Source organism: Anaerospora sp. (genome assembly GCF_032013335.1).
Classification (GTDB): Bacteria; Bacillota; Negativicutes; order Sporomusales; family DSM-15969; genus Anaerospora.
In genome coordinates, this window is record NZ_DALZUO010000003.1 from 136,891 (window position 1) to 194,561 (window position 57,671).

General features: G+C 46.9%; 49 protein-coding genes and 4 riboswitches (1 of these 53 running past the window's edge). Of the genes, 45 read left to right on the forward strand and 4 right to left on the reverse strand.

What is annotated here, in order from left to right; genetic code table 11:
• The first annotated feature begins 525 nt into the window (after positions 1 to 525).
• Positions 526 to 710, forward strand: a riboswitch (cobalamin riboswitch).
• A gap of 247 nt (positions 711 to 957) precedes the next feature.
• The 10 genes from RTR76_RS04260 (at position 958) to RTR76_RS04305 (ending at position 13,551) form a co-directional block, all read left to right on the forward strand.
• Positions 958 to 2,004, forward strand: a complete 1,047-nt coding sequence (locus RTR76_RS04260) for a secretin N-terminal domain-containing protein (protein ID WP_312517042.1) — start codon at positions 958 to 960, stop codon at positions 2,002 to 2,004.
• A 10-nt stretch (positions 2,005 to 2,014) separates the two neighbouring features.
• The gene (locus RTR76_RS04265) at positions 2,015 to 2,845 is read left to right on the forward strand and encodes a hypothetical protein (RefSeq protein ID WP_312517044.1); all 831 of its coding nucleotides are present in this window, start codon (positions 2,015 to 2,017) and stop codon (positions 2,843 to 2,845) included.
• Positions 2,846 to 2,848: 3 nt separating this feature from the next.
• A riboswitch (cobalamin riboswitch) is annotated at positions 2,849 to 3,029 on the forward strand.
• Between the two features lie 294 nt (positions 3,030 to 3,323).
• Positions 3,324 to 3,502: riboswitch (cobalamin riboswitch) on the forward strand.
• A 108-nt stretch (positions 3,503 to 3,610) separates the two neighbouring features.
• A complete protein-coding gene (locus tag RTR76_RS04270) occupies positions 3,611 to 6,244 on the forward strand; it encodes a TonB-dependent receptor (protein WP_396144202.1) in 2,634 nt (877 codons plus the stop codon).
• 147 nt (positions 6,245 to 6,391) lie between these two features.
• Positions 6,392 to 7,759 carry a hypothetical protein gene (locus tag RTR76_RS04275; RefSeq protein ID WP_312517046.1) on the forward strand — a complete coding sequence of 456 codons (1,368 nt, stop codon included), beginning with the start codon at positions 6,392 to 6,394 and terminating at the stop codon, positions 7,757 to 7,759.
• Positions 7,760 to 8,086: 327 nt separating this feature from the next.
• Positions 8,087 to 8,329, forward strand: a complete 243-nt coding sequence (locus RTR76_RS04280; protein ID WP_312517048.1) for a zinc ribbon domain-containing protein — start codon at positions 8,087 to 8,089, stop codon at positions 8,327 to 8,329.
• 18 nt (positions 8,330 to 8,347) lie between these two features.
• Positions 8,348 to 8,695 (forward strand): double zinc ribbon domain-containing protein, encoded by a 348-nt coding sequence (locus RTR76_RS04285; protein ID WP_312517050.1) that lies wholly within the window; start codon positions 8,348 to 8,350, stop codon positions 8,693 to 8,695.
• 152 nt (positions 8,696 to 8,847) lie between these two features.
• On the forward strand, positions 8,848 to 10,776 hold the full coding sequence (locus tag RTR76_RS04290; RefSeq protein WP_312517052.1) for a PrkA family serine protein kinase: 1,929 nt from the start codon (positions 8,848 to 8,850) through the stop codon (positions 10,774 to 10,776).
• A 6-nt stretch (positions 10,777 to 10,782) separates the two neighbouring features.
• Positions 10,783 to 11,964, forward strand: coding sequence for a sporulation protein YhbH (yhbH, locus tag RTR76_RS04295; RefSeq protein ID WP_312517054.1), 1,182 nt, complete (start codon positions 10,783 to 10,785; stop codon positions 11,962 to 11,964).
• Entirely contained in the window at positions 11,964 to 13,274 is a 1,311-nt protein-coding gene (locus RTR76_RS04300) for a SpoVR family protein (protein ID WP_312517056.1), read from the forward strand. The genes yhbH and RTR76_RS04300 overlap by 1 nt, the downstream gene beginning before the upstream one ends.
• A 91-nt stretch (positions 13,275 to 13,365) precedes the next feature.
• Positions 13,366 to 13,551, forward strand: a complete 186-nt coding sequence (locus tag RTR76_RS04305) for a YjfB family protein (RefSeq protein ID WP_312517058.1) — start codon at positions 13,366 to 13,368, stop codon at positions 13,549 to 13,551.
• A gap of 169 nt (positions 13,552 to 13,720) precedes the next feature.
• On the opposite strand, the gene RTR76_RS04310 is transcribed toward RTR76_RS04305, so the two are convergent.
• Positions 13,721 to 14,557: a TIGR03915 family putative DNA repair protein gene (locus RTR76_RS04310; protein WP_312517060.1), complete on the reverse strand. Its 837-nt coding sequence runs from the start codon at positions 14,555 to 14,557 to the stop codon at positions 13,721 to 13,723.
• Position 14,558: 1 nt separating this feature from the next.
• The gene (locus tag RTR76_RS04315) at positions 14,559 to 15,830 is read right to left on the reverse strand and encodes a putative DNA modification/repair radical SAM protein (RefSeq protein ID WP_312517062.1); all 1,272 of its coding nucleotides are present in this window, start codon (positions 15,828 to 15,830) and stop codon (positions 14,559 to 14,561) included.
• Between the two features lie 309 nt (positions 15,831 to 16,139).
• Here RTR76_RS04315 and RTR76_RS04320 point away from each other — a divergent pair, with 309 nt between their 5' ends.
• The 13 genes from RTR76_RS04320 (at position 16,140) to RTR76_RS04380 (ending at position 30,282) form a co-directional block, all read left to right on the forward strand.
• Positions 16,140 to 17,474, forward strand: a complete 1,335-nt coding sequence (locus RTR76_RS04320; RefSeq protein ID WP_312517064.1) for a sigma 54-interacting transcriptional regulator — start codon at positions 16,140 to 16,142, stop codon at positions 17,472 to 17,474.
• 294 nt (positions 17,475 to 17,768) lie between these two features.
• Complete coding sequence (locus RTR76_RS04325) at positions 17,769 to 18,530, forward strand: 3-oxoacid CoA-transferase subunit A (protein ID WP_312517066.1); 762 nt, start codon at positions 17,769 to 17,771, stop codon at positions 18,528 to 18,530.
• A 17-nt stretch (positions 18,531 to 18,547) separates the two neighbouring features.
• Positions 18,548 to 19,207, forward strand: a complete 660-nt coding sequence (locus RTR76_RS04330; RefSeq protein WP_312517068.1) for a 3-oxoacid CoA-transferase subunit B — start codon at positions 18,548 to 18,550, stop codon at positions 19,205 to 19,207.
• A gap of 26 nt (positions 19,208 to 19,233) precedes the next feature.
• The gene (locus RTR76_RS04335) at positions 19,234 to 20,379 is read left to right on the forward strand and encodes an acyl-CoA dehydrogenase family protein (RefSeq protein WP_312517070.1); all 1,146 of its coding nucleotides are present in this window, start codon (positions 19,234 to 19,236) and stop codon (positions 20,377 to 20,379) included.
• 33 nt (positions 20,380 to 20,412) lie between these two features.
• On the forward strand, positions 20,413 to 21,666 hold the full coding sequence (locus RTR76_RS04340; RefSeq protein WP_312517072.1) for a hypothetical protein: 1,254 nt from the start codon (positions 20,413 to 20,415) through the stop codon (positions 21,664 to 21,666).
• A gap of 210 nt (positions 21,667 to 21,876) precedes the next feature.
• Positions 21,877 to 21,966: riboswitch (glycine riboswitch) on the forward strand.
• A 151-nt stretch (positions 21,967 to 22,117) separates the two neighbouring features.
• Positions 22,118 to 23,233 (forward strand): glycine cleavage system aminomethyltransferase GcvT, encoded by a 1,116-nt coding sequence (gene gcvT / locus RTR76_RS04345; protein ID WP_312517074.1) that lies wholly within the window; start codon positions 22,118 to 22,120, stop codon positions 23,231 to 23,233.
• 34 nt (positions 23,234 to 23,267) lie between these two features.
• Entirely contained in the window at positions 23,268 to 23,654 is a 387-nt protein-coding gene (gcvH, locus tag RTR76_RS04350; protein ID WP_312517076.1) for a glycine cleavage system protein GcvH, read from the forward strand.
• Positions 23,655 to 25,004, forward strand: a complete 1,350-nt coding sequence (gcvPA, locus tag RTR76_RS04355; RefSeq protein ID WP_312517079.1) for an aminomethyl-transferring glycine dehydrogenase subunit GcvPA — start codon at positions 23,655 to 23,657, stop codon at positions 25,002 to 25,004.
• A gap of 2 nt (positions 25,005 to 25,006) precedes the next feature.
• Positions 25,007 to 26,458 (forward strand): aminomethyl-transferring glycine dehydrogenase subunit GcvPB, encoded by a 1,452-nt coding sequence (gene gcvPB / locus RTR76_RS04360; protein WP_396144233.1) that lies wholly within the window; start codon positions 25,007 to 25,009, stop codon positions 26,456 to 26,458.
• Entirely contained in the window at positions 26,446 to 27,294 is an 849-nt protein-coding gene (locus RTR76_RS04365; protein ID WP_312517084.1) for a lipoate--protein ligase family protein, read from the forward strand. Before gcvPB ends, RTR76_RS04365 begins: the two co-directional genes overlap by 13 nt.
• 102 nt (positions 27,295 to 27,396) lie before the next feature.
• The gene (locus RTR76_RS04370) at positions 27,397 to 29,028 is read left to right on the forward strand and encodes a putative manganese-dependent inorganic diphosphatase (protein ID WP_312517086.1); all 1,632 of its coding nucleotides are present in this window, start codon (positions 27,397 to 27,399) and stop codon (positions 29,026 to 29,028) included.
• A 191-nt stretch (positions 29,029 to 29,219) separates the two neighbouring features.
• Positions 29,220 to 29,927: a L,D-transpeptidase family protein gene (locus RTR76_RS04375; RefSeq protein WP_312517267.1), complete on the forward strand. Its 708-nt coding sequence runs from the start codon at positions 29,220 to 29,222 to the stop codon at positions 29,925 to 29,927.
• A gap of 61 nt (positions 29,928 to 29,988) precedes the next feature.
• Complete coding sequence (locus tag RTR76_RS04380; RefSeq protein WP_312517088.1) at positions 29,989 to 30,282, forward strand: hypothetical protein; 294 nt, start codon at positions 29,989 to 29,991, stop codon at positions 30,280 to 30,282.
• A 157-nt stretch (positions 30,283 to 30,439) separates the two neighbouring features.
• On the opposite strand, the gene RTR76_RS04385 is transcribed toward RTR76_RS04380, so the two are convergent.
• Entirely contained in the window at positions 30,440 to 30,907 is a 468-nt protein-coding gene (locus RTR76_RS04385) for a redoxin domain-containing protein (RefSeq protein WP_312517090.1), read from the reverse strand.
• Positions 30,908 to 31,339: 432 nt separating this feature from the next.
• Here RTR76_RS04385 and RTR76_RS04390 point away from each other — a divergent pair, with 432 nt between their 5' ends.
• The 12 genes from RTR76_RS04390 (at position 31,340) to RTR76_RS04445 (ending at position 46,305) form a co-directional block, all read left to right on the forward strand.
• Positions 31,340 to 31,753 carry a GNAT family N-acetyltransferase gene (locus RTR76_RS04390; protein ID WP_312517092.1) on the forward strand — a complete coding sequence of 138 codons (414 nt, stop codon included), beginning with the start codon at positions 31,340 to 31,342 and terminating at the stop codon, positions 31,751 to 31,753.
• Positions 31,754 to 31,764: 11 nt separating this feature from the next.
• Entirely contained in the window at positions 31,765 to 32,190 is a 426-nt protein-coding gene (locus RTR76_RS04395; RefSeq protein WP_312517094.1) for a VOC family protein, read from the forward strand.
• A 227-nt stretch (positions 32,191 to 32,417) separates the two neighbouring features.
• On the forward strand, positions 32,418 to 34,664 hold the full coding sequence (gene pcrA / locus RTR76_RS04400; RefSeq protein ID WP_312517096.1) for a DNA helicase PcrA: 2,247 nt from the start codon (positions 32,418 to 32,420) through the stop codon (positions 34,662 to 34,664).
• Positions 34,665 to 34,684: 20 nt separating this feature from the next.
• Entirely contained in the window at positions 34,685 to 36,706 is a 2,022-nt protein-coding gene (gene ligA, locus RTR76_RS04405; RefSeq protein ID WP_312517098.1) for an NAD-dependent DNA ligase LigA, read from the forward strand.
• A gap of 69 nt (positions 36,707 to 36,775) precedes the next feature.
• Positions 36,776 to 37,066: an Asp-tRNA(Asn)/Glu-tRNA(Gln) amidotransferase subunit GatC gene (gene gatC, locus RTR76_RS04410; protein ID WP_312517100.1), complete on the forward strand. Its 291-nt coding sequence runs from the start codon at positions 36,776 to 36,778 to the stop codon at positions 37,064 to 37,066.
• An 11-nt stretch (positions 37,067 to 37,077) separates the two neighbouring features.
• The gene (gatA, locus tag RTR76_RS04415) at positions 37,078 to 38,535 is read left to right on the forward strand and encodes an Asp-tRNA(Asn)/Glu-tRNA(Gln) amidotransferase subunit GatA (RefSeq protein WP_312517102.1); all 1,458 of its coding nucleotides are present in this window, start codon (positions 37,078 to 37,080) and stop codon (positions 38,533 to 38,535) included.
• Between the two features lie 3 nt (positions 38,536 to 38,538).
• Complete coding sequence (gene gatB / locus RTR76_RS04420; RefSeq protein ID WP_312517104.1) at positions 38,539 to 39,972, forward strand: Asp-tRNA(Asn)/Glu-tRNA(Gln) amidotransferase subunit GatB; 1,434 nt, start codon at positions 38,539 to 38,541, stop codon at positions 39,970 to 39,972.
• Positions 39,973 to 40,104: 132 nt separating this feature from the next.
• The gene (locus RTR76_RS04425; protein WP_312517106.1) at positions 40,105 to 40,788 is read left to right on the forward strand and encodes a type II CAAX endopeptidase family protein; all 684 of its coding nucleotides are present in this window, start codon (positions 40,105 to 40,107) and stop codon (positions 40,786 to 40,788) included.
• Positions 40,789 to 40,807: 19 nt separating this feature from the next.
• Positions 40,808 to 41,059 (forward strand): hypothetical protein, encoded by a 252-nt coding sequence (locus RTR76_RS04430; RefSeq protein WP_312517107.1) that lies wholly within the window; start codon positions 40,808 to 40,810, stop codon positions 41,057 to 41,059.
• Between the two features lie 38 nt (positions 41,060 to 41,097).
• A complete protein-coding gene (locus tag RTR76_RS04435; RefSeq protein ID WP_312517109.1) occupies positions 41,098 to 43,482 on the forward strand; it encodes an ATP-binding protein in 2,385 nt (794 codons plus the stop codon).
• A gap of 73 nt (positions 43,483 to 43,555) precedes the next feature.
• Positions 43,556 to 44,941: a 23S rRNA (uracil(1939)-C(5))-methyltransferase RlmD gene (gene rlmD, locus RTR76_RS04440; RefSeq protein ID WP_312517111.1), complete on the forward strand. Its 1,386-nt coding sequence runs from the start codon at positions 43,556 to 43,558 to the stop codon at positions 44,939 to 44,941.
• A 497-nt stretch (positions 44,942 to 45,438) separates the two neighbouring features.
• Positions 45,439 to 46,305 carry an AraC family transcriptional regulator gene (locus RTR76_RS04445; RefSeq protein WP_312517112.1) on the forward strand — a complete coding sequence of 289 codons (867 nt, stop codon included), beginning with the start codon at positions 45,439 to 45,441 and terminating at the stop codon, positions 46,303 to 46,305.
• A gap of 165 nt (positions 46,306 to 46,470) precedes the next feature.
• Here RTR76_RS04445 and RTR76_RS04450 read toward each other — a convergent pair whose 3' ends face one another.
• Positions 46,471 to 47,439 (reverse strand): carotenoid biosynthesis protein, encoded by a 969-nt coding sequence (locus tag RTR76_RS04450; protein WP_312517116.1) that lies wholly within the window; start codon positions 47,437 to 47,439, stop codon positions 46,471 to 46,473.
• Between the two features lie 444 nt (positions 47,440 to 47,883).
• Here RTR76_RS04450 and RTR76_RS04455 point away from each other — a divergent pair, with 444 nt between their 5' ends.
• The 10 genes from RTR76_RS04455 to RTR76_RS04500 form a co-directional block, all read left to right on the forward strand.
• On the forward strand, positions 47,884 to 48,420 hold the full coding sequence (locus RTR76_RS04455) for an ECF transporter S component (protein ID WP_312517118.1): 537 nt from the start codon (positions 47,884 to 47,886) through the stop codon (positions 48,418 to 48,420).
• A 372-nt stretch (positions 48,421 to 48,792) separates the two neighbouring features.
• A complete protein-coding gene (locus RTR76_RS04460) occupies positions 48,793 to 49,140 on the forward strand; it encodes a cupin domain-containing protein (RefSeq protein ID WP_312517120.1) in 348 nt (115 codons plus the stop codon).
• Between the two features lie 237 nt (positions 49,141 to 49,377).
• Positions 49,378 to 49,923 carry a dihydrofolate reductase family protein gene (locus RTR76_RS04465; protein WP_312517122.1) on the forward strand — a complete coding sequence of 182 codons (546 nt, stop codon included), beginning with the start codon at positions 49,378 to 49,380 and terminating at the stop codon, positions 49,921 to 49,923.
• Between the two features lie 41 nt (positions 49,924 to 49,964).
• Positions 49,965 to 50,732 carry a formate/nitrite transporter family protein gene (locus tag RTR76_RS04470; protein ID WP_312517124.1) on the forward strand — a complete coding sequence of 256 codons (768 nt, stop codon included), beginning with the start codon at positions 49,965 to 49,967 and terminating at the stop codon, positions 50,730 to 50,732.
• A gap of 281 nt (positions 50,733 to 51,013) precedes the next feature.
• Positions 51,014 to 51,814, forward strand: a complete 801-nt coding sequence (locus RTR76_RS04475; protein ID WP_312517126.1) for a dihydropteroate synthase — start codon at positions 51,014 to 51,016, stop codon at positions 51,812 to 51,814.
• Between the two features lie 100 nt (positions 51,815 to 51,914).
• Positions 51,915 to 52,604: a cobalamin-dependent protein gene (locus RTR76_RS04480; protein ID WP_312517128.1), complete on the forward strand. Its 690-nt coding sequence runs from the start codon at positions 51,915 to 51,917 to the stop codon at positions 52,602 to 52,604.
• A gap of 165 nt (positions 52,605 to 52,769) precedes the next feature.
• Entirely contained in the window at positions 52,770 to 53,702 is a 933-nt protein-coding gene (locus RTR76_RS04485; RefSeq protein WP_312517130.1) for a MoxR family ATPase, read from the forward strand.
• On the forward strand, positions 53,677 to 55,011 hold the full coding sequence (locus tag RTR76_RS04490; protein WP_312517132.1) for a VWA domain-containing protein: 1,335 nt from the start codon (positions 53,677 to 53,679) through the stop codon (positions 55,009 to 55,011). Before RTR76_RS04485 ends, RTR76_RS04490 begins: the two co-directional genes overlap by 26 nt.
• Before the next feature lie 725 nt (positions 55,012 to 55,736).
• Positions 55,737 to 56,591: a bifunctional methylenetetrahydrofolate dehydrogenase/methenyltetrahydrofolate cyclohydrolase FolD gene (gene folD / locus RTR76_RS04495; RefSeq protein ID WP_312517134.1), complete on the forward strand. Its 855-nt coding sequence runs from the start codon at positions 55,737 to 55,739 to the stop codon at positions 56,589 to 56,591.
• A 68-nt stretch (positions 56,592 to 56,659) separates the two neighbouring features.
• Positions 56,660 to 57,671, forward strand: the 5' portion of a protein-coding gene (locus tag RTR76_RS04500) for a formate--tetrahydrofolate ligase (protein WP_312517136.1). Its footprint extends 749 nt past the window's final position; the window shows 1,012 of its 1,761 coding nt (coding positions 1–1,012); the start codon lies at positions 56,660 to 56,662; its stop codon lies beyond the right edge, outside the window.

The following is a 57,671-nucleotide window of genomic DNA, read 5'->3' on the forward strand; positions in this document are numbered from 1 at the left end:
CTAACAGAAGGGGCTTTGCGATCAATTTAAACTTATTTTTAGTATGAGTTGTCTAAAAATTCTTATATTGTTAGCAATGGCTGGCATATCCATTGGCCATGCACCGGGCAATTACTATGAAATTCCTCGTTAATGCCGGGTTGGCTGTGAATCCAGACAGGCAGCACTTGAGCATAAGCAGCAGGATGAGATTAAATAATCAGCAAAAAAACGGTCTGCTATTAGCAGATCGCTTTTTATTAATGGAATGTAGAATATAGTAAAAATAACGAAAATTAAGATTACATAAATAAAAAAGAAAATAAAAAATATTGACAAAACAAATAAAAGCAGGCATTATTTTACATATAGACAAAACAAATGAAAACTTAATAAATGGTACAGGTGCCCGCTAGTGTCTTGACAAAGTTGTGAATTAGAATTAGACAGTGTAGATTTTTTTGCAATGCAAGGCGGAGGAGTCCGCGCATATCGGGAATATGTAAGGCGACGACAACGCAGCAGTGCGAAAAAAGATACGCTGGCTAAGCTAAGATTTAACTTGGTCAAGACACAAGGGCTTAATAGGGAAGTCCGGTTAAAGGCCGGCGCGGTCCCGCCACTGTAATGAGGAGCAACTCCATGATATGCCACTGGGACAAGCGTCTTGGGAAGGTTTGGAGAAGCAATGACTCAGAGTCAGGAGAACTGCCTGTAGAACAATCACCGTAGTACGGTACTAACTCTAGTACAGTACGTAACCTGCGAGAGATGGGGAGGGGATTATCGGAGTAGTCTATACCATAGGCTTACTACAGTGTGCTTTTTTGCTGAAGAGAGCTTTTAAAATGGGTTTCTCCTATAGTCAACACCTACATTTTGGGTTGGAGGTTGATGATAGGAGAGATCCATTTTTTATTTGTTAATTTACGGTTCCGGCTTTACGTATGCAATCAAAACGATATTTAGTGAAAGTCGGTGAATACAGTGGCTTATTGCCGCAAACATGGCGTTTTTTATCTTTTGTTGCTTTTGCCGTTGGTCTTGCAGCCTTGTTTTGCACAGGCTGCTCCGGCAAGTGCTGAGCCCCCTGCTGGCGTTACCGAGCAAGTACGACCGGCTGTAACGGCTCCAGTAGTAGAGACTTCACCTGATAATGAAGCAGAAATGTCAGGACTGTATCCGTTAGTGGTGCAGCTTAACTATTTGAAGGTAGATCAAGCCAGGCCCCTCTTGAGTGCGCTAGTGCCGGAGGAGAATATCAAAGCTGATCCGGTAAGAAATGTTCTGGTCATTATGGGCAGCCCGGACGTATATGATCAGGTCAAATACTTGCTTACTAAAATTGATACACCGCCGAAGCAAGTAATGTTTGAAGTACAGATTATCGAAATTAACCGGGATGATTTAACGAAACTGGGAATTGACTGGGATTCCGTAACGTATTTGCCTTCAGCCCCGCTGTATGATAATTCGGCATTTCGTATCGGACACGGTAAATATGGCGCCAATATCCAGGGAATCATTAATCGCTTAATTGAACACAAAAAGGGAAGATTGCTGGCAAGTCCGCGAATTGCCACCCTGGACGGAGTAACGGCAAAAATTCTCATCGGAGATAAACTGGCAGTGGAGACCTCACAGCCTACCTCCGGGAGTACGCCGATTATTTCTGTTATCTATGTAGAGGTCGGCATCAAGCTGGAAGTGACTCCCACGGTAAATAAGGATGGTTTTATTACTACTCTTATACAGCCGGAAGTTAGCAATAAGACAGATACTACGAAAAATAACAATCCGAATATCCGTACCCGTCAGGCTAATGCAACACTCAGGGTTAAAAGCGGCTCAACCATCGTGCTAGGCGGACTTATCCAGCGGCAGGAAACCAGCGATACCTTTAAAGTCCCATTACTGGGCGATCTCCCTATCGTTAGGGGATTCTTCCGCTCAACAACCAAACAAACGACAGAAACTGAGCTGGTTATTATGCTGACTCCGAAAATAATGGACACTGAGCTTTGAGGAGGAGAGGATGAAGAAATGGGCTTGCCTGATTACCGTCTTATTTGTAATGTTTTTGAAGGTACCAGCAGTTGCTGCAGCGCCTGCAGAGCAGCTTGCTGCACAGTGGGCTCCCGTCCTCTACCTGGCAGACCAAAGTGATGGGATGGCTGCACCACAGAATGTGTTTACCACCGTTAATTTTGACCTGGACTGGCGGCTGAACAACAACTGGTACAACTTGCGTTTTTATCCCTTGGAAAAAGCGATGTATTATTCGGTAGTGGAATGTGAAACCCATTATCTCATCGGCTATTACCAGTACTATCCGAGATATGCCGGCGGCGGCGGTCACGAGCATGACATGACCGGCATACTGGCAGCCATCAAAAAAAACGGCGATGGCGCTGATCAGTTGGATATGCTGGTGACATACAGTAATCACCGGTGGCAAAACTGGGATGGAAATAAACTTCGGGTGGAAAACGGACATCCTCTCCTACAGGTAAAAGGAGAAACCCATGAGATAAATGCCTGTGTGAAAAATAGAACACTTTTACAGACAAGCAGCATTTATGCGCTAGGAGCAGGTAATCAATTGAAGGTGCACACCGGATACCGCTTAATCCCGTTAGAACAGCTATGGGAACAGCGACAGGACATCGGTCAGGGACGGATATTTGCCCGCTGGGGCTACTTCGACAGCTACAACGCAGTCAAAGTTGCGGCACCCTGGGGCTGGAATTACCGGGAATTTAACTGGCTGGCTAACCCCGGTGAAATGATCCAGTGCTTCAGGGGAAGACACGTTACAACCTGTAATTATCTTAATAATCCTTATCAGGTTAATGCCATAGAATAACAACTGCATATTGCTGGTATAGGTGCCCATATGGGCTTAATAGGGAAGTCCGGTGAAAGGCCGGTGCGGTCCCGCCACTGTAATGAGGAGCAGCTCCAAGATATGCCACTGGGATTCGTCCTGGGAAGGTTTGGAGCAGCAATGAATCAGAGCCAGGAGAACTGCCTATACAACAATCACCGTAGTACGGTACTAACTCTAGTACAGTACGTAACCTGCGAGCGATGGGGAGGGGATTATGTGGGCACTCTGTTTTATAGACTGTCTCAATGTCATTATTGAGACTGACTAAGGAAAATGGATTTCTCAGATAGTCAGGCTTCCTTCTAGCGGGAGGTTTGACTAGCTGAGAAATCCATTTTTTATTTAACCAATTCAATTTGACATAGCGCGGAAACAGCTACGGTACAGGCGCCCATAGTACCTTGTCAGGTCTAAAACGGTAGGATGATGGCGGAAAACAGACCATTAGGATTCACTGGATTAGATCTGACGAGGTACTAGAGGCTTAAAAGGGAAGCCGGTGAAAGACCGGTGCGGTCTCGCCACTGTAATGAGGAGCAGCTTCATATTATGCCACTGGGCTTAAAGCCTGGGAAGGTTTGGAGTAAGCAATGAATCAGAGCCAGGACAACTGCCTGTACGGACAATCTTCGTTTGACCTGCGAGTGACAGGCAGAGGATTCGAATATTTGAAGGGATGAGGAGGGAAACAGAGGCTGTAGTTAAGTAAGTTGGTTAAGACGAAAGAGGAGAGATTTTGAAGTGAAGCAACACAGATTGAAGAGAAAAGCCCTGGTAATAAGTATTGCCTGTGCCTTGGCACTGACCTGGACACCTGATTTTGGCAGCAGCGTATATGCTGCAGAAGCTGGCGGCGAGCATTCACAGGAAACGAAGGAAACTGTGAATGCAGACGGCAAAGCGGAGCAGGAATACTCGCTGGAGTCCATCACGGTAGAGGCCAAGCGCCCGGACTGGGAGTCCAAGCTGTCACCGGGTACGGTGACGATTATCCGACCTGATGATTATAAAGGTGAGCAGAAGACGCTGCCTGAGCTATTGAAAGATGTGCCTGGTGTGCATGTCCGTGAAGTGAACGGCAAGGGACAGTATACCACCGTCAGCGTCCGGGGTAGTACGGCAGCTCAGGTTGGCGTATTTGTCGACGGAGTGTTGTTTAACCTGGGTGGTGACGCAGCTGCCGATATTTCAACGATTCCGGTGAAAAACGTAGAGCGAATTGAAGTATATCGCGGCTATATCCCAGCCCGCTTCGGTGGTACATATATCGGTGGTGTCATTAACATCGTCACGAAACGGCCAACTCAGTCCAATGTATCTGCATCAGTGGGACAAAGCTCCTGGGGCGGCTACACCGGCAGTTTGCAGGTCGATTCACCGCTGGGGAAAGGTAGCTTGATGGTTGGTATCAACCGAGATCAGAGCGATGGCGATTTCCGGTATAAGAACTTTCAAGTGCCTTCTCGGTATAATGACATAATGCAAGAGTATGAGAAACTTCCGGTCACCAAACTTCAATACTATAACCTTCAAGTGAGTTCGTTAAATATTAATTTAGGTATACCTTTCACTTGGGACTCTTTCACATCGTTAGAAGAGGTTCAGCAAGCAACAACACCGGGAAGCGCATTTTATAGCGGGTTAAAGAGTGCGGGGATAGCTGCTGGATATAGTGCTGAAGATATGGAATTTGTGTTGTCTTCACCTGAGTGGTTTGGCTATGATCCTGAATTTCAAAAAAAGTGGTGGGACGAAAAAATGACGGGAAATCCTGGAGTAACAGATGAGGATCGTTACCGTCGCAATAATGATTATAAAAATACCGATGCCATTATTAAGTGGCAGGATGATCATTGGGTAGCAAAAGCTACCTGGAAAAAAATCGACAGGCATCTGCCCGAGGGGTTGTGGGCAGGGAATGGGGGGTACGGAAACAGCAATACCTATGTAGATCTGGATGATTCTAGTTCTTTAGGCCCGCGGCGGCAGGAACTTACTGCCAAGGAACTGTTAGTAGGCCGCCGGGATACGGTTGGTAAAATGGAATGGGGCTGGTCGGTGAACTATCTGGATCAGAATAAGGATTACCGCAACGAGAGATATGATCCTGTAAAACATGAGAATGACTACTATTTCAAGCATCCGCTCCGTATTTGGAGCAGTTACGATTCCCGCAGAGTCGGCGGCGCCATTGACGGCAGCTATGAGGCCGGCAACGGCCATCTATTAGAATTCATGGCTAACTTGTCTAAGGAAAAAATGGACATTGACGGCTCGGGTATAACCAATTTCGTAGATGGTGAAATTGACTGGCGCCGGCGTTTTCGCAACTATTTTGAACAGACATTATTCAATATTCAATTGCAGGATACCATTACCTTAAATAAAGCGGAGGACCTTTGGTTTACGCCAAGCGTGCGTTATAATTCTTCAACAGTGTTAGGCCGCAGTACGCGGCTGATAACTGAGCATAACAACCATATATGGTTCAATCAGGAAGATGAGCAGCAAGACAGCAAAGTTACCTGGCAAGCGGCTTTGAAGAAAAAAGTCAGCGATAAACTTACCTTACGCTCTACAGTTGGGTCCTATTATCGTCTGCTTAACCTCTATGAAATTGCCGGTGACGGCGCCGGTATTATGCCCAGGCCGATATATGATAAGGATTTCAAGGCTGGATTAATCTCTGCTTTCCCATTGCCGGAAGAAGGTACACAGTGGGATGTGAGCGCCATCTGGGATGATCGTATCCTAGGAGCTGATGGCAATATCCAATTGACCTATTTCGGGCGGAAATCAGAAAACCTGCTGCAACTGTACCGTTTCGGTTATGATTATTGGTCTTACAGCAATGCTGCCAGAGGGCGGGTAAACGGGGCTGAGCTGCAGACCAAGCTTAGTTGGGACAAGTGGGATATGAACCTGGCCACAACGTATACGCATCTTAATGCGCAACGAAAATACAATAATCCGACAGGGACGGGGGAGACCTATTATGATATGCCAGCGACATATCTCCCCGAATGGGAAGGCTCTATGCGCCTGACCTACCGTCCTGATCAAAAGACGTCTGTTTTTACCGAACTCAAGTATATGGATAAAATGTTTGTAAGTGAAAGCTTTGAGTGGAAGCAGAAACCCCTGACTACAGTCGGGTTAGGCGTAAAACACAAATTTACTAACGATCTGCAAGTGGCGGTGGGCGTAAACGATCTGTTTAACAAAGGCCCGGAACTGCGGCTGGTGAAAACAGGCTTAGACAACGATGGAAATCCCCTTCCCCCCGATTGGCCGTCATCAATTACCTATCCGTTAAATACCGATCATCCGACTCAGGGGCGTACTTATTATGTGACCATGCAGTATAAGTATTAGAGGCAGTCGGCAGCAGCAAAGGAGGTGATGCCCCATACTTCAGGCAGGCAAGAACAGTCTGGCAGGAAGGGCGTGATGGCAGAAATCATACTGGTATCCCAGAATTTTTCAGGCAAGCAAAATTTTAAAAGAGAGAGGGAATGAATCATGAAAATGAAATTCGGTTTTCTCAAAAGGGTTGTTGTAGCAGCCTTGACTTTGAGTGTGCTTGGCAGCTCGGCAGCGCTGGCTGCTACGGATAATTTATTCGGTTACACGGTTGTTGATGCCGGTTATTCGCAAGGCCTGGCCGGTGTCATCAACGGCGACCGAACCGCTGCACCTACTACCTTTACGTCCAGCACTAAAGTCACAGGTTTAAACAGTGATCCGGCGCTGTTCAACTTCTTCCAGGGCACTGAAAGCCGCCTGGTATTGCGTCAGTATAATGTAGCCAATCCTGCAAACCTGATAGCAAATAAAATCCTTGACCCGGTTGCTTCCACATGGACGTCTCTGGCAACGCCGACCTGGGATGCTGTACGCAACCTGCATGCGGTAGCCACCAAGGGTAATTACTTATATGCTACCGGCTATGATTTAGCCAAAATCGCGGTAGTTAATATGAACAGCAGTTATGCCCAAACAACCAGCTATCAGTTCCCGACAGCCTGGACGAGCATTCCCACATCAGTCGTACCAGCCGGTGCCTCAGTTCACGGTGAAGGCTTAACTGTTGTCGGCAATAATTTGTATGCACTGTTTACTGTCAATCCGAGCGGCAGCTATTCGGTGTACTCTGACAGCGTTGTCGTGAAATTCAGTATTAACAGCATTAGCGGTGCTTTGAACTATGTTAATTATATAACCGTCGGCAAAAACGCCTTCACCCTTGACCATTACAACAACAAACTCTACGTCTGCGGCCTGGGCGGCACGCAGAATGCCGGCAGTGCCAATGCCGACACCCGTATGGATATCATAGATTTGACCAGCTTCACTAAAACTACTGTTACCAAGACCTCTTCCATGACTGGCGATTTCCGCGATATTACTATCGTTGATGCCAATAATGCCTATGTATTCCTCGGCAATTATGATGCATCATTTGCCAATATGGTCGGCGGCGTATACCGCACCACCGTGGCTAATCTTGCTTCGCCTTCGCTTTGGACCAAGGTTAGTGACGTAAACTCAGCCGGCTATCTCTGGGGCATCTATGCTGACAGCAACCGCTTCTGGTTTGTCAAAGGCAACCAGATCGACATCTACCCCGGCTTGCCTACCAGCACCTCCGATACAGCTGCTAAAACCTTCACTCCTACCCAATTGGGCTACAGCGGCGGCAACCTGAACTCGGCAATTATTCTTGCTCCGGATCAAACTACAGCTTTCGCTGCCAGGAGCAATTCCGGCGTGGCTAAATCCTTCGCAGCTCACTCCATCCTGGCACAGCAAGCGCGCAAAGCTGCTGAACAAGCCAAAACTGGCCTGAAAATTGTAAACGGCCAAAGAATCCTGAGCTTCGATAAATAAGCTTACTCTCAAAAGGCCTGGACGCAACCTCGTCCAGGCCTTTTTTTGTGCTGCAGGCAGAAAAGGGAAATTGCAGAATTTGGCGAATAAAGTAGATTCATAGAATTGGTGAATTTTACCTAGTGCCTTGTCAGGTCTAAAACGGTAGAAGAATGGCGAGGCTATTTTCTGCAAAACAAGGCGGAGGAGGGAGGCATACCGGACGTATGCTGACTGACGACAACGAAGGGTTGCACAAAACAGACCGTCAGTATTCACTGGATTAGATCTGACGAGGTACTATGAACGGGAAATAGCTTTGTAAGTACAAGGAGGTACTGTAAGGTTATGCGCTATTGTATTTTTTGCGGTGTGAAAATCCCCCTGGATGCAAAGTTCTGCCAGAACTGCGGGAAAGAGCTGCCCGAATCATCCGGTGCAAATGCCCCTGAAGTTACTGCCGATGAGACAACTGATCCGGCCACAGGCGTGCTTGCATCACCAAAAGCCAAAATTATGGTAGGTGTGGGCGTATTTGTGGTCATGATCGCGGTATTTACAGGAACGATGATTCTGGTAAATGCAAAGTAAAAAGGCAGGAGGGGTAGTATGTATTGTCCTAAGTGTGGGCAGCAACTCAATGCTGATGGCAGCTTTTGTGCTTTTTGCGGCAAGGATGTTGCCTATCTGATTGCAAAGCAGGCGGCGGCAACTGTTTCAGAGGAGCAGGAGAGCGCTCCGGTAAAAAAGCAGCCTAAGCTGACTATGCAGAAGCAGGTTTATTGCAATTCTTGTGGTACAGGTGTATTTAGCAAAGATAATTTCTGCTACCAATGCGGGAAAAGAGCGCAGAAGGCCTATTATAACCAGGACAGGCAGCGCAAGTGGCTGATAGCCGGTGCCTGTTTGACCGTCTTTTGTCTCTCGGCATTTTTTGTTTTTCGATATAACCAGTAATGAGCAGCAAAAAGGCTGTACAATCCATCGATATTATGGATTGTACAGCCTTTTTGCTGCTTGCGAGGGAGGTTATTGTTTGAAGCTGCGAGGCATATATTTTCATACAGTCTGGTACTGTGCCTTTACCCACTAGAAAAGGGAGGATGATTATGGCTAATATTGACTTTGAGAAGTTAATAAAACAGGACCGGCAAGAGCGCAAGCAGCCTCATTTTTCAGGGACATTGCTGGACTATCTGGAGATCGTGAAGGATAATCCCAAACTTGCCATGCTGTCCCATCAACGGATGTATGAGTTATTGACCAGGGCCGGGGTGGAAGTAATCAAAACAGAGGAGCAGGCCCGCCTGAAGCGCATTTACGGCAACGATACTATTAAACGGTATAACTTTTTCAAGCAGGATTTCTATGGCATTGATAAAACCATCATGAAAATCATGCGCTACTTTCACTCGGCAGCCATGAAGGGGGAAGAAGCGCGGCAGGTCATCTACCTGGTCGGCCCGGTAGGGGCAGGTAAGTCTTCCTTAATGGAAGCTTTGAAACGGGCCTTGGAAATGAGTCCGCCCATTTACTCCATTCAGGATTGCCCTATGCGGGAGGAACCGCTGCATTTAATCCCTAAGCATATGCGTCCTGAGTTTGAAAAGCTGCTGGGAATCCGGATCGAAGGGGATCTATGCCCTGTCTGCCGTTACCGGCTCAAAAATGAATACAACGGTGAATTTGAGCGGTATCCGGTGACGACTACCGAATTCTCTATACGCTCCCGCAAAGGGATTGGCGTAGTGCCGCCGGTTGATCCTAATAATCAGGACACCTCGGTACTGGTCGGGTCCGTGGATATTTCTAAAATGGATCTTTACTCCGAAGATGACCCCCGGGTGCTGTCTTTAAATGGCGCTTTTAATGTAGGTAATCGCGGGATAGTGGAGTTTATTGAAGTCTTCAAAAATGATGTTGAGTATTTGCATACCATGATAACAGCTACCCAGGAAAAGTCGATTCCTTCACCGGGAAAGGGCTCGATGATTTACTTTGACGGCATTATTCTGGCTCATTCCAATGAGGCAGAGTGGAATAAATTCAAGTCTGATCATACGAATGAGGCTATTTTGGATCGCATCGTAAAAGTGGAAGTTCCCTATTGCCTGGAGCTGGATGAGGAGGTCAAGATTTATCAAAAGGTCCTTCGCAATAGCTCTTTCGATGCTCATATAGCTCCTCATACCATTGAAATGGCTTCTATGTTTGCCATCCTTACCCGGTTAAGCGCTTCAACGAAAGTAGATGCGCTCACCAAGCTGAAGATCTATAACGGCGAAGAAATTGTGGAACAAGGCTCTACCAAGAAGGTAGATGTCTTTGAGCTGCGGGAGGAAACACCTCGCGAGGGGATGACAGGCATCTCGACCCGTTTTATTATGAAAGCAATTGATACGGCCTTGTCCGAATCGGAGAATAACTGCATTAATCCGATTGCCATTGCCGATACGCTGGTAAAAGCGACTAAGGAACTGGCTATTCCTGATGATGAAAAGAAACGGTACCTCAATTTCCTGCAGGATGCCATTAAGAAAGAATACCATAAGGTCGTGGAAAAAGAGATTACCCGTGCCTTCATTCATGGGTATAAGGAACAGGCTGAGAGTCTGTTTAACAATTATCTCGATCATTCTGAAGCTTATGTGAATGCAACTAAGATCAAGGATAAGAGTACCGGCGAGGAACTGGAACCAGACATTAAATTCCTCCAGTCCATTGAAGAGCAGATCGGCATTACCGGCACTGCTGCCCGCGGTTTCCGGCAGGATGTTACCGCCTACATGTTTTCGCTGCTGCGCAATGGCGGCACAATCGAATACAGCAGCTATGAACCCTTGAAGGAAGCAATTGAAAAGAAGCTGACTTCATCGGTGAAAGAGCTGTCACGGGTCATTACCAAGGCGCGCGTGCGGGATAAAGAACAGGCTACCAAGTACAATGCTATGGTTGATGAAATGAAGCGCAACGGCTATTGCGACCACTGCTGCAATGTTATTTTGAAATATGCCGCGAATAACCTGTGGAAGGACTAGAGGCAAATGGCTATTTTCAAGGATGGCGGTATGGGGCAGTCGGACCGCTCGGCCTGGGATCGTAAACGACACCGGCAGCTGGTGGAAGAGGCCATTAAAAAGAATATGGGCGATATCATTGCCGAAGAAAGCATTATCGGCCAGAGCAAGAATAAAAAGATTAAAATTCCTATCAGGGGCTTAAAAGAATATCAGTTTGTCTATGGCAAAAATAATGGCGGAGCGGCATCGGGGACCGGGCAGGAACATAAGGGACAGGTAGTGGGCAAGGTGAAAGGAGACCAGCAGGAAGGCGCAGTAGGGCAGGCCGGTGATGAGCCCGGCGAAGATATTTATGAAACAGAAATAACGATCGACGAGCTGATCGGATATCTATTTGAAGATTTGAAGCTGCCTGATATGGAGCGCAAGAAGTTTGCTCAAATCGAAGCGGAACGAAAGTTTAAACGCTCCGGTGTCCAGCGTAAAGGCATCCCTCCCAGACTGAATAAAAAGCGCTCTCTCATGGAAAAGATCAAGCGCGAAAAAATGGCTTGCCGCGAGCGGGCCGGCGAGGATCCGGAGGCTGCTGTAGAGCGCATTCCTTTCCGGGAAGAGGATCTGCGGTACTGGCGGGTCAAAGAAGATACGCGGCGCCACTCGAATGCAGTCGTTATCTGCATCATGGATACATCGGGCTCAATGGACCAAACCAAAAAGTATCTGGCTCGCAGTTTTTATTTTCTGCTCTATCAGTTTGTCATGTGGAAATACGAACAGGTGGAAGTGGTTTTCATCGCCCATACCACAGAAGCAAAAGAAGTTACGGAAGATGAGTTTTTTCATCGCGGCGAAGCCGGTGGGACGTATATCTCCAGCGGTTATGCCAAAGCCCTGACTGTTATTGAAGAACGTTACAATCCTGAGGTTTGGAATATTTATACCTTTCATTGCTCGGACGGTGACAATTGGAGCAACGACAATGATAAGGCCGTAGCGCTTGCTGCTCAGCTATGCCAAATTTGCAACCTATTTGGCTATGGGGAGATTATGGGCAATTACGGGTATGGCAGTACCATTCGCCGCGAATATGAACAACGCGTAAAGGCCGCTAACTTTGTTATGGTTACAATGGGTAAAAAAGAAGATGTTTGGCCGGCCTTCAAGCAAATCCTGGATAACGAGTCGGCTGCCGGGGGTGACCAGTAGTGCGGGAATATGCGATGAGGGAACTGGAATATTGGAATGACCGGATTGAAGAGCTAGTGAAAAAGGCCGGTTTAGACTGCTTTGAGCAATACTTTGAAATTGTCAGCTACGAAGATATGCTCTGCTATGGAGCATATGTGGGGATGCCTACTCACTATCCGCACTGGAGTTATGGAAAATCCTACGAAAGACAGAAGAGCTTTTATCAGTATAATCTAGCAGGACTGCCTTATGAAATGGTCATCAATTCTGATCCGTGCATTGCTTATTTGATGCGGGATAATACTCTGTTACTGCAAATCCTCACAATCGCCCATGTATACGGACACAATGATTTCTTTAAAAATAACCGTCTCTTTAAACGGGACACCAGGCCTGAGCAGACGGTGGAAACCTTCAAAACCCATGCCAACCGGGTGCGCCAGTATAACAATGATCCCAGTATCGGCGCCGAAAGAGTTGAGCGCATTTTAGATGCTGCCCATGCGCTTCGGTTTCAGGTATGCCGCCATGGTGAAGGCAAGCTGCCGGATAAGAAGCAATTAGCTGAGGAAGCGGAAGTTCCTGTCCCGGAACGCCTGCAGGAAGATCTGCTCGCTTTTTTATCTGAACGCAGCCAGCTGGCAGAATGGGAGAGAGATTTAATTAATATTGTCCGGCAGGAAACGCTGTACTTCATTCCCCAAATGGAAACAAAGATTATGAATGAAGGCTGGGCAAGCTACTGGCACTATCAATTACTTAACCAATTAGAGCTGCCTCAGGGCTTGCATCTGGAATTTCTGCAGCGACACAATCTGGTCATACGGCCTCACGAGGGGCGCATCAATCCCTATTTCGTCGGCTTTAAGATGTTTGAATACCTGGCAAAGCAGCCTGACGGTGCACATAAGATTAAATCTGTCCGCGCCGAAGAGCGGGATCAGTCCTTTTTACGCCGCTATCTGAATCAGGAGCTGTGCGAAGAATTGCACTTATTCAGCTATGCAGTTGACGGTGAAGATATCATAGTTGACGAAGTAGCAGACGAAGAAGGCTGGAAAAAAGTGCGGGATACGCTGGTTACCTCTATTGGGGTAGGCTCCATCCCTATCATTCGCCCGCTAAGTGTTGAGCAGGGGACTTTGGTACTGGAGCATGTGTATGACGGGCGGGAGCTGGAATTGAACTATGCCAAAGAGACACTGAAATATGTTGCCGAATTATGGGGAGCGAAAGTAGAATTGCGTACCCGGCTGGCAGAGCAGGAGAAGGTGCTGGTCTGTGCTGCTGATAAAACGATATCGCTCCAGGACACAGCCATCTGGTAAATAATCTCTTGTCGAATATTGGCGAAAGAGTTATAATAAGGATAATAATACCAGTTTCCGCAATGGTAATAATAGAGGAGTTGGTAGGATTATGGATATCGCCGCATTATCAACCGTATCAGCTAATGTTCGGGTGCAGCAAGAGGTTAGTGTTTTAAACATGAAAAGAGCCATGGATCTAACGGAACAGAATGGTCAGGCCGTCCAGCAGCTCATTCAGTCAACAGGACAATCGCTTGAACCACACCTAGGAAAAAACGTGGATATTGCCATATAGAAAAAAGGACTTACCGCGAGGTAAGTCCTTTAACATATAGACAAACGTACATGGCAGAGATTGCCGCGTCGTTTTACTCCTCGCAATGACAGTAAAGCCGGGTGTCATCGCGAGCGTAGCGTGGCGATCTCTTTTGCTGGATTACTTTTGTCGACAGTCTCTCAAGGACTTACCAGGAGGTAAGTCCTTTTTGTTTTGGTTGCTCAATTAACAACTGTTGGTGCAACTCAGGTGTTTGGGTTTTGAACTTTTTCGGGGGGCGGTCAAACTCCGTCATGTATTTCCAATAGCGCATCGGCATGTGGCTCCTGCGGCATTTGGGGTTATAACGTCCTTCGATGGCAATGGTATCGTAAAACAGCTGCCACAGCTCACGGTAAGCATGCTCAGTTTCGTCTGCTTCAGGCATTTCGAGAGTGTCGATGGGAATAACAGCAGACTGATAAGGCTGATAAATCAGTCCCATGCCGTGTGTTTTATCGTGGATTAAAAAGCGTTCTTCCGGATACCGCTCGCAAAAGTGCTGCACCATAAGGGGCAGTACAAAGTTTTTAGGGGCTATCGTTCCTACAAGAACATTGTTGAAAATAGAAAATCGCAGAAAACCAGTCAATAAATGACTCTCTTTTTCCAAATGTTTCACAGCTTTAGAGAGTTTATTCACTCTGTCATCTGTCAGCATATCCATGACTGTCGGACCCTGACTATACCCCAGCCGGAGAAATAGCAGGATGTGCAGCTCTTTTTGATCGAGACAAGTTAAGAATGCCCGCCTGATAAAGTTTAGCGCCGCTGACCCCAGTTTTTGGGGGATCGATGCCAAAACCCGGCTGGCCTTTTGTAAATCAGTCTGAATTGTTTTGCCGGAAAAAAGCTGGGAATGGGATGTAGCGGCAAGACGGATATCCAAGGGAATTTCTTTTTTGTCGTAGCTTTCAAATACGCAGCATAATAAACCATCAAAGCTGCCGTCATAGTAATAAATCAGATCCGAATCGGTGTACATTTTACCCTAGTCTCCCTTCAAGGGGCAGAAATGATTGATCAAAAAGAGAGAGCTGCTCTGACGTTACCATTTTTTCGGGAAGCAAAGAGAGGAGCATGGAATTTTGTGATATCTTAGCACCGGTTCTCGTTTTTCCGCTGCAAGTAATGAAATATTGCGCCCGTTTAAGGACAACTCCCAGTTTTTTGAGGTCCTCAAAACGAAGGGTGCTCATGCGGCGGGCAGTTACGATTCTCATGGCGCTTGTTATGCCAATGCCAGGTATTCTGAGTAAATGCTCATAGGGAGCACGATTGATATCTACAGGAAAAAAATCGATATGATGAAGGGCCCAGTTACATTTGGGATCTAAATGAGGATGAAAGCTTTGATTTTGCTGATCAAGCAGTTCGCTGGCTGAAAAACCATAAAATCGCAATAACCAGTCTGCCTGGTAAAGACGATGTTCACGTAAAAGCGGTGGTTTTGTATCTACTGTTGGCAGGAGACTATCTTCTGTTACCGGCATATAGGCAGAGAAAAAGACACGTTTGAGCTTATATCTTTTGTAAAGGCCTTCGGTCAGATTGAGAATCTGAAAATCTGTTTCCGGAGTAGCACCAATAATCATTTGCGTACTTTGCCCGGCAGGAACAAATTTTGGAGCATGCCGGTATTTTACAATATCGCGGGAATTTTCCTGTATCCTATTTTGAATGTAACCCATAGGAGTTAATATAGAATGCTTTGTCTTGTCCGGTGCCAGCAATTGCAAGCTGCTTTGCGAAGGCAGCTCAATATTTACACTCATCCGGTCGGCAAGCATACCAAGGTGGGTCAGTAAAAGACTATCTGCACCAGGGATCGCTTTAGCATGAATATATCCGGTAAAACGGTACTCTTCACGCAAAATGCGTAGTGCTTCAATCATCTGTTCACAGGTATAGTCAGGATTTTTTAACACACCGGAGCTTAAAAAAAGACCTTCTATATAATTACGGCGATAAAAATTAATTGTTAGTTCAGCCAGCTCCCGTGGCGTGAACGCCGCACGGGGAGTGTCATGAGAGCGCCGGTTGACACAGTATTTGCAATCATAAGAGCAAATATTGGTCATCAAAACCTTCAACAAAGAAATGCAGCGTCCATCGGCCGAAAAACTGTGGCAGATACCGGCGGCGCTGGCGCTGCCAATGCTTCCGGCTTTTGCTTTTTTATTCACTCCGCTGGATGTACAGGCCACATCATATTTCGCTGCATCGGTTAAGATTTTCAACTTATCAAAGACATCCACAAGCGGCACCCCTTTTTGGTGGTAGTTATGATTAATTATACAAACAAAACAAATGTTCGTCAAACGTTTGTTCTAAAAAATAAGCTGTTTTGCATCAAGAGCGAAAATGGTTTTGCACGGAGCAGCCCCGTTCATGGTATACTAAGCACAAAAGTGTTTCTTTTAGCTCCATAGTGTCTTGAAAAGAGACATACACTGGCAGGACGCGATAATGCCGTCGCTGCTATTTTCGCGATAGTACCCTTTGGTATGATTGTTGCATCTTATAAATCGATTAGGTGTGAATCTGTGAATAAGGAGCGGGATGTCATGAATAACGAAACCAGGTTAAAGCTGGTCATAGATAATCCTTTTGAAGGAATTATGGCCATTGACGAGAAAGGGATCGTTTTTTTCGTTAACGCTTTCTTTTTAGAAATATTAAATAGCTCGGAACAAGCGGTAGTGGGCAGGCCTGTGTGGGATGTTGTCCCCAATTGCCGCCTGTATGAAACAGTTGGTCAAGGCTATTCAATCTGGGGAGAGACATTAAAGATACATGCAAAGGAACTATTAGTAGCCCGTTTTCCTCTGAAGGTTGGCGGTCAGGTTGTCGGGGCTATGGTGAAGACCCTCTTTCCTGATCAAACTGTTGCCAAAGAAATCGTTCATAAGCTTGCGCAGCCTGCTAAAACAAGCTTTCAACAGTCGTTATGTACCTGCCGGGATATTATTGGTGAAACAGTACCGATGCTGTATGTAAAAAAGCTTGCCCGCCGGGCATCAAGGACAAGCTCTACCCTGCTGATAACCGGTGAGAGCGGCACAGGCAAAGAAATTATTGCCCAGGCAATTCATACCCGCTCTGTCCGGCGGGAGGCGCCATTCATTACCGTAAATTGTGGTGCGATACCGGAAAATCTGCTTGAATCTGAGCTGTTTGGCTATGTTGATGGCGCTTTTACAGGTGCAAAAAAGGGCGGAAAACCGGGTAAATTCGAGTTGGCAAATGGCGGCACCATTCTTTTGGACGAGATCGGTGACATGCCGTTATATATGCAGGTTAAACTGCTGCGGGTGCTCCAGGAACGGGAAGTATGGCGAGTAGGGGCAACCTCGCCCACTAAACTGGATGTACGGGTGATGGCGTCAACGAATACTGATTTAAAACAACTGGCAAAGGACAAGAAGTTCCGGGAAGACTTGTACTATCGTCTGAATGTATTGGAAATTAATCTGCCGCCGTTGCGAGAACGGATAGCAGACCTGCCTTTGCTAATAGAAGCACTGATTTGCCGGATTAACAGTAAAATAGGTGCTGATGCCAAAGCGATTACGCCTGCTTCGCTGGATATTCTCAAGAGCTACAGCTGGCCTGGCAATGTGCGGGAATTAGAGAACCTGCTTGAACAGGCAATCAACTGGAGTGAAGAGGCCATTATTGATGTGCAAAAAATTCCCATGAAACCATGGGAATTGGAAGTACCAAGCTCTGCTCGGCAAGCGGAACAGCCCTTTCGTAATGTAGTGGAACAGACTGAACGGGATTTGATTATCAGTGCTTTGCAAAAAACAAATGGCAATAAAGCCATGGCAGCCCGTATGTTAAATATTCAGCGCTCCGTTTTATATAAGAAACTGGAACGGATGAATATTGCTTATTAAAAGTGTAGCTGTTATCTGTAGCTTTAGGGGACATATGTCTCCTTGAAAATACACAAAAAGAGATCACCACGCTACGCTCGCGATGACACCACTTTATTATCATTGCGAGGAGTAAAACGACGCGGCAACCTCCTTCCAGGTACGTTTGTCTAAATGCTTAAGTCTCCAGGCCGATGAGCCTGGAGACTTTTTTTGCCCAAATGCCGCATCCATCCATTGGCATGGAAATTGCAATACTATTCAGATACTGATGGCCATCAGAATTCAGAGATAGTTTTTAAGGAGGGAAAGTCTGTGTCTAAATTTGGCAACAAACTTAAATCCATGGATGAGGCACTTGCGGTAATTCCGAAGAGCGGCGCAACAATTATGATGGGCGGCTTTGTTGGAGCCGGTGAGCCGACTTGCTGCATTGAATGGCTCATTAAGAACTCAATTCAAGACATAACGCTGATTACAAATGAGCCAGGCTTGAGCGGCTTTGGCAGGGCAATGTTATACAAGCATTCACTGGTAAAAGAGATCATTTCTTCTCATGTTGGCACAACACAGGAATCAACGGATGAATACCTGAAAGGCAATTTGAAGGTAGAACAGTTTTTTCCAATGGGAACATGGGTAGAGAAAGTAAGAGCAGGTGCGATGGGCTTAGGCGGTGTCCTGGTTCCGGTAGGTGTAGGGATATTGGATAATCCCGGTCTGTTTGCCGAACTAAAGGAAGCGAAGCAGGTGATTGACGTTAATGGTGTCAAGTGCTTTGTTGAAGCTGCGCTGCGGGCGCCGGTTGGTTTAGTCAAAGCCTGGCGGGCTGATGAGTATGGCAATTTGGAGTACCGTCACACCAGCGTCAACTGCAATCCGCTAGTGGCAATGGCTTGTGAATATACGATTGCCGAGGTAGAGGAAATTGTTCCGGTAGGCACTATTCCTCCTGAGCGGGTGGGAACTGCCGCACCCTTTGTACAGGCAGTTGTCAAAGGCTTGAGTCTGGAAGAGCATGATGAGATCTACCGTCAGCATTGGCTGAAAATCGGTAAATTAACCCCTGAAAAATAATAAAGGAGGGAATCAGTATGGACCCAAGAGTGTTAATAGCAAAACGTGCTGCTCAGGAATTAAAGGACGGACAACTGGTGAATTTGGGCTTTGGTATGCCAACGCAAGCCTCGAATTATTTGCCCGAAGGTGTTAAGGTCATGTTTCATGCCGAGAACGGGGTGTTTGGCGTAGGTCCGAGGCCAAAGGCATCAGAGGCTAAGGCGGATATGACCAATGCCGGTTCTGAGCCGGTGACACTGGCCCCGGGTGCGGCCATTATGGATTTGGCAACCTCGCTGGGAGCGATGCGCAGCGGCCTGCTTGATGTTACGATACTAGGCGCATTGGAAGTTGACCAGTTAGGCAATATTGCCAATTGGGCAGTACTGCGCAATGGCAAATGGTGGCCGGGGATTGGCGGAGCAATGGATTTGTGCTATGGCACTAAGACGGTGATTGCCTGCCTGATGCATACCGATAAGGATGGAGCATCCAAAGTTCTTAAACAATGCACGCTGCCGCTTACCGGTAAAGGTTGTGTAAAGACCATTATAACGGATAAGGCTGTTTTCGATGTTGGTGAGGGCAGGCTGATTTTAAAAGAGCATGCACCGGGGGTTACACTGGACGAAATCCGGACTAGCACGGAAGCTGATTTTGAAGTTGCAGAAGATTTTTGTGAGATGAAATTGTAATTGAGTAAAAGGAGGCTTAAGGTGCGATGACGGAAGTTAGGGAAACCTGCACAGACGATATTGTAGCAAGAGCAAGGAAATTTTGTACTGACCATCTTCAGCCGATAGCAAAGGAACTGGATAAGAATAGCCGGTTTCCCGTAGAATTGCTGGAGTTAATGGCACAGGAAGGCTTTCTGGGAATGAACTATCCAGTTAGTTATGGCGGCGGCGGTTATCCTTCTGTTGCCACTCACCAGGCCGTGAAAGAATTCGCCAAAGTGAGTGCCGGAGTTGCTTTGACCTTTCATGTCCACTGGATGGCAATTGATGTTTTGCTGCAGTTTGGAACAGACGCGCAAAAGCAGAAGTACTTGCCTGATTTAATACAAGGCAGGAAAATAGCGGCCTATACTATCAGTGAAGCACAGGCAGGTTCGGACGCTGCCGGCATTTGCTCGGTTGCAACACCGGCGGAGGGCGGCTGGCTCTTAAATGGAGCAAAGTTTTTTTGCACAAATGGCGGCCTGGCCGATATTTATATCGTAGCTTTTAAAACAGACGCAGAGGCAGGAGCAAAAGGTATTGGCTTGTTCATTATTGAAAAAGGCGCAGCCGGTTTCCGGATCGGTGAGCCTGAGGAGAAAATGGGCTGCCGAAGCTCACAGACGACCAGTCTGGTATTTCATGATTGCCTGGTCCCGTCAGATCATCTGCTTGGCAATGGCAGGGACGGATTTAAAATGGCGATGTTTGGCCTGACCGGCGGTCGCCTGGGGATGGCTGCTATCGGGCTGGGGATTGCCGAAGCCGCATTGAAAGCAGCAGCCGCCTATGCGAACCGCAGGAGTGCATTTGGTAAACCGCTCAGTGCCCTTTATGCCGTACAGGAAAAGCTTGCCGATATGCATGTAAAAATTGAGGCAGCAAAATTGCTGGTAGATGATACTGCCCAAAAAAGAGACAGCGGCAAGGACTATTCGGTAGACACCTCAATTGCCAAGCTGTTTGTAACAGAGGCTGCCAATGAGGTATGTCACAAGGCGCTGCAGATTTTCGGCGGACATGGCTATATGAAATATAACGAGGTTGAGCGTTTGGCCCGTGATGCCAGATTAATGGATATCGGCGTTGGTGCCTCAGAAGTGCTTAAAATGGTGGTTGGAACCACTGTTGCTAAAAGATATGGATAAATAGCGAATAACGTTTAGTGAGGAGGACGGCAAATGGAATATTTACCGCAGCGGCGCTTTGACAGTAAGCTTCTCACGGGAGCTGCCGGTGTTTTGATTTGTTTTGTTTATGCCATGCTGTATTGGCCGGTTTGGGCTTCTGTTGCCAAGGCATTGATCGGCTTTACTGCAACTGCAGGTTTGCAGGCTGCAGATCCGGCCCTGGGCAAAAAATATATTGCCGCATTTGCTGAAGGCACCTTTTTCTGGTGCAGCATCAGTGCGTGGATTTGGCAGACGCTGATTTTTGGCAACTATGGAAAGTACAGCCTTACAGCCCGCCAGCCGATAGCAGGAATTTGGTATACCCTTGTTAGTTTTATTTGTGGAATAGCAGCGTATCTGCTATTGATTTCATTTATCGGTATCTGGTGGAAGCCTTTCAATCTGGCAATTATGTTTGCTCCTAAGAATGGAGAGGAACTGAAGCTGGCTCTTGAAGGCTGGGAAACGGCTAATTTTTATGTACTGCCTGTGATAATTGCCCAAATTCCCTTTGTATCTCTCTTCCAGAAGAAACCCTGGGCAGGTAACTTGAAACCGCCGCTTGACGGGTTAGCAGTGATGATGACAAGCTCGTTTTTTGCGCTTCTTGTCTGGCTGGCTATGTTTATTCCCAGTTTTATGCAATTGCAGCTGGGCGGACATGCAATCACCAGTCAGCCATTGGGATCGTGGCCGGCGGTGCTCGCTTTTTGTCAGGGCTTTATTTTCTGGTTTTTAATCCCTGCAGAGGGTGGTGAAGGCTATCCCTATAAATACTTCACTGATAAACAACCCTGGCTGGGGCTGGTCGGTTTGGTCATTGCCTTTATTGGCGGAGGTTTAATTACACCGCAGATATATCTTGCAGCTATTGCGGCTTTTTCTATTAATCCAGGCGTCAACCCTTATGTAACGGCTGCTTCCCTGGAACTTTCACTTATTGTGACAATGCTATGCTGGCATCATTTGTTTGACGATTATCCAGGTGCAGACAAGGAACCGAACCTGGTCAAGCGGGTTCTTACGCGGGTGGCAATCTGGCTGGCAGGTGGAACGGTATTTGGTCTGCTTTGGCTTAATATCTATAAAATACTGCCTTTTGCCGGTAATGACATGGGCATGGGATTTCCTGTTATGGGAATTTTAGCCGGTCAATTTGCCCTTCTCATGGTCTTCTTGTATTTTAATACGTTCTTTGATAAATGGCCTCTCGTTTATACGAAAGCGGTGTCGCCAAAGGTACCGCATTCCATTAATAAATAGCAAAAAAAATAGACCTGCAGGCTGCTATTACAGTCTGCAGGTCTGTTTTTTTATAGTAGTCATATCTGGAACTTTTGCAATCAAAATGGGCATTTGCCTGGTGTGTTAGTCGTATATATAAATAATAGATTGTATTTTCTAATAATATGCCAGTATCTGGGAGGATTTTGGCTTCGATCTGACGAACGAATTGGTAATTTCATATCTTGAATGATGGTTAGGGGAGAGTCTGCCAATGGCAGCGCCGAAGGAGCAACAACCGCAAAAGAAACTCTCAGGCAAAAGGACCTTAACCTGACAAACTCTGGAGAGCACCGCAGCTGCGGTCACCGAAGGGGAAGCCGGTTTGGGCAATCTCTCAGGTAAAAGGACAGAGCAAGCGTTAAGCTTGTTCTGTCCTTTTTGTATTGTGCATTTTGGAACATACTACCCAAGTAAAAAGGAGGCTATTATGACGGAAAAAAAGACACCTCTTTATGATGTTCACCTGGCAAGTGGAGCCAAGGTCATTGAATTTGGCGGCTGGCTGATGCCGGTCCAATATTCGGGAATACTGGAAGAGCACCGAGCAGTGCGCACGGCAGCTGGTCTTTTTGATGTGTCCCATATGGGAGAGGTTGCGGTCAGTGGTCCTGAGGCAGATGCCTTTATCAATTGCCTGGTTACGAATGACATCAGTGCGCTGCACATTAATCAGGCCATGTATTCACCGATGTGTTATCCGGACGGTACCGTTGTAGATGATTTGTTGATCTACAGGCTTGGTGAGCAAGAGTATCTGCTGGTTATTAATGCAGGTAATATTGAGAAAGATTTAGCCTGGATTAAGCAGCAGGCTGATGGTTTTCAGCTAGAGCTTAAAAATCTGTCGGCTGTCATGGCTCAGCTGGCATTGCAAGGGCCTAAGGCGGTACAAATCCTGCAGACACTCGTGAGCTCCGATTTACAAACCTTAAAATATTACTGGTTCTGGCAGGGGATGAATATACATGGCATTAGCTGCCTGATTTCCCGCACCGGTTATACCGGAGAAGACGGTTTTGAATTGTATTGTCCGGCTGAAGCAGCTCCAGCTCTATGGCAATTTCTGCTGCAGGCCGGGGCAGAATACGGACTCATTCCTGTGGGGCTGGGAGCCAGAGATACACTGCGCTTTGAAGCGGCATTGCCGTTGTATGGTCATGAACTGTCAGACCAAATTACGCCCTTAGAAGCAGGACTGGATATGTTCGTTAAGCTGACAAAGGCGGGCTTTACCGGTTTAGAAGCGCTGGCTGCTCAGAAGCAGAAAGGAATTACCAGGAAAATAGTTGGACTGGAAATGACCGGCCGCGGTATTGCCAGGGCTGGCTACACTTGTGTTGCTGACGGTAAAACAATTGGTACGGTGACAAGTGGCTCTTTTGCCCCGACAATAGGCAAAAATTTGGCACTTGCCCTGCTGGATATTAATTATATTCAGCCCGGTACTGCAATTGGAGTGGAGATAAGAGGAGGCGTAGTTGACGCAGTTGTGGTCAAAAAGCCGTTTTATCGCCGCCCGTCGCCAACTGAAGCTGCAAAGTAACGAAAATGCGACTTAGAATAAGGGGGATATAAAAATGGAATTTCCAAAAGAACTAAAGTACACCAAGGATCACGAATGGGTACGGCTGGAAGGCAAGCGGGCAGTAGTGGGAATTACCGCATTTGCCCAGAGCGAGTTAGGTGATATTGTGTTTATTGAAGTGCCTCCTGTAGGCAAAAAAATCAGCATTCACAGCAACATGTCAGTGGTCGAATCTGTTAAAGCCGTTTCAGATATTTATGCGCCGTTGACCGGAACAGTAGTGGAAATTAACGAACAGCTGGCTGATCAACCGGAGCTTGTTAACCAGGACCCGTATGGAGAAGGCTGGATTGCCGTACTGGAATGGGAGAATAACGATGAAATAGCTCAGCTAATTGATGTGGAGCAGTATCAGGCATTAGCGCTGGGGGGGAAATAAATGGCCGGTCATCATTACCTGCCGAATACCCCTGCCGACCGTCAGGCTATGCTTAACACAATCGGCGTTCAGTCAGTGGAAGCGCTTTTTGCCGATATCCCTGCCGATATACGCCTTAAACAGCCGCTAGAGCTGCCTTCTGCTGTCAGCGAGCTGGAAATCCTGCGGATGATGCAGCAGCGGGCCGGGCGCAACAGCAATGTTGATGATTATCCTTGTTTTCTGGGAGCCGGGGCGTATGATCATTTCATTCCGTCAGTAGTCTCTCACCTGGCAGGGCGGGCCGAGTTTTATACGGCATACACCCAGTATCAGCCGGAAATCAGCCAGGGTGGGCTGCAGGCGCTTTGGGAATACCAAAGCTTTATCTGTGAGCTGACTGGCCTGGAGGTTTCCAATGCTTCTTTGTATGATGGGGCTACTGCTACAGCGGAAGCCATGAATTTGGCCTGCGGAGTAACGGGCCGGAAAAAAGTGCTGATTAGCGGCGCTGTTCATCCTTTTTATCGTCAGGTAGCGGCAACCTATGCACGCGATCTTGGGTTTGCCATTCAAATTCTGCCGGTAGTTGAAGGCAAAACGGCAGCTGACCAGGCAGTGGCTTTACTTGACAGCGATACTGCTGCTGTTATCATGCAGACGCCTAATTTTTATGGCATTATTGAAGATATGGCAGGGTTCGGTGAAGCCGTTCACCGCCATGGCGGGCTGTTTGTTGCCGTCGTTAACCCCACCTCACTTGCTCTTTTGCAGCCGCCTGGTGAGTATGGAGCTGATATTGCCGTTGGTGAGGGCCAGCCGCTGGGCTTGGGACTTAATTTTGGCGGTCCCTATCTCGGTTTTATGGCAGTTCGTGAAAAATATATGCGCCGCATGCCCGGCAGAATTGTCGGTCAAACCGTTGATACCCAAGGGCGCAGAGGCTTTGTGCTGACTTTGCAGGCACGGGAACAGCATATTCGCCGTGAAAAAGCGTATTCCAACATTTGCTCCAATCAAGGCTTGTGTGCTGTTATGGCAGGTGTTTATATAGCCGCAATGGGACAGCAAGGACTGCAGCAGATCGCGAATACGTGTATGCAAAAAGCGCACTATACGGCGCAGCGTATTGCCGCTATCCCTGGTTACAGCCTGGCTTACGGCAGCCCGTTCTTTCATGAATTTGTCGTGAAGACACCTCGTTCAGCAGCTCAAGTTAACAGGGCTCTTTGGGATAAAAGCATCATCGGCGGACTTGATCTGGCAACAGTGGATGCGGCAAAAGCGGATCAATTGCTGCTATGTGTGACTGAAAAGCGGACAAAAGCGGAGATTGATGAGCTTGTGTCTGTATTGGAGGGGTTGAAATGAGCTTGCAGCAAGGAAAACAGGTGATTTATGAAATGTCACGGCCCGGTCGCACCGGCTGCGACTTGCCGGCCCTCGATATACCGGAACAGCCTGCAGCAGCTTTGATCGGCGAACAGCTGCTGCGCGCCGTACCACCTCATTTGCCCGAGGTGAGTGAGGTCGCCGTGGTTCGCCATTACACCGGTCTCTCACGCCGCAATTATGGTGTAGACAATGGATTCTATCCCCTTGGCTCGTGCACGATGAAGTATAATCCCAAGATTAATGAAGATACTGCCCGTCTGGCCGGATTCAGCAAGATTCATCCTCTCCAGCCGGAACATACTGTTCAGGGAGCCCTGTCCATTTTATATGAGCTGCAAACCTATTTGTCCCATATTGCCGGGATGGATGGCTGCACGCTTCAGCCGGTTGCCGGGGCCCATGGAGAACTGACTGGTTTAAAATTAATTAGAGCCTATCATCAAAGCCGGGGCGAAAACCGGACCAAGGTAATTGTACCGGATTCGGCACATGGTACCAATCCTGCGACCGCAACTGTCTGCGGACTGGAAACAGTTGAAATAAAATCAGATCCGGATGGCAGTGTGAACATTGAGGCGCTGCGGGCAGCTGTCGGACCGGACACCGCGGCCTTTATGCTGACAAATCCCAGCACCTTGGGGCTGTTTGAAACCAAAATTGCAGAAATTGCCCAAATCATTCATGATGCAGGCGGCTTATTGTATTATGACGGCGCGAATGCCAATGCCATTTTGGGGATAACCCGGCCGGGTGACATGGGCTTTGACGTTGTTCACTTTAACCTGCACAAGACTTTTTCTACTCCGCACGGCGGCGGCGGTCCCGGATCAGGGCCGGTGGGAGTAAAAGCTAAATTGCTGCCCTTCCTGCCTGTTCCTGTAGTTGAGTTTGACGGCGAGCAGTATTCCCTGCAATATAACAAGCCCCAATCGATTGGTAAGATCCATAGCTTCTATGGGAATTTTGCCGTCCTGCTGCGGGCCTATACCTATATTCGCATGCTGGGGCCGGATGGGCTGCGCCAGGCCAGTGAAGATGCCGTGCTTAACGCCAACTATATCATGCGTTCACTGGAGGATTGTTATCAATTGCCTTTTGACAGGCATTGTATGCATGAGTGCGTGTTCGCCGGGCTGAAGGAAGAAGCTCCTGGTGTAAAAACGCTTGATATTGCAAAACGGATACTGGACTATGGTTATCATCCTCCGACCATTTATTTTCCGATGATTGTTCATGATGCACTGATGATTGAGCCGACTGAAACGGAGAGCAAAGAGACAATGGATGAATTCATTGCCGTCATGAAGGAAATTGCCCGCGAAGCAAAAGAACAGCCCGAACTGGTCAGCCAGGCGCCGCACTCTACAGTGGTCAGCCGTCTTGATGAAACGCAGGCAGCCCGTAAGCCGGTAGTGCGGTGGAAGGAGTAATGGGTATTGACGGCAAGTGGCGTGTGATTTTTGACAAAGCCCGTCATGGTGCCGCAAATATGGCAATTGACGAGGCGATTGTCGAAGCTCACTCTGCCGGTTTGGTACCGCCAACCCTGCGTTTTTATACCTGGCAGCCGGCGGCGTTAAGCATCGGCTACTTTCAAAAAATCAGAGAAGAAGTACAGCTTGAAGCCTGCCGGAGTCAGGGCATTGATCTTGTCAGGCGCATCACCGGCGGCCGTGCTGTGCTGCATGACCAGGAATTGACGTATAGCGCGGTAGTACGGGAAGATATTCCCGTACTGCCGCCTACGTTGCTGGGCTCTTACCGGTACTTAAGCCAGGGGCTGCTTGCCGGCCTTAATAAACAAGGTGTTGCTGCCGAAATGACTCTGCCGGGAGCGGCTTTTGGTCAAAGCAGCCGGCTGCCGAAAAACGGCGCCTGCTTTGATGCACCTTCTTTTTATGAAATCACAGTTGACCGCAAAAAATTAATTGGCAGTGCCCAAGTTCGCAAGAATGGTACCTTGCTGCAGCACGGTTCCATTCTGCTCGATTTCTCAGCGTCGCAGATGGTCAGCCTGCTTCTCTTTACCAGCGAAGAGGAAAGAGAACGTTGCCAGACACTTTTGCAGGCGAAAGCCACTTCGCTGCATCATGTATTGGGAGTTATTCCAGATAGTACTGTATTGGCTCAAACGATTGCGGACGAGTTTGGCCGTACCTTAATGCTTGAAATGGTGCCCGACCGTTTGACTGACTGGGAGATTGAACGGGCAGCGGAGTTGGAACGTGAAAAATTTGCTGCCGATGTCTGGACTTACCGGCGATGATAATTTGTTTTTTATAGGATTTTCCTGAGCTCAATTGATGTGGTATAATGGGGCCTGGCTACAGTACAAGCTATAACTGTTGCAAGCGTCAAGGGGGTTTATATGGAAAAGCCAATCTATGTAATTGGACATCGCAATCCGGATACTGATTCTATCTGCTCTGCCATTGGTTATGCCCATCTTAAGCAAGCTATGGGGGACAATGCTATTCCTGCCCGGGCGGGGAAAATTAATGGCGAGACAAAATATGTCCTGGACTATTTTAGTGTTACGGCGCCAATCTTGATTAATGACCTTTATCCGCGTGTACGGGATGTCATGACGGAAACAACAGTGACACTCAGACCGGATAATACGCTGCGTGAGCTGGGTCAGCACATGAAGCAGCATAGTGTGAAATCAGTGCCTGTTATCGACGAGACAAAGGCGCTGGTGGGGATCGTTACGGTAGGCGATCTTGCCAAACGATATTTTGATGAACTGGAAATGCAGGATTTGCGTGAAACCGGGGTTGATTTCTCCGGTATTTTGGGTGCTCTTGATGGTAAGCTGATTGCAGGAGATGATTTGACTCAAAAGGTCAGCGGGAAAGTGCGGATTGCCGGTGCCCGTATTCATACCCTGGAAAAGGTTATTAAACAAGGCGATATTGTACTGGTTGGTGACCGCCATAAAGCACAGCTTGTGTCGATCAACTGCAAGATAGCCTGCCTGGTACTGACGGGCAATGCCATACCGGAAGAAGCGGTTGTTGAAGCGGCCCGCAGTCAGGGAACGATTATCATACAGGCACCTTATGATACGTACACCTGCGCCCGGCTCATTAATCAAAGCATCCCGATCCGCATGGTAATGCAACCCCAGGTTGTCACCTTTAAACCTTCCGAGTTGATCAGCGATTGTAAGGCGGTTATTGTCAAAACCAATCATCGCAATTATCCTGTGGTGGAGAACGGCAAGCTGCTGGGACTCATTAACCGGGATCAGCTTATCGTACCGGAAAAGGAAAAAATAATCCTTGTTGATCACAATGAGCGCACGCAGGCAGTTGAGGGAATTGAAGAAGCCCGGATTATTGAAATCATCGACCATCATCGTCTAGGCGGTCTCCAGACAGGAGAGCCTATTTTTATCCGTCATGAGCCGGTAGGCTGCACGGCGACAATTGTTGCCAATATGCACTGGCACCGCAATATTAAAATCCCTAAGCCTATTGCGGGTCTGCTCCTGTCAGCCATTATTTCGGACACCGTGCTGTTCAAATCACCAACCTGCACTCCCGAAGATAAAGAAGTGGCTAAAAAGCTGGCTGCTATAGCCGGCTTGGATATTGAACAATATGGAATGGCCGTATTGAAAGCGGGTTCCAATATTACCAACATGTCGGCAGCTGAAGTTGTACATACCGATCTAAAGGAGTTTCAAACAGGCGAATACAGTCTGGCAATTTCACAGATATCGGTTATGGATCCCCGTGAATTGCTGACGAAGCAAGCGGATGTATTGACCTATTTGTCCACAATGCGGTCAAAGGAAAACTATGATATGGCGTTGCTGATGGTGACCGATATTATGAAGGAAGCCACACATATTCTGTATGCCGGTCAGCCAGCTAAACTGCTTGAGGCAGCTTTTGGCACTAGAGGTGAAGACGGCTTGTTGTATCTGCCGGGAGTCATGTCCCGCAAAAAACAGGTAGTGCCGCCCCTTGTTGAAGCGGCCCGCGATTTATAAAGTGAATAATGGATTTTTTGAGCCTGCAGCGTAAAGTTGCAGGCTTTTCCTTATCTTATAGGCTTCCACCTGCGTCCTAAAGGACTTGGTGCAACCCAAATCTTTTCTAATAAATCTCTAGGGATATATTGATTAGTCGTCACATATATTGTGACGAAACTGTTTTTCGCGTAAGGCGGAGGTGATTAAAAATACATACCATCACCATACCAAAATCCAAAACTTATTTTGCAATTGCGTCACTGCTTATTCTTAGCCTGTTCATTGGCATCGCCGGCTTTGAATATTGGGATGACCATGAGCTGGCTGCTCTTCCTAATCAACCGACTACTGCCCCTACGGGTAGTATATCGATTGTCGTCAAAATTGCAGACCGAACGCTGGAGCTCTATAATGACGGCAAAGTATACAAAAAGTATCGAGTAGCAGTTGGAAAAAGTGATACTCCCACTCCGATTGGAGACTGGACTGTTATCTGGAAGTCCTACCGTGCAGGGGATATTTTTGGCACACGCTTTTTGGGGCTCGATGTTCCCTGGGGGGGTTATGGTATCCATGGGACTAACCGGCCTTGGAGTATCGGGCATTTTATCAGTCAGGGCTGTATTCGCTTGCGCAACAAGGATATTGAAGAGTTGTACGAATGGGTACCGGTGGGAACGCCTGTGCGCATTGAAGGTCAACTGATTCGCATCCAGCGCGTTCTCAAATATGAGACTACCGGAGCGGATGTTGTACAATTGCAAAGAAAGCTGAGAACGTTAGGATATTTGGAAAGTAAGGCTGATGGCTTCTTTAACAGAGATACGGAAACAGCCGTTAAGCGCTTTCAGCATGATAAGGGTGTAAAAGTCACCGGGTATGCAGACAGAAAAACACTGGAACTTTTGGGGATGTAGACGCATGTAAATTGCCATTTCCAGGAATGCTATTGCTAAACCATGATTTGGAGGGATAGCAATGCAAAACACTACTATGACAAATCAGTCTTCTGCCAATCAAGCTACACAAAATCAGGCAACATCCGGGCAGAGCGTGCAAAGTCAGGGCCAGGCGCCAACCAGTCAAATGGCCGGTTTTCAGCAGGTACAGCAGCAAGTGGCAACTCTTCGCCAGACCTTGCAGGATTTAATGATGAATGAACAATATGTTGACGGCGAAATCATGACTGCCAGTGCTGCGCTGGATATTCAATTAGAAGATTATTACCGGACACTCAGCGATAAAAAGCAGCCAAGTATGAAAACTTTTTAATTTTGCCTAAAAAGGAGATTGCCACGCTACGCTCGCGATGACACCTGACTTTACTGTCATTGCGAGGAGTAAAACGACGTGGCAATCTCTTTTTAGGTACGTTTGTCTACATGCAGAAGGAACCGAATTCTTAGCAGAATTCGGTTCCTTTTTTTCATTACTTATGGTTAATAGACAGAAAGTTGAGCACTTCATTAATATCCGGCAGCTGCTCTAGGGGGTAGACTTTCACCCACATCACCTTGCCTGATTCATCAATCAAAATATTTGCCCGCTCGGAGAAGCCTTCTTTGTCCCGAAAAATTCCATAGCTTTTTGCTATTTGGCCATGAGGCCAAAAGTCGGAAGGAAGATGGACATTTGTCACCTGGATAGCCATGCGCCAAGCTTTTTTACAAGGCTGGGCATCAACGCTGAAGCCTAGTGGAATGGTATTGAATTTTTCAAAGGTCTGCCAATTGTTTTCCAAAGACCGCATCTGATCGGTGCAGACGGGCGTCCAGGCCAGCGGATGCCACGAAAGCAGCAGTTTCTTACCTAAGTAGCCGGATAGTTGTCTGGTGTCCTCCCGGTCATCACGAATAGTAAAATCAGGTGCTGTATCACCTACTGCAATGAGCTTCATATTGTAGTGCTCCTTCTTTTAAGATAACTATAGAATACCCGGTTCTGGTCGTTTTGTATGCGCAAGGAAAAGAACCGCTGCCTTGTTTTAAGGCAGCGGTTCTTAGGTGGTGCACTATACCAAAAGGGAGGTAGGCAAGAGGTAGTTTTTTTAACAGCTAGGAGAACAGTCGTCTTGGCAGAACCACAATAAGAGAATGATGATAATAATGATGATAACCCAGCTGCCATTGTTCCCATTACCACAACCGAAACCCATAAGTATTCCCTCCTAATTGAAGATTGATGTTTGTTGGTTTTGTGTATGGTATGCAAAATGAAGGCGGTTTGACATTGAATTACGAATTTTTTTTTAAGAAGGCGACTGTCAATTATTGCTAGTAATATGAGATAATAGAAGTGGCAAAATAGACCATAATGGTAGGAGATCAGCATGGAAATAAAAGAAATACAGGCACAGGAGACATGGCAGTTAAGGCAGCAAGTCATGTGGCCTGACAAAGATATTACTCATGTTATGCTGGCTGATGACGAAAAGGGGACGCATTACGGCTTATATAGGGGTGACCAGCTGATGTCGGTTATTTCTGTTTTTGTATCCCAAGGGGAACTGCAATTCCGCAAGTTTGCCACAGTGACAGAACTGCAGGGGCAGGGATTTGGTACGCAGCTGTTGAATTTTGTGTTGGCCAAATCGAGGCAAAGCGGAATTGGCGTGGTTTGGTGCAATGCTCGCAGCAATAAGGCTGGTTTTTATAGGCGTTTCGGGTTACAGGAAACAGGGGAACCCTTTAATAAGGATGGCAGGGAATATATTAAAATGAGCAATCAGAAGAACGCCTATTGACAGGAGGGCATATGAGACAAAAATTAAATGTTATTACTCTGGGTGTGAGCGATTTAGCAGCATCGCTAAAGTTTTACCGGGATGGACTAGGCTGGAAGACCGCAGGAGACAGCAGTGATTCAATTGCCTTTTTTGATATGGGCGGTATTGTATTAGCTTTATATCCAAGAAAAATGCTAGCTGACGATGTTTCTATACCTGAGCAGGGAAGTGGCTTTTCAGGAATAACACTGGCGTATAACGCCAAAAGTGAAGAGGAAGTAAACCAAGTATTTGTTCAGGTGGAGAAAGTAGGCGCTTCTATTGTAAAGCCACCGCATAAAGTCTTCTGGGGAGGGTATAGCGGATATTTTGCTGATCCGGACAAGCATCTCTGGGAGGTTGCTTACAACCCATATTGGAGTTTTGATGAACGGGATCATGTAGTGATTGAATAGGGAAAGCAAAGGGAGGATGTCTCGGTTGAGACGTCCTCCTTTTGCCGGTTTAGCTGCAGCAGCTGATGGCAATTTTTGTGATTACTTTGTCCAAAAGCACTATAACCGCCAGGTCAGGGATTTTTTTGCAGAGCCAGACAGGAAATAGCTGCTTTTTGGGGAAAATATATCAATTCACCGAAGTTTCGAGATTTGTGCTGAAAACTTATTTACATCCGGAGGATAGTATGCAAAATATTTATGAACGCCTTAACCCCGCTCAATTGGAAGCGGCTACTCATATTAACGGACCGCTTCTGATTATGGCCGGTGCCGGTTCCGGTAAGACACGGGTACTGACGTGCCGCATTGCCCATTTACTGGCACAGGGAGTGGCGCCTTATAATATCCTGGCAATTACATTTACGAATAAAGCGGCAGCGGAAATGCGCGAGCGGGTTGACTCGCTGGTAGGCCCCCAGGCCAAAGATATTTGGTTAAGCACCTTTCATGCCTTTTGTGCCAAGTTCTTACGCTTCGAGATAGAAAATCACGGCGGCTACAGCCGCAGCTTCACAATATATGACTCAGGCGACTCACAGGCGCTGGTTAAAATGTGCCTGAAAGAGCTTAATATCGATGAAAAGCACTTTCCTCCAAACAGCATTCAAGCAGCTATTTCCAATGCGAAAAACAGCTTGCTTGATGCTAGGGATTTTCAGCAGCAGGCCGATAATTTCCATACAGTTAAGGTTGCTGAAATATATACGCTGTACCAGCAAAAGCTCCGGCAGAACAATGCGCTGGATTTTGATGACTTACTGATGCTGTCTGTGCAGCTGCTGCAGGAAAATGAACAGGTCCGGACCAAGTATCAGGATAAATTTAAATACATACTCATTGATGAATATCAGGACACTAATCATGCCCAATATTTACTGGCGCAAATCCTGGCTGCCAAATCACGCAATCTCTGCGTGGTAGGAGATGCGGACCAGAGTATTTATGCCTGGCGGGGTGCGGATATCAGCAATATCCTGGATTTTGAAGCAGATTATCCGGAAGCCAAGATTATCATGCTGGAACAAAACTACCGGTCAACACAGACGATTCTGGATGCCGCTAATGCGGTCATTGAAAACAACAGCGGGCGCAAGCCGAAAAACCTGTGGACCGATAATGCCGGTGGCGAAACTATTACTCACTACCTGGCGTCAGATGAGCGTGATGAAGCCCGGTTTATTGCCGATACGGTAATTAAATTGAATACCGTTTACCGGCAGACTTATGGTACGATGGCTGCTCTGTACCGGACAAATGCTCAGTCCCGCGTTATTGAGGAAGCGTTTATTAAAGCCGGTATTCCCTATACTATGGTAGGGGGCCTCAAATTCTATGACCGCAAGGAAATCAGAGATATGCTCGCCTATCTCAGAGTGTTATTCAATCCTGCCGATACGGTTGCATTGCTTAGAATTATCAATGTTCCACGGCGGGGGATCGGTGATACTTCGGTGGGGCGTCTGACAGAGTATGCTGCCAGCCAGGGACTGACACTGTTTGATGCCATATCCAACCCCGATGCCGTACCTGGACTGACAGCCAGAGCTAAACGACCGCTGGAAGACTTAGCGACACTTTTGTTTACGCTTATCGGTGCCAAGGATACGCTGACGGTCTCGGAATTAATTGATAAAATTATGCGTGATTCGGGGTATTTGACCGAATTGGAGAATGAGCAAACGCCCCAATCGGAAGCGCGTATTGAAAACTTAAAGGAAATGCTGTCAGTTGCCAAAGAGTTTACGCTCGGCGATGTGGAAAACACATTGGAGAACTTTTTAAATCATGTGGCCCTTGTTGCTGATATCGACAATGCAAACTTGGCAGATGAGCGGGTGACGATGATGACGCTTCACTCTGCCAAAGGGCTGGAGTTTCCGACAGTGTTTCTGGCAGGACTGGAGGAAGGCGTATTTCCCCATAGCCGGACACTGATGAATGAAGAAGAACTGCAGGAAGAACGGCGACTTTGTTATGTGGGGATTACGCGGGCCGAGCGCAAGCTGTATGTTTCAAATGCCCGGATGCGTACCTTATATGGGAATACTGTAGCTTATCCGCAGTCCCGTTTCTTAGAAGAGATTCCAGGTACTTTGCTGCAAAAACACAATGCTCAGCCCAATCGTATGAGTTTTGGCTCAGGCAGGGGTATTGAGCAGGACAAGCCCCGTCTTTCCCTGGTTAAACCTAAAATGGCGCCAGTACAGTCGTCTTCGCAATCTACTCAGCCTTACCAGCCTCATCTCACGAAAGCGGGTACTTCGGCAACTGCCGACTGGCGGGCAGGCGATAAGGCCCAGCACACAAAATGGGGTGTTGGAACGGTTGTGGAAGTACGCGGTACAGGTGCGAATCAGGAATTGAAAATTGCGTTCCCTAATCAGGGGATACGGCAGCTTATGGTTCAATACGCTCCCATTACCAAATTATAAGTCAAGAGGAGTAGATAGTTGTGATTGCCCAAGAAATCGATGAACTTCGGCGGCTTCTCCATTATCATAGTCATCGTTATTATGTGCTGGACGCTCCTGAGATTGAGGACGCAGAATTTGACCGGCTGTATCAGCGTCTCGTCAAACTCGAACAGGATCACCCTGAGTTAATCACTCCTGACTCGCCTACACAACGCGTTGGCGGAACACCGGCCGAGGGCTTCGAGCGGGTGGCTCATTCGGTGCCGATGCTCAGTCTTTCTAATGCTTTTTCTGCTGAGGATTTACTGGCCTTTGATACGCGGGTGAGAAACGGGCTGCCGGACGATTCGCTCGAATATGTAGTGGAACTGAAGATTGATGGGTTAGCCATTAATCTTGTATATGAGTCGGGACGATTACTCCGGGCAGCTACCCGTGGGGATGGCACGGAAGGCGAAGATGTAACCTCTAATGTCCGAACCATCAGAGCGGTGCCGCTCGTGCTGAACGGCCAGGTGCCGCCCGTAATGGAAGTACGGGGGGAAGCCTATATGCCCCGTCCGGCCTTTGATCGGTTAAATGATGAGCGCTTAGAGGCCGGCGAGCCGCTGCTGGCTAATCCCCGCAATGCTGCTGCAGGGTCGCTGCGTCAATTGGACTCTAGGGTTACGGCTTCACGTACGCTGGATATTTTCGTCTATGGTATGGGGGCCAGAGAAGAGCTTGCTGTGACCACCCATGATCAAACCTTGCAATTCTTACAGGAGCTTGGGTTTAAAGTCAATCCTCATTACCGGGTATGTAAAACAATTAGCGAAGTCATTGCATACTGTCAAAGCTGGGCGGAAAAACGGGTTGATTTACCGTATGACATTGACGGGCTGGTGATCAAGGTTAACAGCCTGGCCGGTCAGCGGCAGCTTGGTTCTACAGCCAAAGATCCCCGCTGGGCAATTGCCTTTAAGTTTCCCGCTGAGCAGGCCACTACCATCGTAGAAGACATTGTTGTGCGCGTTGGCCGCACAGGCGTGCTTACGCCTACCGCTGTCTTGCGGCCTGTACGCCTGGCAGGCAGTACAGTCAGCAGGGCAACGCTGCATAATGAGGATTTTATAAAAGAAAAAGGTATATGTATCGGTGATACCGTTATCATCCACAAGGCCGGTGAAATCATACCGGAGGTTATTTCGGTAGTCGAGTCGCGGCGTACCGGTGCTGAAAAGAGCTTTGTCATGCCCGCCACCTGTCCCGAATGTGGCAGCATGGTGCTGCGCATTCCCGGTGAGTCGGCACACAAATGCATAAATAGTGCCTGTCCTGCGCTGCTCAGAGAAGGACTCATCCATTTTGTGTCCCGCGATGCGATGAACATCGATGGTCTTGGGCAGGCGGTGGTTACCAGCCTGGTCGATGCGGGCCTGGTGGCAGATGCAGCTGATTTATATACGCTTACTGCTGAGCAAGTACTTAATCTGGAACGGATGGGACCTAAGTCGGCACAGAATCTGATCGAAGCCATTGCTGCCAGTAAGCAGGCCGGACTTGCCCGGCTGCTGTTTGGTCTGGGCATTCGTTTCGTCGGTGCCAAGGCGGCTGCTACCTTAGCCCGTCATTTTGGTGATATTGAGTTGCTAGCTAAGGCGTCTGCCGACGAATTGACGGCACTGGATGAAATTGGCCCGCGCATAGCTGAAAGTGTAGTGGAGTACTTCGCGCGGCCCGAAGCAGAGCGCCTTATTACGAAACTGACAGCGGCAGGTGTTAAGCTGACGGAAGAAATACGCCGGACAACCGGGATTCTCCCGCTAACCGGAAAGACCTTCGTGCTAACCGGCACGCTGCCTACCCTTACCCGCAATGATGCAGCCGAACTGATTGAAAGCCAGGGCGGCAAAGTCACCTCATCGGTGAGCAAAAAAACAGATTATGTGGTGGCAGGCGAAGAGGCAGGCAGTAAGCTGGATAAGGCCCAAAAGCTGAGTATTACTGTACTGAATGAAGCAGAGCTCATGGCGTTGCTTGACACCGCCCAGAGAGATGAGGAACCCAGCCTCTCGTAAAACTGGACAAACATGGTATAATAGAGCAATATGGAAATTTTGCGGATTGCTGGCGAATGGAGTGAAAATATGAAAATTACCAACAAAGATGTTCAGCAGGTAGCACTGCTGTCGCGCCTGGAGATTCCTGCAGCCGAAGTGGAGCAGGTCACCGGTGAATTAAATGCTATTCTCGACTATATGCTGGTGCTTAAAGGTGTAGATACAACCGGGATTGAGCCGACCGCCCATGTGCTGCCTCTCCAAAATGTTATGCGGCCTGACCAGGCAGTTCCTTCCCTGTGCCGTGAGCTGGCATTGGCCAATGCGCCGGAGCAGGAAGAAGGCTACTTTAAAGTGCCGAAAATTATGGAAGGATAAGGGGGAGCGTTGTGTTTCATTCAACTATACATGAACTGCACAGCAAGCTGAAAAGCAAGGAAGTTTCTGCTGTGGAACTTACCAAGGCTGTTTTTTCCCGCATTGATGCGGTAGAAGATAAGGTTAAGAGCTACATAACCCAAACCCGCGAGACGGCTATGGCAACTGCTCAGGCAGTTGATGAGCGGATCAAGAACGGGGAAGAAATCAGCACGTTGGCAGGGATTCCTGGTGCAATTAAGGATAACATTTGTACAAAGGATATTAAGACTACTTGCGCTTCCAAGATGCTGGAAAACTTTGTACCGCCTTATAACGCAACCGTAATCGAAAAGCTTGCTGCCGAGCAGGCTGTAGTCATCGGTAAAGCCAACATGGACGAGTTTGCTATGGGCGGTTCTACAGAAAACTCCGCTTATCAGCACACCGCAAATCCCTGGGACATATCGACTGTACCGGGTGGTTCGAGCGGCGGTTCGGCGGCAGCCGTATCAGCCGGTGAAGCGGTCTGGGCACTGGGCTCGGATACAGGCGGCTCTATTCGCCAGCCAGCGGCTTACTGCGGTGTAGTAGGCTTAAAGCCAACTTATGGACTGGTATCCCGTTATGGTCTGGTCGCTTATGCTTCCTCACTGGATCAAATCGGTCCAATTACCCGCGATGTAACCGACTGCGCGATTGTCCTCAATGCCATTGCCGGTCACGACAGCAAGGACTCCACTTCGGTTAAAGCCGGAGCAACTGACTATACTAAGGCATTGGTTAATGACGTCAAAGGCTTGCGCATTGGCTTGCCAAAAGAATATTTTGTTGCCGGCATGGCGCCGGAAGTGGAAAAAGCCATTTATAAGGCTGTTGAACAATTTACCGCGATGGGTGCTGAGGTTGTGGAAGTATCTATGCCTCATACAGAATATGCCCTGTCGGCTTACTATGTAATTGCTCCCGCTGAAGCCAGTTCGAATTTGGCCCGTTATGACGGTGTCGGCTTTGGACTGCGGGTAGATGGCGATGACATTGTCAGCATGTATAAAAACACGCGCAGCAAAGGTTTCGGCGCAGAAGTGAAGCGCCGGATTATGCTGGGAACCTATGCATTAAGCTCTGGCTACTATGATGCTTATTATAAGAAAGCACTGCAAGTGCGCACGCTGGTCAAGCGGGACTTCGATCAGGCTTTTGAAAAAGTTGATCTTTTAGTAACCCCTACGGCACCGACACCGGCCTTTAAGCTTGGTGAGAAATCCAATGATCCACTGGCAATGTATCTGCAGGACGTCTGCACCATTCCCGTTAACCTGGCTGGAACACCGGCTTTATCGCTGCCTTGCGGCTTTGCAGGCAATCTGCCTATCGGCCTGCAGCTGATCGGCAGACCACTGGGCGAGGCTGCTATTTTGCGTGCCGCTTATACCTTTGAACAAAATACAGATTATCACAAGCGTTTTGCGCCGCTGGGGGAGGTTTAAGTTATGAGCTATGAAGTTGTTATCGGTCTGGAAGTTCATACGGAACTGAAAACCGAATCTAAAATATTCTGCGGCTGCAGCACAAAATTTGGTTCTGAGCAAAATACCAATGTTTGTCCCGTCTGCCTCGGACTGCCGGGTGTTTTGCCTGTATTAAATGAAAAAGTGGTGGATTTCGCTGTTCGCACCGGTTTGGCACTTAACTGCCAAATCCTCCCTTTCAGTAAATTTGATCGCAAAAACTACTACTATCCTGACCTGCCAAAGAACTTCCAAACTTCACAGTCTGATTTACCGATCGCCGTAAACGGTTATCTGGATATTGAAGTGAACGGTGAAATAAAGCGTATCGGTATTACACGAGTCCATATGGAAGAGGATGCAGGCAAACTGGTTCATGCCGGAACCATTGCCAGGTCTGACTATGCGCTTGTCGACTACAACCGTACCGGCGTGCCGCTGCTCGAGATCGTATCTGAGCCGGATATCCGTTCTGCTGAAGAAGCAAAAGCTTATCTGGAAAAGCTGAAAGCAATTTTACAATATATTGATATTTCGGACTGCAAAATGGAAGAAGGCAGCCTGCGCTGCGATGCGAATATTTCGCTGCGCCCCATGGGGGCTACTCAGTTAGGCACCAAGGCGGAACTGAAAAACATGAACTCCTTCCGCTCTGTTCAGCGCGGGATTGAATATGAAGTGGAACGTCAGGCCGAAGTGCTTGATGAAGGCGGCCGGGTGATTCAGGAAACCCGTTCCTGGGATGACGGCAAGGGAATCACCATCTCTATGCGCAGCAAGGAACAGGCTCATGATTACCGTTTCTTCCCAGAACCGGATCTTGTCCCTATTGTAGTTGATCCGGCCCGGGTGGAAGAGATCCGGATTAACCTCCCTGAGCTGCCCGACGCCCGTAAGGTGCGACTGGTAGACAGCCACGGATTGTCCTCGTATGATGCAGAAGTACTTACTGCCAGCCGGGCTATGGCCGATTATTTTGACCAGGTAGTTAAGCTGGGCGCAGATGCCAAAGCGGCAGCGAACTGGCTGATGGGTGATTTGTCCAAACACCTCAATGCCGGAGAAGCTACCATTGACGAGTGCCTGGTCACACCGGAACGTTTGGCAGGCCTGTTGGTGCTGCTAGATAAGGGCACCATTTCCAGTAAAATAGCAAAAACTGTTTTTGAAGAAATGTGGACCTCCGGTAAGACTGCCGAAACGATCGTACAGGAAAAAGGCTTAGTACAGATTAGCGATGAAGGTGCCATTATTGCCGTTGTAGAAGCGGTGATTGCTGCCAGCCCTCAGTCGGTTGCTGATTACCAGGCCGGTAAAGAACGAGCCATCGGTTTTCTTGTCGGTCAGGTAATGAAACAGACTAAAGGCCGTGCTAATCCTGAATTGGTCAATAAATTGCTGCGCGAGCGCATGTAATGATAGTTAGCTGCAAACTAAATAGTAATTATTAACAACCTTGAAGCGTCCTTTGGGCGCTTTTTTCTTTGCATGAAACCATCTATGCGAGTGCATAATGATATTGTTAAGCTGAAAAATGAGGTAAGTAGTATGCTGTCCAAAAGAGTACCGTGGACAATCAAAGATGTAGTGATGGTCTATGTATTGCGCATTGTAGTAGGATTATTGCTGGTCCGGGCCGTTTATCCGGTGCTGCTTGGCGAATCGTCATCTTTTGCTGTAGAAATGACTGACAGGCTAGTAGTAATCGGCCTGGTATGGTTTGCTGTCCGCAGTAAGCATGGCAATCTGCAGGAGCTTGGCCTGTCAACAGATAAGCTGGGGCGCAATGTAATGGCCGGTTTACTTGCAGGCATATTTTTGCTCGGCGTGAGTATGTACAGCGAACGGCTCTATGCCACTACTTTGTTTGCGACTCCTGTTCAGCATCCGCTTGTCGCTCAAGTTCAGCAAGCCTTAAACTGGCAGCAGCTGATGGTACCTCTTTTTTTAGCCGGGCTAGCTGCTCCTGTTACGGAGGAATTATTGTACCGGATGTTCACGTTCCTCCCGCTGAAAGACCGATTCGGCTTATGGGGCGGAGCGGTATTCAGCGCCGCTATCTTTGCGCTATTGCATTTTAATGCCTATTGGCTGGTGGAAATTATTGTAGTGGGAGTAGGCTTGGCTCTGTTGTACTTTTGGACAGGTTCACTCTTGAGCTCAATAATTGCGCACTCTTTCATTAATTCAACAAAAGTAATTTTATTGTTTCTTGGTATACCATTAGTTTAATTAAAAAGGAGATGAACCTATGCCTTATTGCAGCCACTGTGGTAACAGCAGCCAGTTTGAATCAAGTAAAGTCCCCTCTGTTGCTCCTTATGCCAATGGTCCTAGCTCCGGGGTGATCGGTTCTTTTGACAGCACCGGTGCTCTCATTGGCATGACCCGTCTTGGTGCCACCAAGGCTTTTGCCAATGCTGCCGCCATTCAGCCGGAAGCCTATTTTGATACCTGTACTGTCTGTGGCAGTACTGAACTGTCGTGGAGTGAAATGCAATAAACGATAAGCAGCAATAAACCATAAAGGGGATTGATGAGATGACCGAAAGCCTTGAACTATCGGCCGGGCAGCTTCGCTTTCAATGCGATGAAAGTATATTCAATTTTGATACTACCGAAAGCGCACCGCCACTGGAAGTCATGATTGGCCAGGAACGGGCGGTAAAGGCTGTTGAATTTGGTCTTTTCACGAAAATACCAGGCTATAATATTTTTATTTCCGGCTTAGTAGGCACCGGGAAAATCACCTATGCCAAATCGGCTGTTCACAAGGTTGCGCAGGATGAAGCCGTTCCTGATGACTGGTGCTATGTCAATAATTTTGAAAATCCCAGTCAGCCCATAGCGGTGTCGCTGCCTGCCGGTCAAGGCAGTATCTTTCGTCAGGATATGCAGGATTTAGTGGAAAACCTGAAAAATGATATTCCTAAAATATTCAGCGGTGATCATTACGAAGAAGCCAAAGGGGAAATTGTTAAGACCTTTCAGGCTAAACGAGCTGTTATTATGGAAGGGTTTAATCAATATTGCGAGCAAAATGCAATCTCGCCGCAGTGGTCCACTACCGGTTTTGTCGGCTTGCCTATTGAAAATGGTACGCCGGTAACACCGGAGGAATTTCAAAAGCTCGATAAAGACAAGCGGGAAGGTATTGAAAAAAACCTGGTCGCTGTTCATGAAAAAGCGATGGATGCTGTCCGCATGGTGCAGCAGGTTGAGCGGCAGGCCAGAGAGGAACTGAAAGGCCTGGATACAAAGGTGGGACTTTTTGCGGCAGGTCATTTTATTGATGATTTGCAAGAAAAGTATCAGGCCTTTGAAAAAGTTGTTGCCTATTTGGACACCGTTAAATCAGAAGTAGTTAAAAACATCAATGACTTCAAACCAGCGGCAAATGAAGAAGAAAACAATCCCTTCCTTATGTTTAAGAAGAACATGCAGGATTCGATCAAAGATAAATATAAAGTCAATCTATTAGTGGATAACCGCGACATGGACGGTGCTCCTGTAGTCTTTGAAATCAATCCCACCTATTACAATCTGGTAGGCAGAGTTGAATATGAAAACCGGATGGGTGTGGTTAGTACCGATTATTCCATGATTAAGTCTGGAGCACTGCATCGCGCTAATGGCGGGTACTTACTTTTAAATATTCGCGATGTTTTGACAAATATCGGTGCATGGGAAGGACTCAAGCGCGTTCTGAAGACCAATACGCTGCTGATTGAAAACTTAAGTGATCAGTATGGAATGCTGGCGATGGCCTCGGTTAAACCCCAGGCAATACCGCTGAATGTAAAGATCATTTTGATTGGCAATCCTTCTCTGTATCACCTGTTGTTTAATTATGATGAAGATTTTCGCAAGCTGTTTAAGATTTATGCTGATTTTGATATTGACATGAAAAACAATGATGTCAACAGACAGAAGCTGGCAGGATTTATTACATCTACTGTCAAAAAAGAACAGTTAAAACCGTTTGACAGGTCTGCTGTTGCCAAAATGGTGGAGCATGCTACCCGCCTGGCCGGATCACAGGATAAACTGACGACCCGCTTCAGTGATATTGTAGAAGTAGTGTGTGAAGCGGATACGTGGGCGACGATGGACCAAAGTACGGTTGTCAGCGTTCAGCATATTAAAAAGGCCATTGATGAAAAGCGCTGCCGCTCTAATAAGTATGAGGAAAAGCTGCAGGAAATGTTTGAGGAAGGCATGTTCCTGATTGATACTGATGATGAAAAGGTCGGACAGGTAAATGGCCTGGCGGTGCTGGCCGTAGGGGAGTATACCTTTGGCAAGCCCTCACGGATTACTGCTAATACCTACCTTGGCAAGCACGGCGTTATCAACATCGAACGGGAGACCGAGATGAGTGGTACCAGCCATAGTAAGGGTGTACTCATTCTTGGTGGTTATTTGGGACAAAAATATGCGCAGAAGCAGCCGCTTACCGTGACAGCCAGTCTGACCTTTGAACAGTTATACGAAGGCGTTGACGGTGACAGCGCTTCCAGTACCGAATTATATGCCATTCTTTCCAGCCTCTCAGAGCAGCCGATTAAGCAGTATATTGCCGTGACCGGCTCGGTCAATCAAAAAGGTGAGATTCAGCCGATTGGCGGTGCAACACAAAAAATTGAAGGCTTTTACGCCGTCTGTAAGTTAAAGGGCTTAAACGGTAAGCAGGGCGTGATGATCCCTCATCAGAATGTGAAGGATTTGACACTAAATGATGAAGTTGTGGAGGCCGTTCAGCAAGGACAATTTCATATTTATCCGGTAAAAACAATTGATCAGGGCATTGAAATTCTTACCGGTACTCCTGCTGAGACCATTCATCAGAGTGTGCAGCAAAAATTATACAGCTATACGGAGACCTTGCTTAAACTCAGTAAAAGCCTGGAAAAAGAAGAAAAGTAGGTACAAAAACCCCTTGCGGCAAGGATAACTTTGCCCAAGGGGTACAAAATTTTATACAGATAAGGTGAGCAAGATGACAAAGAATCAAACAGCGCCTGTAAAAATGGGCAGCCGGTATACAGTAGAAATCGCCAACCTCGGACACAGTGGTGAAGGGGTCGGGCGTTATCAGGACTTTACTATTTTCGTTCCCCAGGCACTGCCGGGAGAAGTTGTTGAGGTACAAGTCAGTGAGGTTAAAAAAAGCTACGCAAAAGCCAAACTGATTGCGGTTAAGCAGGCCTCGACTGAACGGGTCGAACCACAGTGCTCTGTTTATCAGAGCTGCGGAGGCTGTCAGCTGCAGCATATGCGCTACGAGGGACAGTTAAAGGCTAAACGGGAGCAAGTAGTCAATGCGATAACGCGCATTGGCAAGCTGGATGATGTCACGATTCACCCTACGATCGGTGCGGCTAATCCCTGGTACTATCGCAATAAAATGCAATTCCCCGTGGGGAGAGCACAAGGGAAAGTTGCTGTAGGCTGCTATTCCCAGGGTACCCATGCCATTGTTAATACGGATGACTGCTGTATTCAGCATACCGTTAATAACACGATAGCGGACCAGGTCCGGCGCATTGTCACGGAGCTTAACATCCCAACCTATGACGAACGTACCGGAGAAGGTGTTATTCGTCATGTCATGGGGCGGGTGGGCACGGCAACCGGGGAAGTGATGGTGGCACTGGTGACTGTCACAGATAAACTGCCAAACCAGGCTAAGATCATCACTGCCCTGCAGTTGGCAATACCTGGGCTGGCAAGTATCATTCATAATGTTAATCCTCAAAGAGGCAACGTTATCTTAGGGCGGACTACCCGTACTATTTGGGGGAAAGATACCATTACCGATAAACTCGGTAATTTAACTTTTCATATTTCTGCTCGTTCCTTTTTCCAGGTCAATACGGAGCAGACGGTTGTATTGTACGGTAAAGCAGTAGAATATGCCGGGCTGACAGGCAAAGAAACGGTAATTGATGCCTATTGCGGCACTGGAACGATCACGTTGTTCCTGGCCGGACAGGCTGATAAAGTATACGGCATTGAAATTGTCGAACCGGCGATTGCCGATGCCTGGCAAAATGCCCGAACGAACAAGGTCGAGAATGTGGAATTTATCGCCGGTGATGCCGTTGAGGTCATGCCCGACCTATACCGGAGCGGTATCCGGCCGGAGACAATAGTAGTTGATCCTCCCCGGGCCGGCTGTGAGCCTAAGGTATTGGAGACATTTGTGAGGATGAATCCCGAACGCATTGTCTATGTATCCTGCAATCCGGCATCCCTTGCCCGAGACCTGGCAATCCTCGCCGAGCAGGGTTACCGGACGGTAGAGATCCAGCCGGTAGATATGTTCCCCCATACACATCATGTTGAGTGTTGTGTTCTACTGCAAAGAAAACACAGCCCGTGAAGCCAGGCGGGACATGGGTTCAAGTTTTGTGGGAATTGTGGAATATGTTCTCTCGGAAGTAAAAAGAAAAAAATGAAAAAATGCAATTTATTTCCAACTATAGTTTAAGGAGAAAAAGGTAGCATAAAAGCCGGCCACAGTAAAGGGCGGTGACATAGGATAACAAGCACCGGTGCCGCCGTTTGAGGTGGTATCGGTGCTTGTTCTTAAAGAGACGGAACAGCAAGCATAGGAAGTGTAGCCACATATCCGTAGACCTTTCAGTTGGGAGGTTCTCAAACCCTATGTTCTTTTCCAGATGCGGTCTCAAAAGGTTTTTTTGTTGAATTATCGACATGATTAGTGAAATTATGCTTCGTGATAAAATGTATGCATGAAATGAAAAAAGCTCACAATTGATAATTTACCTCTATGGGGATTCGATATTTTTTACATGCAAAAGTCGAGTATTGCCAAAGCAGCTTTGATATGATGTAGAAGCGAAGGGAGGGATGGCTATGCTACAAGAACTTAACCGCGCCGTTGAGTATATCGAAGAACATTTGACTGACGAGCTGGACCTGGAAGAGATATCTAAATATGTCGGAATCTCAGATTATCACTTCAGGACGGTATTCTTTTATCTTGCGGGAATGACATTGAGTGAGTATATAAAAAGCAGAAGGTTGTCGGAAGCCAATAAAGATTTGCTGATGGGGGAAAAAGTTACGGACATTGCTTATAAATATGGCTACTCGTCAATGGATGGCTTTGCCCGGGCATTCAAAAAATGGAGCGGCTTTTTGCCCTCGGATGCAGCCAAAAAAAGAATCAGCAAGCCCTTCCCCAAACTTTCGTTTGTCATCACAATCAAAGGAGGAAATACGATGGAATGTAGAATCGAAGAAAAACCAGCGTTTTATCTGGTTGGTGTAAGCAAGCGGGTTCCCATGCAATTTGAGGGCGTCAACAATGCGATTGTAGAGCTTGCAATGAGCATTACAAAAGAGCAAAGAGAAGAAATGCACGCGCTGCAAGACATGGAGCCTTATCAAGTCGTCAACGCCTCTTATGAAGCAGATGCCGGCTTTTTGAAAGAAGAAGGCGAGCTGACCCATCTGATTGGCGTACTGACCACCAAAGAGGATGTAAGCGACCGATTGGTGAAAGTTCCGGTAGAAGCCTGCGTCTGGGCAGTTTTTCCGAATGAAGGGCCGTTTCCTTTCACTCTACAAAATACCATGGCGCGAGTCTATTCCGAATGGCTGCCCACTTCCGATTATGAGGTCATTAACATGCCTGCTTTTTCCTTTTCAAAAATGGATGAGCATAAAAAGAATTACGCTTACAGCGAAGTTTGGACACCAGTTCGGAAGAAAAAATGAATTTTTTGCGTATAATCTGCTTTCGCTACAGAAGGCGTTAAACGGTGAGGAAAAATCCTCACCGTTTATTGTTTTGTTATACCAACACACACCACATATTCTACACAGGCAGCAAGCCCTTTCATCTTGCTTATTGAAATATTTATCTAACTTGTTGGGAGTTCTTCATTCCTTTGGGAGTAACTTTTTACTCAAAATATAAATTCCACTCCAGCCTAACAATAATAACACCTGTGCCAGGACAACAAGCCATAGTATCTCCATGTACCCACCAATCACACAAAATAAGGTATTAGCCAAAGGAAAACCCAGGAAAGTAAACATGATAGGAAAATCTTTTTTATAATTCAAAGAGCTAACAACCCTACGATCCCAGAACTTGACGAAGGCTAACGCTAAAATTCCCACTGAAACTACAGAAAGAGAGACCAACATTACCCATTGCATATCAGAAGTTCTGTTGAAAAATGGTCCCATATAATTAAAGAAGTTGGATATAGGTGAAAGCAAACAAGCTAGAGAAAGAATTGCAGCCAAGAACGGATATATATAGCCAATTAGATTACTATAGCCACTCTTCTTATGCCACCATTCACCGATTAAAGTAAATGCAGTCCAGTATCCGGCTATATAGATCCATCCTGTAAAATTCATGACAGGTTCCCCATATATGACAGGTTCTCCAGGGAGCGGGTAATAACTCCACCTGCCAATGATTCCTTCCGAAGTTTGAAAAATCTGTTTTACTGCGACTGGATCCAGTGAAAAGTCAAAAATCATAGCACTAAGGCCAGCAATGAATGGTTTAGTCCATGACGGTATATTTATCGTCTTCAAAACACGTAACGTTGAGTAAACGATAAGAAACTCGATAATTGGAACAGTTATTGGTACATTGAATATCATTAGGATACTGCTCCCATATGAGTAAAAACCTTCTTTCCCCATAGATCCCATAAATACAGCAACGTTTTCAAAGACCGAGGCATAAAAAAAGACAAAGCATACGAATTGCATTAATACAATCTTGGGACGCTTTTCATTATCAATTATATAAAAAATCATTAAGGTGGCAATAATTAAAACTAAAACATCTTGAATTATCCATACAGGAACTAGCGTTATATTTCCCATTATGTTACCTCCATTTATAATGATCATCGAGTTGAACTGTTCAATTATAATGATAGCATTACCATAAATTACCTATTAAATCCATTGTGGTATGACAAGAACGTAAGTAGTTCAAACCGCATAAAAATGAACAATGAGTAAAAATCTAAAAGAAAAACTTGACGGCGATTTGCGCTCTATCAAAAAATGCAAACCTGGTTGCCGATGAGATAAAAAATCAAAACGAGTTTGATGCTCTTTTCCCATAGAAAAATTTACTTAAGTTGAACAACAAGATGGGTATCAATAGGGCGGCCAGAGGAATTTTCTCAGCCGGCCTTCGTATGTTTAGCAAGGGTATTGAAAACTGTACCTATCTAAAAATATCAATCTGAATATTTCAAAGGGAACAACTGTGGGTTATACTATATTTGTTACTTAAAAAATTAAGATAGGAGAAAAGATATGAAAAAACAATCTTTCAGCCAGACAAAACAACTGGCCTATACCGCGTTAGGCATTGCACTCGTATTTACTTGCACATCTTTTGTCAATCTTCGTCTTCCTATTGCCGCCAACGGCGGACTGATTCATTTGGGAAATGTGCCGCTTTTCCTTTTCGCCATTCTTTACGGCCGCTGGATCGGCGCTCTGGCCGGCGGTATTGGTATGGCCTTGTTCGATGTGGTGGGCGGCTGGTTTTTGTGGGCTCCATTTACCCTGGTGATTGTTGGCCTGATGGGGTATACGGTCGGGGCTATTTGTGAAAAGAACCGGAGTTTGACGGCGTATATCCTGGCTTTAATGGCTGCTGGCCTGATTAAAGTAGTGGGTTATTATGGTGCAGAAGGTATCATTTATGGCAATTGGGTGGCACCGCTGACCTCTATCCCCGGCAATTTGGTACAGATCGGCGTGGCGGCGGTTATCGCCCTGCCGTTAGCGAAAAGGCTGCGAAAATATGTGGCTGCGCCGGAATCAAAGGAGACGGTGCTTTCCTGACATAAAAAGAGCGGGGGACAAGGTTTTTACCTTATCCTCCGTTTTTTGACTTTTATTTCGTGAAGGGCTAACCTGATGTGTTAGAAGTTTTCATTTCCAATATGTTTGCTCGTCCTTCTTAAAAGGTTTTTGAAAAAAATCAATTAATGAATTTCGAATGTATCTTTTAAGGAGTGCGGACACTGTTTTTCGGGCTTCCGATTGGGCGAATCCTTTCCTGGCTGATTTACAAGGGTATCGGCGGGGCAATTTCCATAGTAAAGCCCTGGACCCATCATTATCTGAGACGGAAAAAAATGCTCTGGTGGGACCGTTATATATGCCCTAATTCGGGGATATTAAATTTGAAATTAAATTAAGGAGGGTTTACCTGTGAACAAGTTTATTTTCCATGATTATTTCCATAAGCCTCAGAAAAAAATCGCTAAGCGGATGATTTTCAAAAGCGATAATGTAATTGCTTTTATACTGAACATTGCAAAAGGGGCAATACTACCTGGACACACACATCTAGAATCAACCCTTTTCCTGCAGGTCCTAGAGGGTAAGGCCAAGGTTGTTACGGATGGTAATGAAACCTCGTTGCAAGTGGGCGAGTTAATGCAGGTTGATGGGCAGGAAAGCATGCAGGTTATAAACAGCGGCGAAGATGACTTGCGCCTTTTTGTCACAATTTCACCAATAGGCACGGAGGCCTTTGCAACAGATGCAGATATTTAACAGGGACGAGGGACAGGTATGTTGTCTCTCTGTAATCTGGTCTGATGTGATAGATTGCCGTCAAGAGTATTCATGGTTGATCTAAATTTAATATTGAAATTCTGAACCATCCGTTTATGCGGGGCGTTTTTTGATTTATCCTATTTATTTATCCCAGAATATAGATGATAATCGATTGCCGTTTGGTAAACTAACGAATGCTGCTATAGCGATCAAGGCTGGGGGAGGATTATAGAGATGCGAAAAGTAATCTTAGATTTGGCGGTAACCTTGGACGGGTTTATAGAGGGGCCTAATGGGGAAATAGATTGGTGTATTATGGATGAGGAAATGGCCTTTGAGCAGTTCCTAAGTGAAATAGATACAATTGTATATGGACGGAAAAGCTATGAATTATGGGGGGAATATACCCCTTCTGATAAGGCTTCTGAATGTGAAAAGCAAATCTGGGCACTGGTTCACAGCAAAAAGAAAATCGTATTTTCTACTACTCAGACAGCTCCCAGTGGTGATGTACAATATATTAATAGCAATATTGAAGAGGAAATAAGAAAGCTCAAGCAGGGGCATGGTAAAGCTGTATGGCTTTATGGTGGAGCAAGTTTAATTTCCACGTTTATCAACCTTGGTTTAGTGGATGAGTATCGCCTGTCTGTTCACCCGGTTGTGCTGGGAGCTGGCAAACCATTATTCGGAAGTTTGCGTGAGCGGCTCAGCCTTGGCCTTACGGATGTACGAAGGTACAGTTCGGGAGTGGTCCAATTGGTGTACCGGGCAAGGTAGCCTGGGGTCTGTGATGGAAATAGTGAAGGTGGATAAATCGCATGTATTACGAGGAAATTGTCAAAATTGCGGCCTCGGCGCAAGCTAAAATTGATCTGTTAAGAACAGGCAAAGCGAAATACATCCTTTCCTCGGCTTTGGCCGGGATGTATGTAGGCTTTGGAATCTTATTGATTTTTACGATTGGGGGACTATTGTCGCAGGGGCAAGTGCCGATCGTTAGAATTGTTATGGGACTTTGTTTTGGTATTGCTTTGAGTCTTGTTATCATGGCTGGATCGGAGCTTTTTACCGGGAACCACATGGTGATGACAATTGGGCAGCTAGAGAAAAAAGTAGCAGCCTACGAAGTCCTGGCGATTTATTTTTTTAGTTTTGCCGGTAATCTCATTGGGGCGGTACTCTTAGCAGGCCTCTTTGCTTATTCAGGGCTGCTTAGCGGTAGCACGGAGGCTTTTATTGTAAAGACAGCACAGATGAAGATGGCTCTGCCATGGGACCAGCTTTTGCTGAGGGGAGTTTTGTGCAATACGCTGGTCTGCCTGGCAGTATGGTGTTCTTTTCGAATGAAGGAAGAGACGGGAAAACTCATTATGGTGTTTTGGTGCTTGTTTGCCTTTATTACAACAGGATTTGAACACAGCGTAGCGAACATGACGCTGTTGGCCGCGGCGCTATTTGTTTCAGATAGTGTGGGTGTATCTTTGACCGGTTTCGCATACAATCTTATTTGGGTCACGGTAGGTAACTTCATCGGCGGGACACTATTAGTAGCATTTCCCTATTGGTATATTGCAAAGAAAGGGTAATGAATGGAAGGCGACCGCGCTTAACGCATAGTAGGGATTGCCGTGGTTTCAGTTTTGAGGTAAGAAAAAGCAGTGGCTTTGGTTTACAAAGCCGCTGCTTTTATTTTACGGGGGCAGGCGCCGAGAGCCTGCGTTCGTTCACAAAAATACTACTTGACAACCATGGTTTTAATTGATAGAATTTTCACATAAATAGTATGTGAATGTTTTAACAAACTATTGTTTGGGGGGATTGAAAACCCCATTGAAATCAATTTTTTTCGATAAAGAAGGAATTGTTTTTGTATATTATCGGAGAAAAAATTAATAGCAGTATTCGCGCTATTGCTTCGGCAGTTGCAGAACAGAATAAACAATTTATACAGCAAATAGCCATTGATCAGATTGAGGCAGGAGCCCACAGCATAGACATTAACGCAGGAACCTTTGGCGAAAGGGAAGCTCCCCTTTTGGCTTGGCTGGCGGAATGTGTGCAAGACGCAACCGCTAGACCACTGTGTATTGATAGTCCTAATCCAATCGCTTTGGGGCAGGCTTTAGCTGTGGCTCGCCAAAAACCAATTGTCAATTCAATTACTTTGGAGAATAAGCGGTATAAAGAGATAATACCGCTTATTACATACTATAAGACTTCTGTTATTGCGTTGTGTCTTGATGATACAGGCATTTCGTCAAAGGCGGAGCGGCGTTTTGAAATTGCTTGCCGGCTCGTGGATAAGTTATCGAGTGATGGGTTGGATCTCAAGGACATATATCTTGATGTTATGGCTCAGCCGATTGGATCGGATAGCGCATCCGGCAGAGTGCTATTGGATACTGTCAGGGCGGTTAAGGAAGGAATTCCCGGAGTTCATATCTGTTGCGGATTAAGCAATATATCTTTCGGTTTGCCTCACAGACGTTTATTAAATCAGGCGCTCGCCGTTGCGCTTGTAACCAGCGGCATCGATACGTTGATTGCGGATCCTCTTGATCAAAATCTAATGTCATTATTGGGCGCCGCAAAAGCCATAGCAGGATCGGATAAGTATTGTTGCCAATATATAAAAGAGTATAGGGACGGAAGACTCTTAAAGGCCTAGCGGTGGAGGTCTGTGTTTTGGTGTGATGCCTTTCGTTGAACCCGGAGTCGAATAGTGGTTTGTAAAGGTATTCCAAGTTTGCATTTAGGGAGGTGGAAGTATGCAGAACTTTGATCTCGTTCAAGCTTTGACTGAGTTGGATGAAAATGCGGTGTTGCTGGAGGTTCGGGCACAACTTGATGAGGGCGTTCCGACCATGGAAATTCTTATTCAGCTCCAGCAAGGGATGGAACAGGTCGGAATGCGCTATGAGGCAGGTGATTACTTTTTAGCGGAGCTCATTATGTCAGCCGATATCTTTTCTAGTGCTGCCGCTTTGATGGAAACTTTCTTCACTTCAGGCTGTGAATCCAAAGCAATCGGTACTATGGTTATCGGAACGGTAAAAGACGATATTCATGATATTGGTAAAAATATTGTTTCCGCGATTCTAAGCTGTAATGGAATTAAAGTTGTCGATCTAGGAGTCGATGTTGCCACAGCAACCTTCGTGAAAGCGGTTAAGATGAATAAACCGCAAACGGTCGGGTTATGCTGCCTGCTTACTACGGCATTTGATGCAATAAAAGAAACGGTTTCTGCGGTGAAAGCGGTGGACCCGTCCATAAAAGTCCTAATCGGCGGTGGTCCGGTAGATGAAAAGGTAGCCCAATATTGCGGTGCCGACAAATATTGCAGAAACGCTTATGCCGCTGTAGACGCCGCCCGAAAAAGTATCAGCCCGGCCGTGGGTTCAAAACCGGCAAAGCAGGTGATCAGCACCAACCTTGGGAGCGGTCTTTCTTGCTGAGCCCAGAAAATGATTTTTAGTGGATTGTCGATCAGACAATAAGAAGGGACGCATCTCTATCAAAATAGAGCGTCCCTTCTTTTAGCATCAAGTTATATCTGCCAGTATAGTTATTCCCTTTTTAGCGGTTTTCGGAAGTGTTTATAGTGAATTAAAGGGAGGACGATGATGGAAATCAGTCTGCAAAAATTGAAGGAGGCTTTTCTGGACAACAGCTATATTGCCGAAGACGAGGTCATTATGACCGTATACTGGGCACTCAAGCTAGGGAAACCGCTTTTGATAGAGGGCGAGCCTGGTGTGGGAAAAACGGAAGTCGCGAAGGTGCTAAGTTCAGTCTTTGCGACCGAGCTGATCCGGCTGCAATGCTATGAGGGGCTGGATGAGAGCCGGGCGCTGTATGAATGGAATTATCAGCGCCAATTGCTAAAAATACAGCTGCAGAAAGATTGTCTTACAGACACTATTGAAAAAGATTTGTTTGATCGCGAATATTTACTGGAGCGGCCTTTACTGAAAGCAATAACGGTCTCGCGAAAACCAGTACTGCTGATCGATGAGATTGATAAAACTGATGAACAATTTGAGGCGTTCCTGTTTGAACTGCTATCGGAATATCAGGTAACGATACCCGAATGGGGGACTATCAAGGCGAAGAATGTACCGATAGTCGTTCTGACCAGCAATCATGATCGCGATCTTTCTGACGGCCTGCGCCGTCGGTGTGTTTATTTGTACCTTGAGTATCCCTCGATAGAGAAGGAAACCTTGATTTTGGCAAAGAAAGTTCCTGGGCTTGGCCCCAAATTAGCTCACGAAATTGCGACTGCTCTCCAGTTCATTCGTCGGTTTCCTGAATTGGAGAAGAAGCCGGCAATTGCGGAGAGTCTGGATTGGGCTCGGGCTTTGGTGATGATGGGGCAGGACGCTCTTGGTGAAACTGCCGTCAACAATACCCTGGGGCTTATTTTTAAGCACGGGGCGGACCTCCGGTATTTCAGAGACAAAGGCGGCGCGGAGGAACTTTGCGTGCAAATAAGGGAATGCCCAAAAGGTGAAGCGAGGGGTTACAGTGAATGCGGCAAAGCAGATTGTTGAATTTTGCCATGTCCTAAGAGGGCTGGGGGTCCGGGTAAGCACCTCGGAAATGCTGGACTCAGCCGAAGCTTTACTGCTGGAAGACTGGGCGGATCCGCAGCATATAAAGGCTGCCTTGCAGGCGACCTTAATAAAAAGGCATGAAGATATACCTGTCTTCCGTCAGGCCTTTGCCGCCTTTTTTATGGAACGCAAGCAACAGCCACCACCGGCCAGGGAACAGACTAGTGGTCAGCCGGTACAACGGAGGAGGAAGGCTGATGAATTGACCTTCCAGGGCCACGAATTAAATATATCCGGTGAACTACGCCAGGTGTACCAGCAAATGGCGCCCCAGGACCGGCAACGATTGTGCTCGTTTTTGGAAAAGACATCCGGCGGAAACAACGTTGAGCTAAATTTTAGACATGTAGTTGAAAAAGTTGTAGTTGGTTCACTGGAGTATTGGCGGCGCCAGTTAGCGGCAGAAGAAGAAGCGGCGTTTCCGGTGCGGTTATGCGGTGAGCCTATTATCGATCATGCAGTGGAAAAGGCGGCGCGGCGTCTGGAAGCTGAAACGCAGACACTGCTGCACAAAGATATGCGGCGAATTGGGGAGCAGGACCTTCCGCTTGTCCGGCGCTTAATCAAACAGTTGGCGAAAGAATTGTCCAGTCAACTGTCCCGGCGATATCATAAAACCCATTTTGCTGAACGAATTGATCTGAGGCGGACTATTCGCGATAATACCCGTTACGGCGGCACTATGCTGCAGTTAAAATATAAGGCGGCCAAGCGAACAAAGCCCAATATTTTGTTATTATGTGACGTTTCCGGCTCGATGGCCCAGTATGCAGTATTTGTACTCCAGTTCATATACGGGCTGGCCAGTCTTGTTGATCAGATTGAAAGCTTTATTTTTGCCGAAGACCTTGAACGGATGACCGTCAAATTCAAAAAGAAACAACCCTTTGCCGAGCTTATGAGTGAAATGATGGCCCAAAGCGGGCAATGGGGAAAAGGCACTGATCTATCGAAAAGCTTATCAACATTGTGCAAAGACCATCGAAAAGCGCTGCGTCCTTCGATGGTCGTCATTATCGTAAGCGATGCAAAAACGGTAAAAAGTGACGCCGCCATAAGTGAATTGGCAGTGTTGAAAAAAAAAGTACGAAATATTATCTGGCTGAATACCTTGCCTAGCAGCGAATGGTCCCGCCATAAAACAATAGGATTTTTTCAGAAGTATTCCTATATGGTGGCTTGCAGTACCCTCGGCGATTTGGCGAATATCATTCGTTCGCAAATATTTCACCTCAAATTGCTCTAAACGGATTGATAGATAGCCTGCTCAAAAAAAAATGTTGTTTACCGAATATTCTGGTAGGAATTTCTAATTACTTTGCGAAGATGTATATACATGTAGTCATTTATCTATTTGAGATGTATATACATATAGATAAGAAGGATTGTACATTAACTTATTTTTCTTACCTGAAAAGCAGTATGGCAAAACTCATGAAAGGAGAGACCAGAATGAATCCCTAAATGCCGGATAGATGGTTAGTGGCATCTGGCAGAGTCCTGATGCAAATTTGCTTAGGGACAGTATAGGTGGGGTGTTTTTACCTTGCCCTTGATGATGCACATAAAAGGACCAGATCGGAATTTACCATGGCTTTGACGGTTTGTATCGGATTTTTAGGAATAGCTGTAATAGGCGGTTACATCTTGGATACACGAGATGCCCGTGTTGTAGCTTCTGCCGCCTTGATCATTGCGATTATCTTGCCTTTGCTTGCCGCTCCTTCAAAAGCGGGTAAAGGGACTCTTAAAGCATAAGTTCATTCGGGAGTTCGCCTTTTTGACGCAAATGGTTTTTTTTCGCTAAATAAGTTAAAAATTTCACAATAAACACAGATAAATGACGGCTGGCAGATTATCAAGGCATAGTGAAACATAAACGGAATGAGGTGAGGCTGTTACAACACCTTATGTATATACGTATATATAAATTAGACCAAAGAAAGTACAAGAAAGGGGCTGAGCGTATTTATGGCGGCACAGATATTGGATGGGAAAAAGATAGCTGAGCAATTGACGGAAATCGTGAAAAAAGATGTTGCTAAGTTTGAGGCTGCCCGGAGTATTAAACCAGGGCTGACTGTCATCATCGTAGGAGAAAACCCAGCATCCAAGGTTTACGTGAATCGCAAACACAAGGCTTGTGAGGAACTGGGAATTGCTTCGGAGGTCGTACGTCTGCCGGAAACGACTTCCGAGGGGCAGCTATTGCAAGAAATTGACCGGTTAAATGGCGATAACAGGGTACACGGTATTCTGGTGCAACTGCCTCTGCCCAAACACATCAACAGCGAATTGGTTCTGGAGAGGATCAGCCCGCTCAAAGATGTTGATGGTTTTCATCCGGTAAATGTCGGAAACCTAACCATCGGTAAAGAAGGACTGGTGCCCTGTACACCTTACGGCGTTATCAAAATGCTGGAAATCAGCGGTATTTCCGTCGAAGGAAAGCGAGCGGTGGTTCTAGGCCGGAGTAATATAGTCGGCAAGCCTATGACGATGTTGCTGATGTCCCGGAATGCGACCGTAACCGTCTGTCACTCGCGCACGAAAGATTTGGCTGCGGTCTGCCGGGAGGGAGATATCTTAGTCGCTGCTATCGGCAAGCCTGAGTTCGTCACAAAGGATATGGTGAAACCCGGCGCGATCGTTATTGATGTCGGCATCAATCGGGTTGGTGACAAATTGGTTGGCGACGTTAAATTCGACGAGGTAAAGGAAGTCGCGGGCTATATCACTCCTGTGCCGGGGGGAGTTGGACCGCTGACCATCGGTATGCTGCTGCACAATACGTTGAAAGCCGCAGAGCTGCAGCTTGACAAATGATGGCTTATCCGGGGCAGACTGAGCGAGTGTAAATCATAATTGGCGAAATTAAAGGGGGATGCATACATATGGCTTGGGATCCTACGCAATTAAAAGATTGGCAGATTGCTGAACTGGCAGAGGGCAATATACCTACAACTGAGCAATACCGGGAAATGATGGGACTGCAGAAAGATGAAATCATTCCGTACGGCAAGACGCCGAAGATCGATTTCCTGAAAGTGATCAACCGCCTCAAGGATAAACCGGATGGCAAATATATCGAGGTAACCGCCATCACCCCTACCCCTTTGGGAGAAGGTAAATCAACGACATCCATAGGCCTCATGGAAGGATTGGGAAAGCGCGGCGTAAACGTTGGCGGCGCTTTGCGGCAGCCTTCGGGCGGACCGACCATGAATGTCAAAGGTACCGCTGCCGGCGGCGGCAACGCCCTCTTAATCCCGATGACCGAGTTCTCTCTGGGGTTGACCGGAGATATTAATGACATTATGAACGCCCACAATCTGGCGATGGTTGCCCTGAATGCCAGGATGCAGCATGAGGCCAATTATGATGACGCCGAGTTGGGCAGAAGAAATCTCAGAAGACTTGACATTAACCCCAAGAACGTGGAGATGGGCTGGGTCCTTGACTTTGCAGCCCAAGGCCTGCGCAACATTATCATGGGGCTTGGCGGGAAGCAAGACGGCTTTATGATGCATTCCAAGTTCGGTATCGCTGTAGGGTCCGAGTTGATGGCTATTCTGGCGGTGGCCAAGGATCTGGCTGATATGCGGGAGCGCTTTAAGCACATTGTGGTTGCCTATGATAAGGCCGGAAAACCGGTTACCGCCCAAGACCTGGAAGTTGACGGTGCCATGACTGCCTGGATGCGAAATACGATTAATCCAACCCTTTGCTCCACTGTTGAAGGGCAGCCCTGTTTTGTCCACGCCGGTCCGTTTGCCAATATCGCCATAGGTCAGTCCTCGATTATTGCCGACCGTATCGGTCTGAAATGCTTCGATTACCATGTCACCGAGTCCGGATTCGCCGCAGATATCGGTTTCGAAAAATTCTGGAATGTCAAATGCCGGC

Coding starts and splice junctions, on each gene's coding strand:
- pcrA (WP_312517096.1), top strand. CDS start 32,418: ATGCAAAATATTTATGAACGCCTTAACCCCGCTCAATTGGAAGCGGCT.
- RTR76_RS04290 (WP_312517052.1), top strand. CDS start 8,848: ATGGCTAATATTGACTTTGAGAAGTTAATAAAACAGGACCGGCAAGAG.
- RTR76_RS04370 (WP_312517086.1), top strand. CDS start 27,397: ATGGAAAAGCCAATCTATGTAATTGGACATCGCAATCCGGATACTGAT.
- RTR76_RS04285 (WP_312517050.1), top strand. CDS start 8,348: ATGTATTGTCCTAAGTGTGGGCAGCAACTCAATGCTGATGGCAGCTTT.
- RTR76_RS04320 (WP_312517064.1), top strand. CDS start 16,140: ATGAATAACGAAACCAGGTTAAAGCTGGTCATAGATAATCCTTTTGAA.
- RTR76_RS04330 (WP_312517068.1), top strand. CDS start 18,548: ATGGACCCAAGAGTGTTAATAGCAAAACGTGCTGCTCAGGAATTAAAG.
- folD (WP_312517134.1), top strand. CDS start 55,737: ATGGCGGCACAGATATTGGATGGGAAAAAGATAGCTGAGCAATTGACG.
- RTR76_RS04305 (WP_312517058.1), top strand. CDS start 13,366: ATGGATATCGCCGCATTATCAACCGTATCAGCTAATGTTCGGGTGCAG.
- gcvH (WP_312517076.1), top strand. CDS start 23,268: ATGGAATTTCCAAAAGAACTAAAGTACACCAAGGATCACGAATGGGTA.
- RTR76_RS04335 (WP_312517070.1), top strand. CDS start 19,234: ATGACGGAAGTTAGGGAAACCTGCACAGACGATATTGTAGCAAGAGCA.
- gatC (WP_312517100.1), top strand. CDS start 36,776: ATGAAAATTACCAACAAAGATGTTCAGCAGGTAGCACTGCTGTCGCGC.
- RTR76_RS04485 (WP_312517130.1), top strand. CDS start 52,770: ATGATGGAAATCAGTCTGCAAAAATTGAAGGAGGCTTTTCTGGACAAC.
- RTR76_RS04340 (WP_312517072.1), top strand. CDS start 20,413: ATGGAATATTTACCGCAGCGGCGCTTTGACAGTAAGCTTCTCACGGGA.
- RTR76_RS04395 (WP_312517094.1), top strand. CDS start 31,765: ATGAGACAAAAATTAAATGTTATTACTCTGGGTGTGAGCGATTTAGCA.
- RTR76_RS04265 (WP_312517044.1), top strand. CDS start 2,015: ATGAAGAAATGGGCTTGCCTGATTACCGTCTTATTTGTAATGTTTTTG.
- RTR76_RS04390 (WP_312517092.1), top strand. CDS start 31,340: ATGGAAATAAAAGAAATACAGGCACAGGAGACATGGCAGTTAAGGCAG.
- RTR76_RS04445 (WP_312517112.1), top strand. CDS start 45,439: ATGCTACAAGAACTTAACCGCGCCGTTGAGTATATCGAAGAACATTTG.
- gcvT (WP_312517074.1), top strand. CDS start 22,118: ATGACGGAAAAAAAGACACCTCTTTATGATGTTCACCTGGCAAGTGGA.
- RTR76_RS04470 (WP_312517124.1), top strand. CDS start 49,965: ATGTATTACGAGGAAATTGTCAAAATTGCGGCCTCGGCGCAAGCTAAA.
- RTR76_RS04450 (WP_312517116.1), bottom strand. CDS start 47,439: ATGGGAAATATAACGCTAGTTCCTGTATGGATAATTCAAGATGTTTTA.
- gcvPA (WP_312517079.1), top strand. CDS start 23,655: ATGGCCGGTCATCATTACCTGCCGAATACCCCTGCCGACCGTCAGGCT.
- yhbH (WP_312517054.1), top strand. CDS start 10,783: ATGGCTATTTTCAAGGATGGCGGTATGGGGCAGTCGGACCGCTCGGCC.
- RTR76_RS04430 (WP_312517107.1), top strand. CDS start 40,808: ATGCCTTATTGCAGCCACTGTGGTAACAGCAGCCAGTTTGAATCAAGT.
- RTR76_RS04425 (WP_312517106.1), top strand. CDS start 40,105: ATGCTGTCCAAAAGAGTACCGTGGACAATCAAAGATGTAGTGATGGTC.
- RTR76_RS04435 (WP_312517109.1), top strand. CDS start 41,098: ATGACCGAAAGCCTTGAACTATCGGCCGGGCAGCTTCGCTTTCAATGC.
- RTR76_RS04465 (WP_312517122.1), top strand. CDS start 49,378: ATGCGAAAAGTAATCTTAGATTTGGCGGTAACCTTGGACGGGTTTATA.
- RTR76_RS04380 (WP_312517088.1), top strand. CDS start 29,989: ATGCAAAACACTACTATGACAAATCAGTCTTCTGCCAATCAAGCTACA.
- RTR76_RS04310 (WP_312517060.1), bottom strand. CDS start 14,557: ATGTACACCGATTCGGATCTGATTTATTACTATGACGGCAGCTTTGAT.
- rlmD (WP_312517111.1), top strand. CDS start 43,556: ATGACAAAGAATCAAACAGCGCCTGTAAAAATGGGCAGCCGGTATACA.
- RTR76_RS04480 (WP_312517128.1), top strand. CDS start 51,915: ATGCAGAACTTTGATCTCGTTCAAGCTTTGACTGAGTTGGATGAAAAT.
- RTR76_RS04455 (WP_312517118.1), top strand. CDS start 47,884: ATGAAAAAACAATCTTTCAGCCAGACAAAACAACTGGCCTATACCGCG.
- gatB (WP_312517104.1), top strand. CDS start 38,539: ATGAGCTATGAAGTTGTTATCGGTCTGGAAGTTCATACGGAACTGAAA.
- RTR76_RS04275 (WP_312517046.1), top strand. CDS start 6,392: ATGAAAATGAAATTCGGTTTTCTCAAAAGGGTTGTTGTAGCAGCCTTG.
- RTR76_RS04280 (WP_312517048.1), top strand. CDS start 8,087: ATGCGCTATTGTATTTTTTGCGGTGTGAAAATCCCCCTGGATGCAAAG.
- RTR76_RS04385 (WP_312517090.1), bottom strand. CDS start 30,907: ATGAAGCTCATTGCAGTAGGTGATACAGCACCTGATTTTACTATTCGT.